Origin of the sequence: Joostella sp. CR20 (genome assembly GCF_038433465.1) — a bacterium.
Taxonomy (GTDB): domain Bacteria; phylum Bacteroidota; class Bacteroidia; order Flavobacteriales; family Flavobacteriaceae; genus Galbibacter.
This window is the reverse complement of the sequence record NZ_JAESVF010000011.1, coordinates 1-57,671: the sequence shown is the minus strand read 5'-3', so window position 1 is coordinate 57,671 and position 57,671 is coordinate 1. Positions and strand designations below refer to the sequence as shown.

At 35.3% G+C, this 57,671-nt stretch carries 45 protein-coding genes (1 of these 45 running past the window's edge); 32 read left to right on the top strand and 13 right to left on the bottom strand.

The annotated features are described in order from the left end of the window. From JMA43_RS12445 to JMA43_RS12425, 5 genes are all read left to right on the top strand, one after another. Nucleotides 1-790: the 3' end of an efflux RND transporter permease subunit gene (locus JMA43_RS12445; protein WP_342156970.1), read on the top strand. The gene continues 2,918 nt to the left of window position 1, outside the view; only the last 790 of its 3,708 coding nucleotides appear in the window; the start codon falls outside the window, past its left edge; it ends in the stop codon at nt 788-790. Nucleotides 791-1,045: 255 nt separating this feature from the next. Beyond that, nucleotides 1,046-2,272, top strand: coding sequence for a TolC family protein (locus tag JMA43_RS12440; RefSeq protein ID WP_342156969.1), 1,227 nt, complete (start codon nt 1,046-1,048; stop codon nt 2,270-2,272). A gap of 21 nt (nt 2,273-2,293) precedes the next feature. After that, a complete protein-coding gene (locus JMA43_RS12435) occupies nt 2,294-2,791 on the top strand; it encodes a DUF3347 domain-containing protein (RefSeq protein WP_342156968.1) in 498 nt (165 codons plus the stop codon). 288 nt (nt 2,792-3,079) lie between these two features. Beyond that, entirely contained in the window at nt 3,080-5,572 is a 2,493-nt protein-coding gene (locus JMA43_RS12430; RefSeq protein WP_342156967.1) for a heavy metal translocating P-type ATPase, read from the top strand. 225 nt (nt 5,573-5,797) lie between these two features. Further along, nucleotides 5,798-7,036, top strand: a complete 1,239-nt coding sequence (locus tag JMA43_RS12425; RefSeq protein WP_342156966.1) for an efflux RND transporter periplasmic adaptor subunit — start codon at nt 5,798-5,800, stop codon at nt 7,034-7,036. Nucleotides 7,037-7,381: 345 nt separating this feature from the next. Here JMA43_RS12425 and JMA43_RS12420 read toward each other — a convergent pair whose 3' ends face one another. The 5 genes from JMA43_RS12420 to JMA43_RS12400 form a co-directional block, all read right to left on the bottom strand. After that, entirely contained in the window at nt 7,382-7,942 is a 561-nt protein-coding gene (locus JMA43_RS12420) for an RNA polymerase sigma-70 factor (RefSeq protein WP_342156965.1), read from the bottom strand. Nucleotides 7,943-8,173: 231 nt separating this feature from the next. Next, nucleotides 8,174-9,766 carry a calcineurin-like phosphoesterase C-terminal domain-containing protein gene (locus JMA43_RS12415; protein WP_342156964.1) on the bottom strand — a complete coding sequence of 531 codons (1,593 nt, stop codon included), beginning with the start codon at nt 9,764-9,766 and terminating at the stop codon, nt 8,174-8,176. A gap of 85 nt (nt 9,767-9,851) precedes the next feature. Then, nucleotides 9,852-11,282, bottom strand: a complete 1,431-nt coding sequence (locus tag JMA43_RS12410; RefSeq protein WP_342156962.1) for a SusD/RagB family nutrient-binding outer membrane lipoprotein — start codon at nt 11,280-11,282, stop codon at nt 9,852-9,854. Nucleotides 11,283-11,369: 87 nt separating this feature from the next. Continuing rightward, nucleotides 11,370-14,855: a SusC/RagA family TonB-linked outer membrane protein gene (locus JMA43_RS12405; RefSeq protein ID WP_342156961.1), complete on the bottom strand. Its 3,486-nt coding sequence runs from the start codon at nt 14,853-14,855 to the stop codon at nt 11,370-11,372. A gap of 130 nt (nt 14,856-14,985) precedes the next feature. Next, complete coding sequence (locus tag JMA43_RS12400; protein WP_342156960.1) at nt 14,986-15,930, bottom strand: FecR family protein; 945 nt, start codon at nt 15,928-15,930, stop codon at nt 14,986-14,988. Nucleotides 15,931-16,232: 302 nt separating this feature from the next. Between JMA43_RS12400 and JMA43_RS12395 the strand changes: the two genes are divergently transcribed. The 5 genes from JMA43_RS12395 (at nt 16,233) to JMA43_RS12375 (ending at nt 21,395) form a co-directional block, all read left to right on the top strand. Further along, entirely contained in the window at nt 16,233-17,636 is a 1,404-nt protein-coding gene (locus JMA43_RS12395; protein WP_342156959.1) for a nucleotide sugar dehydrogenase, read from the top strand. A 538-nt stretch (nt 17,637-18,174) separates the two neighbouring features. After that, nucleotides 18,175-18,747: an RNA polymerase sigma factor gene (locus tag JMA43_RS12390; RefSeq protein ID WP_342156958.1), complete on the top strand. Its 573-nt coding sequence runs from the start codon at nt 18,175-18,177 to the stop codon at nt 18,745-18,747. Further along, complete coding sequence (locus JMA43_RS12385; protein WP_342156957.1) at nt 18,734-19,294, top strand: hypothetical protein; 561 nt, start codon at nt 18,734-18,736, stop codon at nt 19,292-19,294. The genes JMA43_RS12390 and JMA43_RS12385 overlap by 14 nt, the downstream gene beginning before the upstream one ends. Continuing rightward, nucleotides 19,275-20,345, top strand: coding sequence for a hypothetical protein (locus JMA43_RS12380; RefSeq protein ID WP_342156955.1), 1,071 nt, complete (start codon nt 19,275-19,277; stop codon nt 20,343-20,345). Before JMA43_RS12385 ends, JMA43_RS12380 begins: the two co-directional genes overlap by 20 nt. 318 nt (nt 20,346-20,663) lie before the next feature. Then, on the top strand, nt 20,664-21,395 hold the full coding sequence (locus JMA43_RS12375; protein ID WP_342156954.1) for a head GIN domain-containing protein: 732 nt from the start codon (nt 20,664-20,666) through the stop codon (nt 21,393-21,395). Between the two features lie 82 nt (nt 21,396-21,477). On the opposite strand, the gene JMA43_RS12370 is transcribed toward JMA43_RS12375, so the two are convergent. The 3 genes from JMA43_RS12370 to trxB all read right to left on the bottom strand — a co-directional run bounded on the left by JMA43_RS12370 (nt 21,478) and on the right by trxB (nt 26,398). Continuing rightward, nucleotides 21,478-22,818, bottom strand: a complete 1,341-nt coding sequence (locus JMA43_RS12370) for a hypothetical protein (protein WP_342156953.1) — start codon at nt 22,816-22,818, stop codon at nt 21,478-21,480. A gap of 11 nt (nt 22,819-22,829) precedes the next feature. Then, on the bottom strand, nt 22,830-25,253 hold the full coding sequence (locus JMA43_RS12365; protein ID WP_342156952.1) for a TonB-dependent receptor: 2,424 nt from the start codon (nt 25,251-25,253) through the stop codon (nt 22,830-22,832). A 176-nt stretch (nt 25,254-25,429) separates the two neighbouring features. Next, nucleotides 25,430-26,398: a thioredoxin-disulfide reductase gene (gene trxB, locus JMA43_RS12360; protein WP_342156951.1), complete on the bottom strand. Its 969-nt coding sequence runs from the start codon at nt 26,396-26,398 to the stop codon at nt 25,430-25,432. A gap of 241 nt (nt 26,399-26,639) precedes the next feature. On the opposite strand from trxB, the gene JMA43_RS12355 reads away from it, so the two are divergent. After that, nucleotides 26,640-27,083, top strand: coding sequence for a hypothetical protein (locus JMA43_RS12355; RefSeq protein ID WP_342156950.1), 444 nt, complete (start codon nt 26,640-26,642; stop codon nt 27,081-27,083). 114 nt (nt 27,084-27,197) lie between these two features. On the opposite strand, the gene JMA43_RS12350 is transcribed toward JMA43_RS12355, so the two are convergent. Next, complete coding sequence (locus JMA43_RS12350) at nt 27,198-28,238, bottom strand: UDP-glucose--hexose-1-phosphate uridylyltransferase (RefSeq protein ID WP_342156949.1); 1,041 nt, start codon at nt 28,236-28,238, stop codon at nt 27,198-27,200. Further along, nucleotides 28,219-29,406, bottom strand: a complete 1,188-nt coding sequence (gene galK / locus JMA43_RS12345; protein ID WP_342156948.1) for a galactokinase — start codon at nt 29,404-29,406, stop codon at nt 28,219-28,221. Before galK ends, JMA43_RS12350 begins: the two co-directional genes overlap by 20 nt. 71 nt (nt 29,407-29,477) lie before the next feature. On the opposite strand from galK, the gene JMA43_RS12340 reads away from it, so the two are divergent. From JMA43_RS12340 to JMA43_RS12270, 15 genes are all read left to right on the top strand, one after another. Then, nucleotides 29,478-30,182, top strand: a complete 705-nt coding sequence (locus JMA43_RS12340; protein WP_342156947.1) for an NUDIX hydrolase — start codon at nt 29,478-29,480, stop codon at nt 30,180-30,182. Between the two features lie 61 nt (nt 30,183-30,243). Next, on the top strand, nt 30,244-30,891 hold the full coding sequence (locus JMA43_RS12335; RefSeq protein WP_342156946.1) for a DUF4159 domain-containing protein: 648 nt from the start codon (nt 30,244-30,246) through the stop codon (nt 30,889-30,891). 3 nt (nt 30,892-30,894) lie between these two features. After that, on the top strand, nt 30,895-31,407 hold the full coding sequence (locus tag JMA43_RS12330; RefSeq protein ID WP_342156945.1) for a TrmH family RNA methyltransferase: 513 nt from the start codon (nt 30,895-30,897) through the stop codon (nt 31,405-31,407). Nucleotides 31,408-31,422: 15 nt separating this feature from the next. After that, nucleotides 31,423-32,523, top strand: a complete 1,101-nt coding sequence (locus JMA43_RS12325; protein WP_342156942.1) for an AI-2E family transporter — start codon at nt 31,423-31,425, stop codon at nt 32,521-32,523. A gap of 7 nt (nt 32,524-32,530) precedes the next feature. Then, the gene (locus tag JMA43_RS12320; protein ID WP_342156941.1) at nt 32,531-33,715 is read left to right on the top strand and encodes a class I SAM-dependent methyltransferase; all 1,185 of its coding nucleotides are present in this window, start codon (nt 32,531-32,533) and stop codon (nt 33,713-33,715) included. Nucleotides 33,716-33,727: 12 nt separating this feature from the next. Beyond that, nucleotides 33,728-34,075: a cupin domain-containing protein gene (locus JMA43_RS12315; RefSeq protein ID WP_342156940.1), complete on the top strand. Its 348-nt coding sequence runs from the start codon at nt 33,728-33,730 to the stop codon at nt 34,073-34,075. Nucleotides 34,076-34,087: 12 nt separating this feature from the next. Beyond that, complete coding sequence (locus JMA43_RS12310) at nt 34,088-34,894, top strand: SDR family oxidoreductase (RefSeq protein WP_342156939.1); 807 nt, start codon at nt 34,088-34,090, stop codon at nt 34,892-34,894. Nucleotides 34,895-35,222: 328 nt separating this feature from the next. Next, on the top strand, nt 35,223-36,632 hold the full coding sequence (gene uxaC, locus JMA43_RS12305) for a glucuronate isomerase (RefSeq protein WP_342156938.1): 1,410 nt from the start codon (nt 35,223-35,225) through the stop codon (nt 36,630-36,632). A 15-nt stretch (nt 36,633-36,647) separates the two neighbouring features. Then, nucleotides 36,648-37,658: a sugar kinase gene (locus JMA43_RS12300; protein ID WP_342156936.1), complete on the top strand. Its 1,011-nt coding sequence runs from the start codon at nt 36,648-36,650 to the stop codon at nt 37,656-37,658. 10 nt (nt 37,659-37,668) lie between these two features. Continuing rightward, the gene (locus JMA43_RS12295) at nt 37,669-38,334 is read left to right on the top strand and encodes a bifunctional 4-hydroxy-2-oxoglutarate aldolase/2-dehydro-3-deoxy-phosphogluconate aldolase (RefSeq protein WP_342156935.1); all 666 of its coding nucleotides are present in this window, start codon (nt 37,669-37,671) and stop codon (nt 38,332-38,334) included. A gap of 67 nt (nt 38,335-38,401) precedes the next feature. After that, nucleotides 38,402-39,382, top strand: a complete 981-nt coding sequence (locus JMA43_RS12290; RefSeq protein WP_342156933.1) for a TRAP transporter substrate-binding protein — start codon at nt 38,402-38,404, stop codon at nt 39,380-39,382. 1 nt (nt 39,383) lies between these two features. Further along, entirely contained in the window at nt 39,384-39,842 is a 459-nt protein-coding gene (locus tag JMA43_RS12285) for a TRAP transporter small permease (RefSeq protein WP_342156932.1), read from the top strand. A gap of 5 nt (nt 39,843-39,847) precedes the next feature. Beyond that, the gene (locus JMA43_RS12280; protein WP_342156931.1) at nt 39,848-41,143 is read left to right on the top strand and encodes a TRAP transporter large permease; all 1,296 of its coding nucleotides are present in this window, start codon (nt 39,848-39,850) and stop codon (nt 41,141-41,143) included. Nucleotides 41,144-41,326: 183 nt separating this feature from the next. Next, complete coding sequence (locus tag JMA43_RS12275; RefSeq protein ID WP_342156930.1) at nt 41,327-42,781, top strand: tagaturonate reductase; 1,455 nt, start codon at nt 41,327-41,329, stop codon at nt 42,779-42,781. Between the two features lie 384 nt (nt 42,782-43,165). After that, on the top strand, nt 43,166-44,779 hold the full coding sequence (locus tag JMA43_RS12270; protein WP_342156929.1) for a UxaA family hydrolase: 1,614 nt from the start codon (nt 43,166-43,168) through the stop codon (nt 44,777-44,779). Between the two features lie 58 nt (nt 44,780-44,837). On the opposite strand, the gene JMA43_RS12265 is transcribed toward JMA43_RS12270, so the two are convergent. Further along, nucleotides 44,838-45,854, bottom strand: a complete 1,017-nt coding sequence (locus tag JMA43_RS12265; RefSeq protein ID WP_342156928.1) for a LacI family DNA-binding transcriptional regulator — start codon at nt 45,852-45,854, stop codon at nt 44,838-44,840. 337 nt (nt 45,855-46,191) lie between these two features. Between JMA43_RS12265 and JMA43_RS12260 the strand changes: the two genes are divergently transcribed. The 6 genes from JMA43_RS12260 (at nt 46,192) to JMA43_RS12235 (ending at nt 55,302) form a co-directional block, all read left to right on the top strand. After that, nucleotides 46,192-49,290, top strand: coding sequence for a SusC/RagA family TonB-linked outer membrane protein (locus JMA43_RS12260; protein ID WP_342156927.1), 3,099 nt, complete (start codon nt 46,192-46,194; stop codon nt 49,288-49,290). Between the two features lie 90 nt (nt 49,291-49,380). Then, nucleotides 49,381-50,994: a RagB/SusD family nutrient uptake outer membrane protein gene (locus JMA43_RS12255; protein WP_342156926.1), complete on the top strand. Its 1,614-nt coding sequence runs from the start codon at nt 49,381-49,383 to the stop codon at nt 50,992-50,994. Between the two features lie 209 nt (nt 50,995-51,203). Beyond that, the gene (locus JMA43_RS12250) at nt 51,204-52,235 is read left to right on the top strand and encodes a DUF4861 family protein (protein WP_342156925.1); all 1,032 of its coding nucleotides are present in this window, start codon (nt 51,204-51,206) and stop codon (nt 52,233-52,235) included. 30 nt (nt 52,236-52,265) lie between these two features. Beyond that, nucleotides 52,266-53,495: a glycoside hydrolase family 88/105 protein gene (locus JMA43_RS12245; protein ID WP_342156924.1), complete on the top strand. Its 1,230-nt coding sequence runs from the start codon at nt 52,266-52,268 to the stop codon at nt 53,493-53,495. 18 nt (nt 53,496-53,513) lie between these two features. Continuing rightward, nucleotides 53,514-54,530, top strand: coding sequence for a pectinesterase family protein (locus JMA43_RS12240; protein WP_342156923.1), 1,017 nt, complete (start codon nt 53,514-53,516; stop codon nt 54,528-54,530). A 37-nt stretch (nt 54,531-54,567) separates the two neighbouring features. After that, on the top strand, nt 54,568-55,302 hold the full coding sequence (locus tag JMA43_RS12235; protein ID WP_342156922.1) for a rhamnogalacturonan acetylesterase: 735 nt from the start codon (nt 54,568-54,570) through the stop codon (nt 55,300-55,302). Between the two features lie 196 nt (nt 55,303-55,498). Here JMA43_RS12235 and JMA43_RS12230 read toward each other — a convergent pair whose 3' ends face one another. Then, a complete protein-coding gene (locus JMA43_RS12230; protein ID WP_342156921.1) occupies nt 55,499-56,002 on the bottom strand; it encodes a hypothetical protein in 504 nt (167 codons plus the stop codon). A 2-nt stretch (nt 56,003-56,004) separates the two neighbouring features. Beyond that, nucleotides 56,005-57,671: RHS repeat domain-containing protein (locus tag JMA43_RS12225; RefSeq protein ID WP_342156920.1), on the bottom strand; the 1,667-nt coding region annotated here is incomplete at its 5' end.

The following is a 57,671-nucleotide window of genomic DNA, read 5'->3' as shown; positions in this document are numbered from 1 at the left end:
ACCGCAAGTGATTAAAAGTGAAGATTCCTTTTTGGTAGGTTATGTGCTCTTTGATAAAACAGATGGTTATGCTGAAGTAAATGTTGTGGAAAATGCTCAAAAAAGCATCCTAAAACACATAGAAACAGGCGAAATAAAAGTGCCAGAAGGAATTAGTTATCAATTTACTGGCACTTATGAAAACCAATTAAGAGCCGAAAAAACCTTAGCTTTTGTAGTTCCGTTAGTGCTTGTTGTTATCTTTTTGATTCTGTATTTTCAGTTTAAATCGGCTACAACGTCATTGATGGTATTTAGCGGAATTGCCGTAGCTTTTGGAGGTGGATTTATCCTAATTTGGCTTTACGGTCAGCCGTGGTTTATGAATTTTTCTTTCTTCGGAGAAAACCTACGAACCCTATTCCAAATGCACCCTATAAATCTAAGTGTTGCGGTATGGGTTGGTTTTATCGCCTTATTCGGAATCGCAACCGACGACGGCGTAGTGATGGCTACTTATTTAACACAAACATGTAATCGAGAAAATCCCAAAACAATTCTCGAAGTTAGAAATGCCGTAGTACAGGCAGGAGAAAAACGAATTCGCCCTTGTTTGATGACAACAGCAACAACACTTTTAGCATTATTGCCTGTTTTAACTTCAACAGGAAGAGGAAGCGACATTATGATTCCGATGGCAATACCAAGTTTTGGAGGGATGCTTATTGCACTTATTACACTTTTTGTGGTGCCTGTACTATTTGGATGGAGAAAAGAAAGGGAAGTGAAAAAAGTGAGAAGTGAGAAGTGAGAAGTGAAAAGTGAGAAGTGAGAAGTGAGAAGTGAGAAGTGTAAAAGGTATTGAATTGAAAAACAGAACAAAGTAGTTTAACTTTTTTATGATTGTCCGCTATCTGTCATAATGCACTGTCACCTCGAGCGGAGTCGAGAGGTCATTTGGCTTAACAGCTTTAAATAGGGTCTCGACTACGCTCGACCTGACATTTAATGTTTGTATGATACATTACGGATATTCAATAACTTTTTTAACGTGAAACCATAAACAATGAACTACATAAAATACATATTAATTTTTGGTTGTCTTTTCTTCGGAATATTAGGCTTTAGTCAAAATCTAAACGATTATATCGAAGAAGCTTTAAAGAACAATCCAGAGATACATTCTTTTGAATTGAAGCATCAAATTTCAGCAGAAAAAACCAACGAGTCGGCAACACTAGGAAATACAGAGTTTAGTGCGGGTTATTTTGTCAGCGAACCCGAAACCCGTACGGGTCCGCAACGCTTTAAACTTTCGGCAAAGCAAATGCTCCCTTGGTTTGGAACCATCACTGCGAGAGAAAATTACACCAATTCTTTAGCAGATGCTTCTTATACTGATATTGTTATTGCAAAGCGAAAACTAACACTTTCGGTAGCCGAATCGTATTACAAACTTTATGCGCTTCAAGCAAAACAATTGGTAATAAAAGAACAGCTCGATTTGCTTCAGCATTACGAACAAATTGCATTGACAGGTGTAGAAGTCGGAAAAACGTCAGCAGTAAAAGTTTTACAACTTCAAATTCGTGAAAATGAATTGGATGAAAAAAGACAAATTTTTGAACAAGAATTTTTAGCGGAACAAACTTCGTTTAACTTCTTATTGAATCGCGAAAAAGAAAATGTGGTAGAAGTAAAATCAGCTATAGAAATTCCGTCAGAAACTAAAGAAATTCAAGCAATCAACTTGGACCTTCATCCTGAATTGCTAAAGTACGACGCTTTGTACAATTCGGTAACGCAAGCCGAATTGCTCAATCAAAAAAGTAATGGTCCGAATTTGGGTATCGGATTGGATTACATCAATGTTGCAGAACGTACCGATATGGATGTGCTCGATAACGGAAAAGATATTTTTATGCCCATGGTTTCCGTTTCTATTCCTATTTTTAATAAAAGTATTCGTTCTAAAACTGTACAAAATAAATTACAACAAGAAGAAATTGAAGCTCAAAAAACGCTAAAAATAAATCAGCTAAATAGCTATTTAGACACAGCGCTAAAAAACAGAATCAACGCTCGAATAAGCTATGAAACACAATTAAAAAATTTGGAGCAAGCTAAAAATGCAGAGGAAATCTTGATAAAAAACTACGAAACCGAAACCATCGATTTTAATGATTTATTAGACATTTTAGAACTTCAGTTAAACATACAACTCAATAAAATAGAAAGCGTACAAAAATATTATTTACAAAGTGCCATTATAAATTATATCACAAACAATTAAATTTTAGAAATCATGAAAAAAATGAAAATTAGTACACAAATCGGTATGTTAATCGCTATCGGAATTTTTGCTATTTCTTGTAAAGATGCAAACACAAAATCGACAGAAACAAAAGCTGTAGCAATTGCGTTTAAAAACGATTTGGCCGACAAAACTTTTGAGCATTACACACATGTAAAAACTGCGCTTACCAACGGCGATGCGAGCGAGGCCAAAAAAGGTGCGAAGATGCTATCTGAAACCATCAGTAATAATTATGTGGATATTTCGAACTTCAGCAAAGAAATAGCAACGAGTGAAGACATTGAAACACAACGCAAAGCTTTTTCTGAACTTACCGAGGCTATCCAACCATTTTTAGAAAGCAATATTTCTCAAGGTGAAATTTACAAACAATATTGCCCTATGGCTTTTAATAACGAAGGAGGTTATTGGTTTTCAAAAGAAGAAGCTGTAAGCAATCCTTATTTTGGCGAAAAAATGCTGAAATGCGGTACGGTGAAAGAGGTGATTAGATAGTTGGTAGTTGGTAGTTAAAATTACTATTTAAAGATTGAATGATTTAAGAATTTAAAAATTGAAGGATTAAAACGATTAAACATTTCAACGCTTCAACGCTTCAACAATATACATACTGTCACCTCGAGCCTGCCTTTGTCGGCAGACAGGCGGAGTCGAGAGGTCACGTATGCAGAATTAAAAAGTTGAATGATTTAATAATTAAAAGATTGAAAAATTCATACTGTCACCTCGAGCGGAGTCGAGAGGCTAATTACAAATCGTTATAATTAAAAATGCGAATAAAAAATGAAACACACATATCATATACAAGGAATGAGTTGCAATGGTTGTAAAAATCATGTTGAAAAAACATTAGCCACTGTGCAAGATGTAAATTCGGTTGTTGTCGACTTAAGTTCGGCTACTGCTGAAATCGACATGAAAACTCATATCTCAATTGATACGTTTCAAGAAGCGCTTAAAAACGATGGCGGACATTACACAATTAGTGCCGAAGAAAAAAAATCGTGTTGCAATTCGCATCAACAAAAGAAAGAAGCAAAAGGGCAAGGAACGGGTGTTTTTTATTGTCCGATGCATTGCGAGGGTGACAAAACTTATGACAAAGCTGGCGACTGCCCTGTCTGCGGAATGGATTTGGTGGAAGAACAACGAGCAAGCGCTTTTCAAGCAACTACCTACACCTGCCCTATGCACCCAGAAGTTGAAAAAGACGAGCCCGGCGATTGTCCGATTTGCGGAATGGATTTGGTTGCCAAAAATCCCGAACTTTCTTCCGAAGAAAAAAACTATAATACACTCAAACGCAAGTTTTGGATAGCGGTTGCTTTTACACTGCCAATTTTTATAATTGCCATGTCGGAAATGATTCCAAACAATCCGCTTTACAAACTCATGCCTTTAAAATATTGGAATTGGGTGCAATTTGCACTTTCTATTCCTGTAGTTTTTTGGGCTACTTGGATGTTCTTTGAACGCGCCTATAAATCGATTAAAACACGGCATTTAAACATGTTCACCCTCATCGGGATTGGTGCAGGAATCGCGTGGTTGTTTAGCGTTTTTGGGATGCTGTTTCCGAACTTATTCCCTGAACAATTTAAAACAGAAAGCGGAACCGTTCATATGTATTTTGAATCGGCAACTGTCATTCTAACCTTGGTTTTATTCGGACAATTACTGGAAGCGCGCGCACATAGTAAAACCAATTCTGCCGTAAAAGAACTCCTCAAACTAGCTCCCAACAAAGCAATTCGTGTAGTGGATGGACATGAAGAAGAAGTTGCGATAGACACTATTGTTCCTGATGATATTTTACGCGTTAAGCCAGGTGAAAAAATTCCAGTTGATGGTGTTATTACAGACGGAGAAAGCAGTATTGACGAATCGATGATTACAGGAGAACCGATTCCTGTAACAAAATCAAAAGACGAAAATGTAATTGGCGGAACTATAAATCAGAATCAGTCGTTTTTGATGAAAGCCGAAAAAATAGGAAGCGACACCCTACTCTCTCAAATCATCACGATGGTTAACAATGCGAGTCGCAGTAAAGCTCCAATTCAAAAATTAGCCGATAAAATAGCCTCATATTTTGTTCCAATTGTCATTGCTATTTCAGTACTCACTTTTATCCTTTGGGCAATTTTTGGTCCTACACCACCCTATGTGTATGCCTTGGTAAATGCCATTGCTGTTTTGATAATTGCTTGTCCGTGTGCACTCGGTTTAGCAACGCCTATGTCGGTTATGGTAGGTGTTGGAAAAGGGGCTCAATTGGGTATCTTGATAAAAAATGCAGAAACTTTGGAGACCATGGCAAAGGTAAATACGCTTATTATCGACAAAACTGGAACGATTACGGAAGGAAAACCTTCCGTAGAAAAAATTATTACTGCGGAAGCAAATACATCAGAAGAAGAAGTTTTAAAATACATTGTAGCCGTTAACAACCATAGCGAACACCCATTGGCTAAAGCAATGCTAAACTACGGGAAGGAAAAAGGGATTACTCCCCTAGCATCAAAAAACTTTCAAACCATTACCGGAAAAGGTGTAACTGCGATCGTAAATGGTAAAAACATCGGTTTAGGGAACGAAAAACTAATGGAACAGCTTGATGCATCTATTTCTGAAAAAATACAATCAGAGGCCTTAAAACATCAAAAAATGGGCGCTACTGTTTCTTTTCTTTCTGTTGACAAAAAAGTGATTGGAGGAATTGTAATTACCGATAAAATTAAACAAACGAGCAAAGAAGCTATTCAGCAATTACAAAAACACGGAATTGAAGTTATTATGTTGACTGGGGACAACAAAAATACAGCCATTGCAGTTGCTAGCGAATTACAACTCGATAATTTTAAAGCACAAATGCTACCTAAAGATAAACTCGACGTGGTTGAAAAACTGCAACAAGAAGGAAAAATTGTTGCTATGGCTGGCGACGGAATTAACGATGCTCCTGCCCTAGCGCAAAGCAACGTAGGGATTGCAATGGGAACTGGAACCGATGTTGCCATTGAAAGTGCTTCTGTCACTCTTGTAAAAGGCGATTTACAGGGCATCGTAAAAGCGAGAAATTTAAGTGAAAAAGTAATGAAAAACATCCGTGAGAATTTATTTTTTGCACTGGTGTATAACACCTTAGGAATCCCGATTGCAGCTGGAGTTTTATACCCTTTCTTCGGAATACTACTCTCGCCTATGATTGCCGCTCTTGCAATGAGTTTTAGCTCTGTTTCGGTGATTGCAAATGCATTACGATTGAGAAGGTGATCATTGATGGTTGGTAGTTGATGGTTGGTAGTTGGTAGTTGGTAGTTGGTAGTTGGTAGTTGGTAGTTGGTAGTTGAAAATACTATTTAAAAAATTGAAAGATTTAAGAATTAAAGTATTGAAAAATTAAACACATACAAACTGTCACCTCGATCCTGCCTTTGTCGGTAGACAGGCGGAGTTAAGAGGTCAGAATTATAGAATTGAAAGATTAAACAATAAAAAATGAAAAAAAATAGCATTTATATCATCCTTGCAGTGTTTATAGGGTTTTTAATAGGATATTTTATCTTTGGAAATAGCGCACATACAACGCAAACTCCGCATGAACATGCTGAAACCGAAACTTTATGGACTTGCTCTATGCATCCTCAAATTATGCAATCCGAACCTGGAGATTGTCCTCTTTGTGGGATGGATTTAATTCCTGCTTCGGCTTCTTCTGAAGACACCAAATCAAGTACGCAATTTACCATGACCGAAAATGCGATGGCTTTGGCTAATATTCAAACAAGTATTGTTGGTCATTCCGCAGAAAAAAATTCAGCATTAAAACTCTCTGGGAGTATTCGCCCTAACGACAATGCTACTTACACACAATCGGCACACTACAATGCGCGAATTGAAAAATTATACATTAAATCGATTGGCGAAACTGTACAAAAGGGACAAGCTATCGCTATCGTATATTCGCCAGAATTAGTCAGTGCGCAACAAGAGCTTATTACAGCTTCAAAAATGAAAGCTTCACAACCAAAATTATACGAAGCGGTAAAAAACAAATTTTTGAATTGGATGATTCCAGAGAAAGAAATTAAAGAAATTATTAGCACGGGGAAAGCCAAAACACGCTTTACAATTTATGCGCACATTTCGGGGGTTGTTACCAGTTTAGAGGTGTCTGAAGGGGGCCATGTAATGGATGGAAATCCTATTTTCAAAACGGCAAATTTACAAACGGTTTGGGCTGTTTTTGATGCGTATGAAAAACAAATTCCGCTAATTGAAAAAGGACAAGAAATACACATTCGTACCAATGCATATCCAACTAAAAGTTTTCAGCAAAAAATTATTTACATCGACCCTATCTTAAATTCAGAAACACGAACGGTAGAAGTTCGTACAGTGCTCGAAAACAAAGATGGCTTTTTTAAACCAGGCATGTTTATCGAAGGAAAAATTCCGACTATCGAAACTTCAACAGAGAGCGATTTAACCATTCCTTCCTCTGCAGTGATGTGGACAGGAAAACGCTCTTTAGTGTATCTCAAACAGCCTGGGGAAACACCTACTTTTGAAATGCGTGAAATTGAGATTGAAAGTCAAAATGACAACACCTATACGGTTTTAAGTGGACTAAAATCAGGTGATGAAATTGTAACAAATGGAACTTTCACGGTAGATGCTGCCGCACAATTACAAGGTAAACCTTCGATGATGAATACAGAACATAATGTTGATTAAAAGAAAGATATTTTGCTAAATAACATCAGTTCGATATAATTTTTAATATAAACAGGCTTTAAATATTTGTATTTCAACTATTTAACATCTATTCCGTTTTTGTCTTGACACAAAAACGAAACAAAAAAGTCAAGACTGATTTAAAAAACATCAGAAAATCTACGGAATCCCCCGCCACAGATAAAAAGAACTCGCTTCGCTCAAACAGCTTTTTATCTATCAGCCCACGCTGCTTCCTTGATTTTCAATACTTTTTAAATAGGTCGATTTCACCACTTATACTCATCATTCTTACGTCGGACTCACGTTAAATAGGGAATCTTTTAATTATTCAATCTCAAAATTTTAGAACATCAGTCCAAATAAAAATGAAGTAAGTCGCATACGTAAACTTTTTAAAGCATGCGAAATATGTGTTTCGACGGTGCGTTTAGATATATTCAATTGTTGAGCGATTTCTTGATTTGTTAAATTTTCTTCCCTACTCAATTGAAAAATCTCTCTGCAACGTTCTGGTAATTCTTGAATACTATTTGCTAATGCTTTGTTTGTTTGCTTAAAAATTAATTCGTCTTGAGGAGTTAATTCGGTTGTGATTTCATTTAAAAACTCTTTATGTTCACCACTTAATGGTTTTCTGCGAAGTTCTTTATACACACGGTATTTTATGGCCTGTTTGAGATAAGCCTCGATGTTGGTAGTTTCTATTTTTTTTCTCCGCTCCCAAAAGTCAATCCACACTTCTTGGACTAAATCTTTTGCCACTACTTCATCATTCAAAATAGATTTAGCAAGCACAAATAACGGTTCCCATAATTGCTGAAAGAGTTGATGAAATGCATTTTCATCATCTTTTTTCACACGTGTCATGAGTTGGTTTATGGTGTTGTTTGTGGCTGTATTCATCTTGCCCAAAATAAATAAATATGTATCCGTTTCTTGTTAATTTAAAGTAAACTGTAAGCTATGTTAGCGTAAATCGATTTTCAATTTTCAAGAATGAAAAATAGTATCAGCTAAAAATTACAGCATAAAGTCCTGCGAAATAATCGCAGGACTTCTTGGAAAAAAATCAATTACTTTTACGGGTTCTCCGAAAAGTACACAAATGAAACTCCTTGAATTGAAGTTTAAATTTTAATTGGCATTTACAGCAGTTTGTATTGGAGCTTCCAAACGGTAACTAGCAGTTTCTGTATAGGTATTTCCGTACATATCGGTTGCTTTGACCTCGATAATATGCTTCCCTGTTTTTAGTTTTGTTGGAATACTTCCTCTCCATAAATGTTTTGAATTGATTGGGTTTGAAGAGCGTCTACCAGGCATCAATTTGTCGGTAGTATCCCATTCGTACACCAAAACTTCGTAGTTAGGGTCTTCCTCGTCAACAAATTTCATAGGTTTCCACTCCCCTTCATCAACACGGTATAAAACCTCATCATGCTCACTTCCTATAAAAAAGTTTACATAAATTCCAGCTTTGCTATTTCTACCTTCAGCTACAACTTTCGGCACGAAAATATTCATTTGATGATCGGCAGATTTTCCTGCGACTTTATATTTTACGTTGTACTGATTTCCTTCAAAATTGATAAACGCATAACCCTTTGGAGTACCATCGCGCATGATTGAAATTGGAATTCCGTTTTCATCTAATTTCCCTGAATACCAATCGCCAGAAGTTGTTCCGACATTGTAATGATGGTGTGGTTTTTCTTGATGCCAACCAGATTCTTTATCAAAAAAATCTTGTCGCTGAATATGCGTATGTGCCGATAACGAAAGTGTATTTGGATAGTCTTTTAACAAATCGAATAATTGCTGACGATCTTCATCTCTGTAAGTGTCGCCATCTGGCTCGCTAATTGGAATATGGAACGCCAAAACAATTAAATGATCTTTTGGCACATACTTCAAGTCATTTTTAACAAATTCTAGCTGATCTTTTCTAAATCCGCCCCAATAACTCTTATGATCGCGAGGGTCTGGATACAACACATTATCTAAAACAATGAAATGCACTTTCCCTTCATTAAAAGCGTAATTGGCAGGACCAAAATGTGCTTCGTAAGTCTCGTCAGCCAAAGCATCTTCTTCAGCATCAAAGTTTAAATCGTGATTTCCTAGTAAATTATACCACGGAAGTCCAAGTTGCTTAACAGCTTTGATATAAGGGTTAAACAAGCTTAAGTCGTTTCCTACTAAATCTCCTAAACTCAACCCAAAAACAACATCTTGAGTGTTTGTAACATCAGCCACAACACCACGCGCAAAGTAATCAACTTCTGCAAGCGTATACGGCTGTGGATCGCCAAAAATAAGCGCTTTGAAATTGTCTGTTTTTACAGAAGGAATAAGTCCGAAATTAACTTCTTTAGGTAATTTTCCAGTTGGAAGCACTCCTTGAAATTCGGTTTTTGGAGAACCCTTTGGTTTATGAATATAGAAAAACTGAGAAAGATTATCTTCATTTACATTGAATGCATAATAAGCTGGTTTTATCACCGAAATTATAGCATCGTCACTAAGCGGAAGTTTGTACGCACCGTTTTTATCCGTTTGCACAACTTCTACTCCATTTGTAACAGCTACGCCCTCAATCCCTAGTTCTTTTTTATCTTTCTTTCCGTTTTTATTGGCATCGTTGTACACATAACCTTTTACGGTATCTTGCCCATAGGATAGCACTGCTAACAAACAAGTCGCAAGAGATAAGATTGTTTTTTTCATTTTATTTAGGTTTTATTTTATTGTCTGCATTCTAAAATCTATGGGGAAATATGGGTGTTTAGAAAGCTTAAACACCCATATTAAATTATTTATCCCACCAAACTTTTACATTAATATCATCTGTACCTCCTAACATTTCTACACCTTGTGCATACCCACTTGGGTTTCCGATAGCTAAATCACTAGGATAATATAATCTTGAAGGCATCACTGCATTATTTTCCATCGCAGCAGTAGTTGGTAATTCTGGCAAACCAGTTCTTCGGTATTCAAACCATTGTTGATAATCTGTAAAATACAGTGCATAGTATTTTTGAAGCATTATTTGTTCTAATGAACCATTATATGCTACCGCTGAATTTTCAAAATATTCATTTGTAATTTCGACCTCTAATTGTTCTATTGCAGCAGAAACTGCATTATTGTAATGCAATTCAGCATTCGAGATATATCCTTTTTGAGCAACCTCAGCTTTAATAAACTCGACTTCAGCATAAGTCATTAAAAATATATTCATCGGATTTGTAACTTGTTCTATATTCAAAGTAGAAGCATTGTATTCAAATTGAGAATCTAAACCTTCATAAGCACTTGGAATTCCTTTATAACCTATATGTTCTCCATCTATATCGGCTTCTGTTGCAATTACAGCTCTTCTAGGGTCATTCCATTCATTTAAATTATCAATAAAGAATGAAGCTACTTTAGTGCTTAATCTAAAATCTTGAGGTCTACCCCACGGAGAAACATTAGGAGTTTCACCAGTTACTTTTAAAATTGCTGATTCTTCTGTGTTCTCAAAAACAGGATATTTGGATGGATTATTTATTATAGTGGCTAACTTATCGTAAACTTTTAACTCAGTTCTATTTGAAAGTCTCAATAACAATCTCAGGTGCAATGAATTAGTGAATTTTTGCCACTTTTCTACATCATTCCCAAATAATATATCAGATTCATATACCATCGCCTCTGAAATATTGTACAACGTATTTGCTTTTTCTAAATCTGCTAACAATGTGTTATATATAGTTTCTTGATCGTCAAAACTTGGATAAAGAATACCTTCTTCAGCACTAGAAGCTTCTTGCATTGGCACAGGACCAAAAAGATCGGTTAAATTAGCATATACCAACGCATTTAGAGTTAATGCAATAGCTTTATAATTTTCATCATCACGCTCTTCAGCAGCCTTGTGCATTTCTTTAATATTTTGCGCCCATTTAAAATAATTATCCCATGATGAATTTCCAATTCCTAAGCTGACATCATAACGATGTAAACCTCCAGAAATACTAGGAAACGGAAGCGAAACTTGCATTAAATTAAATGTAATAGCATCACTTCGTCCTGCATTATGAGAAGCTATGCCATAAATAATAGGATTTAATAAAGTCCCTGGACTTATTTCTGAAATTCTATTTGGGTCGTCATTTAATTCTTCAAAATCTCCAGTACATGAAGTGATGACAGTTATAAATAAGATGCTGAATAATACTATAATTTTATTTTTCATCTGTTATATTTTGTTTTAGATTATCATAAAAAAATACCCATCATCAACTTTGTATAATTAGATTAAAATGATGAGTATTTCATATGATTATAATTTTACTTTTAGATTAACTCCATAGTTTGCTGGAGATGGCATTTGCCCCATTTCTACACCTGGCATAATTCTATTCCCATTCAAAGCTGCAGTTTCTGGATCGTAGATTGGGAAGTCGGTTATCATTAATAAATTACTTCCGTATAAAGAAATATCTACCCCTTGAATTGCTGAACTTGTCAGCCATTTTTTCGGTAATGAATATTGAATACTAACTTCTCGAAGTTTTATATAAGAAGCATCAAAAGAGTTCGATTCAACATTGGCACGTCTATAATAACGATTGTACCAATCTGGTGTAACTACTTCAGTTGTATTTGGCGAATAAGTCCCATCGCCATTATCTACAACCCCTTCTCCTACTATATAACCAGTATCTCTACCGTAATATGTAGAGGTGAGTTTTCCTTGCTGAACCAATTTATGGTGTGTTTGAGAATATACGATTCCGCCATATTGACCATCAATTGTTATTCCAGCTGTAAAGTTTCCAAATTTAAACTTATTGTACCAACCTGCTCTCCAGTCTGGCATTGCATCTCCTATGTATTGAAAATCTCCTGATGCTGGATATGCTGGTAATCCCCCTTCATCGTATACAATCTCTCCATCGGGAGAACGTACAAAACCATATCCATAGATTGCAGTTGGGGATTCACCGACTTTAGCAATCATATAAGCATTTCCTCCAGAATCAATTAAAAATTCATTATCCACCTCATCTGGTAAATCGGATACTCTTCCTTGGTTTTTAGACCAAGTTACAGTCGAACTCCAATCAAATTTCTTATTCTTTATAATTTTTCCTTCTAGTGTTAACTCAATTCCTCTATTTCTAACACTTCCTGAATTTACAAACGTTGAACTATATCCTGTGTTGTAATCTAGATCTAATTGAATTACTTGATTTTCAGTCTCAATTTGGTAAATTGTAGCATCTAAACTTAATCTGTTTTTAAAGAACTTTGCTTCAATTCCTGTTTCGAAACTTGTTGATAATTCTGGTTTTAAATTAGGATTGTATAATGTTGAAGGAACAGTAGCTGAGCTAGCAAAATCGCTATTATTATAATATTTACTTGTTTGATATGGATCGGTATCATTCCCTACCTGTGCATAAGAAAATCTATATTTAAGATAGTCTAATGTATTCCCTTTCAAATTAAATATATCTGATAAAATAAAACTTGTGTTTACCGAAGGATAAAAAAACGACCAATTATCTTGCGGTAATGTGCTCGACCAATCGTTACGCCCCGTAACATCAACAAAAATTTGGTCGTTAAATGAAAATGTTGCTAACCCGTATAAACTGTTTACTTTTTTGTCATAATCGGATGTAGATATTGAAGGGCTACTTTTTCCGTTTGCTAACTTATAAACTCCTGGAACAACTAAACCTGTTACGGATGTTGATGTATATCTACGTTTTTCTATACGGTTGTTACCTCCAACCGACATTTTAAATCCAAACTTTTTAGAAAAATTTTTATCGTATGATAATAGAAAGTCATTATTGATTTCTTGTTTAAAAACATCTTGATTTCCATAATATCCCTCTGCATAACGATTTATACTATATGGACGTTTCAACTCTCTATCTTGATTGTAAGTATTTAAAGAAGTTCTAACTAATAAATCTAAGTTTTTCCCTAAATGTATATTGGCATTAATATTTCCAACTATTTGATTGCTCTCCAATGTATTTAAAGATTCATAAGCAATTAAATATGGGTTATCTATGTATGAACTAAAAGGCTGTATTTGTTGAATATCTTCCTTTCCTTCTTGCCAAATTGGACGGTACCATTCTAAATCTACATTTGGATTTTGGAAAATCATAAAATATGCTATAGATCCGTTATTATATCCGGTACTTGGTAGATTATCGCTCGATCTATTTGTATAATTTATCACAGCTCCTAAGTCTACATATTTGGAGATTTTGTATTTAGAATTAATAGAAGCAGTTATTCTATCAAACCCGGTATTAGGCATTATCCATTCATTTTTGGTGTATCCAATAGAAGCGCGCATAGAGCCATTTTCACCCCCACCTTGAATTGATATATTATTAATATTGGTTACTCCTGTTCTCCAAAAATCTTTTCTATTATCTTTATATGATTGCCAAAGTTGGCGCTCAGCAGATTGACCTTCTAAAGTAGGATCGTATTGGTAATAATACTGTCCATTAAACGCTGGACCCCAAGCACTACTTGTAGATCCTGTATTTCCTCCATCCTCAGACATCCCATACGAATAATATGGATTTCCATCTTCATCAAAGTACTTTCCTGTTCCTTGTCCATATTTATATTGGTAATCTGGCCAACGTTGAATTACATCAAATGAAGTACTAGAATCGAAAGTTACTCCTAATCCTTTACTACTCTTTCCAGATTTGGTTGTAATCATTAAAACTCCATTTGCAGCTCTACTTCCGTATAATGCAGCAGCTCCTGGTCCTTTTAAAACGGAAACACTTTCAATATCTTCCAAATTTAAGTCGGATATAGCATTACCATAGTCAATAGGTGAATCTGCGCCAGTATATGCAGTACTAGATCCAGATGTTGTCATTTCAGTATTAACAGGCACTCCGTCGACTACAACCAACGCATAATTCCCATTTAAATCGAAAGAACTATTTCCTCTTAACGTAATTTGCTGAGAATTAATAGGTCCAGACCCTGCAGAAACAATATTTAATCCTGCAACTTTTCCTTTTAATCCAGACGACCAGTTTGTCGGCATAGCTTGGTCTAACTTCTCAGACTCTACAGTTTCCTGAGAGAAACCTAACATTTTTTCTTCCCGTTTAATTCCTAGAGCGGTTACAACCACTTCGTCTAGTTCAGAAACATCTTGCGATAGTTTAACTTCGTAATGTGTTTGGTCGCCTACAGTAAAAGTATTTGGCAAAAAACCAACGTAAGTAATTTTTATTTCATCGCCTTTTTTAGCTGAAACGGTAAAAGCGCCATTAAAATCGGTTACAACACCAATAGCTTGGTTGTTTATTTGAACCGTAGCACCTGGTAATGGCACCCCTTCTTGGTCTACCACGGTACCAGAAATTGACATTTGCTCTATGACCTGAACTTTCTCTCTAACTGGATAATTTTTAATTTTTGACACGCTTATCAATTCGTTTACACGATAAAAGCGCAATTGCTTTTCTTTAGAAATTGTTTCTAACAAATACAATAAATTAACTTCTCCAGCTATTGTATTTACTGTAGTTTCAGTGTTTAATCGGTCTTCAGAAATAACAAAATTATAAGTAGTTTCTGCTTCAATTATTTTAAATAACTCGTCGAGTTTATAACTGTTCTTTTCTAACAAAATGTTAGAACTTCTTAATGCCTGCCCGTTCATTTCTGTGGCAAACAAACTATGCAATCCTAAGAATATTATGATGTAATAAGTAGAAATACGCATAATTAATTTATGACATTTACTTAGGTTTTTTTTCATATTTTTATTGCGGTTTTATCAATTACAATAGAATTTGATTTGTGTTTGACTGATACATTTTAGATTAGTATTGATTTAACGGTTAGAGGGAGTGTTGGCGCACTTCCTTTTTTTTTTTTGAATCATGTTTTCATGGATTGTGTATTTTCTTAGGTTTATAGATTAGTATTTGATTTTCAGAAAGTTTTTTAAAACTCAAATCGGTTGCTTTGGTGATTGAAACCAATATTGCAGAAACACTTTGGTTGGTAAATGTTCCGCTAACTTTAATTGTATTTATTTCAGGATTTTCAAATTGTATAGTTACACCAAATTTTTGCTCTAAAAGCTGTTTTACTTCCAACATCGAAGTATTGCTAAACACAAATTTGTTTTTCATCCATAGCAATTCCTCTTTCACTTTAAAAGTTTCGGTATTTACCTTTTTTTCTTTTAAATTAAAGTTGATTTTCTCGTTCGGTTTTAAAATCTTTGAAGTTGCTAGTCCGCAAACATCCACCGAACCTTCCACTAAAGCTACCGAAACAGCTTCCGTTTGCATTTTTATATTAAACTCGGTTCCTAAAACTTTTGTTCTTACCTCATTTGCTGTTACAATAAATGGACGGTTTTTGTCTTTTGAAATTTTAAAATACGCTTCCCCATCTAAAGAAACTTCTCTTTGATTTTCAGCAAACTTAGTTGGGAATTTTAACCGACTATTTTCGTTTAACGTAATAACACTACTGTCATTTAAAACAATCGTTTTAAGTTCGTTTTCGGCAGTTGTAATGGTATTGTATTGTACATTTTCAATAGGGTTTATTGCAAACCAAGCGGAAACCCCAACCCCTACTAAAACTATTAATGAAGCTACTATTTTGTACCAATTGGTGGTAGAACTGCCTAGGTTGCGCTTTACTGTTTTATATATGTTATCTTCAACTTGCTTTTTATGTAATTCAGAAATAAAAGTTGTTGCGCTATGCTTATTTAAAAAATGCGTTTCAAACTTTTCGAGCAAGGCATTTTCTTCAGCAGTAGTCTGTCCTTTTTCGTATTTTTTTAATAGCTCTTTAAATTCGTTTTCTTTCATGCTTAATGAGTGCTTTCAATCTTAAATACCCAAAAACGAATACTACACGTAGTCAAAAAAACTCAAAACAATTGCATTTAACCTTTTGTTTAAATTGCATAAAAGTGTTTACAATGAATTAATGTTTTGGAAGAATTGAAGTAACCTAAAACAAATAGCTGTTCTCCGCCGCTTACAACATTTTAACCTATTTATATGAAAAGAGTTTGCGAGAAGCTTATATATTTGCATAACAGAATTGTGTAGGACTTACCTCCACAACTCCTTATTTTTCTATTAAATTTACTTTCAAAACCATATTTGTGAAGAAAATAAATAAAATTTGTTGTATCGGTGCTGGCTATGTTGGCGGACCAACAATGTCGGTTATTGCGTACAAATGTCCAGAAATTCAAGTTACAGTTGTCGATATTAATGCTGAAAGAATTAAAGCTTGGAACGACGAAAATCTCGATAATTTACCTGTTTACGAACCTGGACTCAAAGAAATAGTAGCACAAACACGAAATAAAAATTTATTCTTTTCTACGGAAGTTGACAAAGCTATTGATGAAGCCGAAATGATATTTATCTCGGTAAATACGCCTACCAAAACCTACGGAAAAGGAAAAGGACAAGCAGCCGATTTAAAGTTTATCGAGCTTTGTGCACGCAATATTGCTAAAGTTGCCAAAACCGATAAAATTGTTGTTGAAAAGTCAACTTTACCTGTAAGAACGGCGCAGGCCATTAAAAATATATTAGACAATACGGGGAACGACGTTAATTTTGAAATTCTTTCTAATCCTGAATTTTTAGCTGAAGGAACTGCCATTAACGACTTGTTATACGCCGACAGAGTTTTAATTGGAGGTGCCGAAACACCGGAAGGCGAAACTGCCAAAGATGCATTAAGCGCTATTTACGAACATTGGCTTCCGAAGGAAAATATTTTAAAAACCAACATCTGGTCGTCGGAACTTTCAAAACTAGTAGCAAACGCTTTCTTAGCGCAACGTATTTCGTCTATCAACTCGATTTCTGCACTTTGCGAAAAAACAGATGCCAACGTTCAAGAAGTTTCAAAAGCTATAGGGTTGGACAGTCGTATTGGCGCTAAATTCTTAAACGCATCGGTTGGATTTGGAGGCTCTTGTTTCCAAAAAGATATTCTAAACCTTGTGTACATTGCCAAAAGTTATGGCTTACACGAAGTTGCCAATTATTGGGAACAGGTAATTATCATGAACGATTACCAAAAAATGCGTTTTGCCAATAACATCATCAGTACGTTATACAACACGGTTTCTGGTAAAAAAATAGTTTTCTACGGATGGGCATTTAAAAAAGACACGAACGACACTCGAGAGTCGGCCGCCATTTATGTTGCCGATGCTTTGCTAGAAGAACAAGCCGAAATTGTAATTTACGACCCAAAAGTTTCTGCTGAAAGAGTTTATGCCGATTTGGATTACCTCAACACACGTTCGGAAGCTGAAAACAGAAAGCTCGTAACAGTTGTTAACGACCCTATTGAAGCCTCTAAAGACGCACATGCCATTGCTGTACTTACCGAATGGGATGAGTTTAAAACATACAATTGGGAAATCATTTTTGAAAATATGCTAAAACCAGCTTTTATTTTCGACGGAAGAAGACTTTTAGACAAGGAAACCTTAAACAACATCGGGTTTAAATATTACCGAATTGGAGAAACCAATAAATAAGTTATTCAATACGGAAGAATTTCCTTCCGAATAACATATAAATATCAATTTAAAATCCTGATTGAAAGCTTCAACTTCAATCAGGATTTTTCATTTTATATAAAAAAACGAAGTTCCTTCAGTAAAAAATAAAACATATAAACAATTGATTTTCAGAATAAATTAAAATTATGGATTACGATTAATAACTAAAGCGACCTATTTAAAAAATATTGAAAATCAAGGAAGCGGCGTAGGAGAAAAGATAAAATGCTGTTTGAGCAAAGCGAGTTCATTTTATCTGTGGAGGATTGTTCCGTAGATTTTCTTATGTTTTTTTAATCAGTCTTGACTTTTTTGTTTCGTTTTTGTGTCAAGACAAAAATGAAATTTCAATAAATTAAAAATCAGTAATTTAACAATTATTCAACTACACTAAAACTATTAAACTTCAACAAAAAAACACTTCATTTTAAAAAATATTTTCTTGTAACTGTAACAATCTCCAAGGAATGGTATCTTTATAATGTAAACTCCTCGAGGAGGGAATAAAAACTTTTTGAGCCAACAAGAAATACATATTAACCAATTACTTGCTTTATGCAGTCAAGGCGACCAAAATGCGCAACTCACCTTGTACAACAGGTATTTTAAAGCCATGTACAACACTGCATTTAGAATTGTAAAAGACAGTTACGAAGCCGAAGACATTATGCAAGAGTCTTTTTTAAACGCGTTTACAAAACTGCATACGTTTAAAGGCGAAGTAAGTTTTGGTGCTTGGTTAAAACGTATTGTAATTAACAACAGCATTCATCATTACAGAAAACAACAAAAAACAAACAATGTTGCACTCGATGATGTACTGTATAGGGTTGAAGACAATAATGAAAATGATACAGAGGCGAATTGTGAGTGGACCAATATGAAGGCTCAAAAAGTGTTGCAAACCATGAATACGCTAAAAGATAATTACAGAATTGCTTTAACCCTTCATTTAATTGAAGGATACGATTATGAAGAAGTTGGAAGTATTATGCAATTGAGTTATGCCAATTGCAGAACAACCATTTCTAGAGCTAAAGAAAGTTTAAGAAAAAAATTACAAGCCGAAATGTATGAAGCAGAATGAGCACATAGACAACTTGTTTGAAAATTTAAAAGACACTTGGGATGTTGAACAACCTTCCGAAGGGCATCAAGCTCGTTTTTTAGAAAAATTACAAACCAAAGACAAGGTAGTTTCTATCGCGAAGAAGTCTAAACCTTTTCCGTGGAAATGGCTATCGGTAGCTTCCGCAGTGGTGGTTTTACTAGGCGTTGGGATTTCTGTTTTTAAAACTGAAAACACTCAGCAAATTGCACAAGAACCTACCGAAATTGAAAAAACCGAATACTATTTTGCAACGCTTATAAATGAAGAAATTGAAAAGATTGAAGCAGAAGCAACGCCAGAAACCAAAGAGATTATTGCTGATGCTATGCTACAAATAAAAAAATTAGAAAAAGACCATAAAAAATTAGAAGAAGATTTAGCAAACGAAGGCAATAGCAAACAAATATTGCATGCCATGATTATTAATTACCAAACGCGCATCAATTTATTACAAGATGTGCTCGAACAAATTGAAGAAATAAAGCAACTCAAAAATATACAAAATGAACATCAAATTATATAGACTTACACTGTTGTTGTTTTTAATTCCGATGATAAGCTTGGCTTCGGGGCCAGGATGGAATGGAAAATACACCAAAGAGAAAAAAATAAAGAAAGAGTTTAATGTTTCGGCAAATGCACTGCTAAAACTAAATAATAGCTACGGAAATTTCCACATCACCTCTTGGAACGAAAACAAAACAGTTATCGAAGTACACATTCGAACCAACAGTAATAGCGAAGAAAAAGCACAAAAAAAGCTTGACGAAATTAATGTTGAATTTCAGAACTCAAGCGCCATGGTTAGTGCCAAAACTATTTTTTCGAAAAGCGGTTGGGGATGGAGTAACAACAATGTGAGTATGGAGATAAACTATACGGTTAAAGTCCCAATTGGTAACACACTCGACTTGGATAACGATTATGGCGGAATTTATCTAGACGAAATTAACGGCGTTGCAAATATTAGTTGTGACTACGGACGTTTAGAACTCGGAAGATTGAATGCCGACAACAATATTTTAGACTTTGATTACACTTCAAAATCGACTATCGAGTACATGAAAAGTGGTAAAATTAATGCTGATTATTCTTCTTTTGAAATTGAAAAAGTAGGAAATATTTTTGTCACTGCTGATTATACCAACTCCGAAATAAACACTGCTAAAAACGTTGAATACACTTGCGACTACGGAAGTTTTAAAGTCAATAATGCAAATAACGTTCAAGGAAGTGGCGATTACCTAACAACTCGCCTAGGTACCATTCACGGGAATGTTTCAATTGATGCAGATTATGGTTCCATCCGTATTGACGAGTTAGCATCTGATGCTGGAAATGTATCCATCGATAGTGATTATACAGGCATCAAAATTGGATACAACAGCGCGTATCATTTCGATTTTAAAATGGAACTCGATTACGCAAGTATGAGTGGCGACACCGATTTTGAATACACCATCAAGAGAGAAAAATCTACCGAAAAATATTACGAAGGTCACTACGGAAATAAAGGTAAAAACAGAATTTCTATCACTTCCGACTACGGTGGCGTGAGTTTTATAAAGAAATAGGATAGTAATTGAAAGATTAAAAAATTGAAGGGTTGAAAAATTGAAAGATTAAACTCTGTCACCTCGAGCCTGCCTTTGTCGGTAGACAGGTGGAGTCGAGAGGTCTGGGCTATAGGATTGAAGGATTGAAAAGATTGAAAAATTAAAACGATTAAAAAAATCATACTGTCAGGTCGAGCGGAGTCGAGACCTATTTAAAGATGTTAAGCCAATAACCTCTCGACTCCGCTCGAGGTGACAGTGAATTATGATGGACTACAGACAATCATTTCATCTAAAATAAAAACAAGAATCAAACACAACTAAAATATAAAAACAATGAAAAAATTACTTTTAGCAAGCATTTTAATAGCTAGCAGTGTTACAGTTAATGCGCAATGGTTTGGGAGCAACAACCAAATTAAAGGAAACGGAAATGTTACAACAGTCGAAAGAAACACCGACGATTATGATGCAATAGGTGTTGCAGGCTCTTTTGATGTTGAACTTGTTGCAGGTACCGAAGGAAAAATAACAATTACTGCGGAAGAAAATTTGATTCCACATATTGAAACAGAAGTAAAACAAGGTTCGTTACAAATTAAAACTGAAAAAGGCTATTCTTTAAATCCGAGTCGAAACAATACCATTTTGATTACTGTTCCTTTTGAAAGTATCGATGCTGTTTCATTGGCTGGTTCGGGTGATGTTATTACCAAAAGCACAATTAAAGCAGAAGATTTTAAGAGCAGTTTAGCGGGCTCTGGAGACCTAACGTTAGACATCGAAGCAAACAACATTAAAAGTCACTTAGCGGGCTCTGGAGATGTTGTTCTTAGAGGTTCAACTACTAATTTTGATTGTTCCTTATCTGGCTCTGGAGATATTTCAGCAAAACAATTAAAAGCAGTAAATGTTGAAGTTGGAATTTCTGGTTCTGGAGATGTAGATGTACATTGCGATGGCGAACTAAAAGTTAGAGTTTCTGGTTCTGGAGATGTGGAATACTACGGAAACCCAACAAAAGAAGACAGTAAAGTTTCTGGTTCTGGAGATGTTTCGCGAGGGTAACATTCAATTAAAAAGTTTATATAAAAAAGCCTGCTAGTAATATTCTAGCAGGCTTTTTAAGTAAACAAACTAAATTTCTCAATTAGAAAGTACCAATAAAATGACTCCCTTGAGTGTTTTCAAGTTGAGCTCCTTTTGTAACTTCTCCTGTTTCAGTATCGATTACATAAATATTACCGTTTTGTCCAACAGGTGCTTCTGTTACATATACTTCAGAACCATCTACTGCAAATCCTTGGTATTGGAATAAGTAAAAGTCTTGATTGTAAGGAATAGCATCTATACGTTGAGCAGTTCTTGTTTTCAAATCAGCTAAAGCAAAAAATCCTTGAGCTCCAGCAACTCCTTCAGCAGAACCTGCATGACGATAAGCAATTACAGCTTTACCGTTGTCAACATATCTCCATGCTAAAATATATGAATCTTCAACTCCAAGAGCATCATCTAAATTAAATACGTATGAATTATCATATTCATTGTTAGCGTTAATTTTTAAAATATGCGAACCGTTTGGATCTGATTGATTTGCTTGATATACGCTCCCATCTTCAGCTAAAAAAGCATTAATACTACGATATCCGTTTGTGTTTCCGTATCCAACGGTAGAGCTAATTACGGTTGGATTTAATAATGAAGGATAATCTAAAACAATAGTTTTTGAACCTAAAATTTCGTAATCACGCTCACTCTCTGCAGTTGCAGGATCAACTTTACTCAAACGGGCACCAATGTATAGTTTATTTCCAGCTGCATTTAATACAGGCATATCAATTCTGGAAATATAATATCCATTTGCTTCCTCTTCAGCAGAAAGAGCTACGTCATGCTCTTCGAATTTTTTAATTGAAGAATTCACCAAGTCTAATGTTAAAACTCCAATTGTAGCATTTGTACGTGTATATTTCTCATTTTCATCAAACTCATGTTCTGTTGAAACATACACTGCTGCTCCAGTTTGATCTCCGTCGAAAAGTTTTATCCATCTTGGAGCTGTTCCTACGTATGGAGAAATATTCACCTCAGAACCTGTTTTCTCGAAATTTTGTCCGCCATTAACTGTGTATTTAGTATAGTTTCCTCCAGTATCACCAGCATAGCTAATATTGAAAATAGTGTTTCCGTCTTCTGAAGATTGCAATCGAGCTGTTCTGTTGGAAGGCACGATAAATCCGTTATCAAAAGGTGCTATTACTTTATCAGGATCTTTTGCATCTTCACTACTCACTGAATAAATTAGAGTTCCTCCGTTTCCGTCTCCTGGGTTGTCTCCCATTTTTGCAGCTGCTATGGTAATCCATCTACTTTCTTCTTGGTTACCTTCTTCGATTAAATCGCTTGAATCGTCATCGCTACAGCTAACTGCCAATGACAGTACACTAAAAACGAAAGCTAAAGTTTTAAAGTTGAAATAATGATTTTTCATCAGGTATGTATTTAAAAATTATTAATGAAATAGTTTAATTTTAAGTAAAAAGCTCTTCCTGGTTTTTGTACAGAAAGATTGTCGTACACAGGTTTGTCAAAAATGTTTTTCACATCAAAACTCAACACAAATCTATTTTTTGGAAATGCATAACTTAATCCGAAGTCTTGCACTAATTGTTCTGGAACTCTAAAGAATTCATCGCCAACAGTGTTCTCTCCTTGTGGTGGTAAATATGAAAAATCGTCTGTGTAATAGATATTATAGAAGAAGTTTAAACGAGAACTATTCTGAATAAAATCTTTTAAAGAATAGCGTAAACTTCCATTCATCGTTAAGAAAGGTGTGTTTGGCACATCGATTTCTAAGCCTCGATTTTCTATCAATAAATCAAATCGAGAAACATTAAAATTGAAGCCAAAATTATTATTGTAGGTATAGTTAAATTGGGCATCTATCCCTTTGGACGTTCCGCTTCCTTGATTCACATAAACTATAGTTTCATCATCTACGTTAAGTGAGTTTTCAATAGGCAACCCTATACGATCTTTGATGTTACGCGTGAAAAAGTTTGCTGAAACTGAAAAATCATGTTTTTTCAGTATAAAATTTCCAAGTCTAAACCCTATATTAAAATTGTCACTACTTTCTGGTTGAATACTTGGGTTGGCAACAACATTATCTCCATCGTTTCCAAAAACTTCCGTTTCATTTGGCAATCGTACTGCTTTTTCTGCGGAAGCTAAAAACGTTATATTTCTTAACAACGCATACGAAAGCGTAAACCCATACCCTTCATCTGTATTATTACTACTTACAATATCATCTACTATGATATTATTTCCGTTGGCATCTTGAGCAATTTCAGGATCTATGTTTACTGTTTTCTGTTGGTATAGTTTCCCGAATACACTAGCCCTCATTTTGTTGTCCAAAGCATTAAGCTCATAAGTAAACGACAGGATATTTTTTGTCAAATCTCTAGTTCCTGAAAAGGTGTTTTCTAAAACAGATCGTAATTCGTCGCTATCTTCTCTATCAATACTGCTATATACATGATTTAATAGGACTTTATGATTCTCATTTACCTCGTATGAAATCCCAGTACGTATAGACGCTACGTTTCTTTTTATTTTTGCTAGTGTTGGTCCTCCTTCTTGCTGAGAACCCCATGAATATTTAAATTCATCTCCCTTATAATCAATAGCGCGTTCTCCTAACCAATTGTATGCCCATGCAACCGTGTCATTCACCATACGGTTTCTTTTACCATACAATCCATGGATGTTCACATCGAGTCCTTTTGTAAATAAATCTTTTTTCTGATATGTTAAATTTCCTAAGGTTGCGTCCGACTCCATAAATCTGCCCTTATATGGCGTGATTGTCATAAACGCTCCGTGTTGAATTTCTTTGTAGTCTTCTGATGCTGTAATCCCCACAAAAAATTGATCGGCCCAAGACACATCGGTAAATCCAATTTCTGCAACTCCACCTGTTGATCGGTATGCATCATTGAATCTTTTAGCAGTAACAGGTGTTTGCACTCCTCCTATTCCTGTAACCACAACACTTCGTCCTGAGACCTCATAATCGTTATCAGAATAATTATGAAAGAATGATCCCTTTACAGTAAAACCAGATTTATCAAATCGGTACAAACCATTCAAGTTAGTTTGTAAAGTGTTAAACGATCCGTAGGAAACAGAAGCATTTAAGTTATTTTTTGCTCCTTTATGTAATACAATATTGATAGCTCCTCCCAAAGCGTCGTCGGCCAAATAACCAGGAACAACACCTTTATAAACTTCTATTCTTTTTATCATAGAAGGAGGAATACTATTTAAACTAAAAGAGGATCCATATATTGAAATAGGAATCCCATCTATAAAAATACGAACAGCATTTCCAGATAGTCCATTCAAACTATATTGAACTTCAGAGCCTAAACCTCCATTTTGACGGATTTTAACACCTACCGTAGCATTTAGTAATTCGTTGGTTTGTATACTACGCAATCCTGCTTCTTTTGTTTCTATAATATTTACAGCAAAACCATCTGTTTCTATTTTAGTTTTTTCAGATTGTCCGTGTAACATTACTTCTCCTAATTCATGTAAGTCTGAACTTTCGAGATTAATGTTTAAGTTCTGAGTTTCAGAATTTATTGTGACTTCTAATATTTTTGTCTTTGCATCTAAGGAATGAATTTCTAACATATATCCTCCGTAGGAAACATCTTTAAACACAAACCCTCCATTAAAGTTTGTTGCAGCATCCTTTTGCAGTCCATTACCCTTTAAAATTAGGTAAACACCAGCTGCTTCTGTACCATCCTGATGTTTAACCTCACCTTGAAGTGTACCTTTTTGACCAAATGCAAAACTTCCAATGATTAAAAAAAATAAAAATATAAAGCCTCTCTTTACGAACATTTTCTGTATTTTGAGTGCAAATATATATTTATTTAGATTTAATCGAAATAAAAACTATTTATTTTTAATCTAAATAAGAATAAATAACAAATACACAGCTTTTTATTATTTTATAGAAACAAAAAATCCCTGTAAAAATATTTACAGGGATTTTAATATTTTAAAAACTTGTTTTTTTAAGCCTCTACTTCTTCGTTGCTTTCAACAGCTGCTAGGTAACGCTCAGCATCTAGAGCAGCCATACAACCTGTTCCAGCCGCGGTAATTGCTTGGCGGTATTCTTTATCTTGAACATCACCACTAGCAAATACTCCAGGCTTATTTGTTTTAGTAGATTTTCCTTGGGTAATGATATACCCAGTCTCATCCATATCTAACTGCCCTTTAAAAATATCTGTATTTGGTTTATGACCAATGGCTATAAACAAACCAGTTACTGCAATTTCTTCTTTCTCTCCAGTTTGGTTATTTACAGTTCTTATTCCTTCTACAACTTGCTCTCCAAGCACTTCTTCAATTTCAGTAAAATATTTCACTTCTAAGTTTGGAGTATTATTCACACGATGTTGCATCGCTTTAGACGCTCTCATCTCTCCTTTTCTAACTAAAAGAGTTACTTTTTTACAAATATTAGCTAAGTAAGTAGCTTCTTCAGCAGCAGTATCTCCACCACCTACAATGGCAACATCTTGTCCTTTAAAGAAGAAACCATCACAAACAGCACAGGCAGATACTCCACCACCTCTTAAACGTTGTTCACTTGGTAATCCTAAGTATTTAGCAGTTGCTCCTGTTGAAACAATAACAGTTTCTGCTTCAATCGCAGTTGTATTATCAACTACAGCTTTGTGGATTCCTCCAACTTCATTACTTAATTCGATAGACGTAATCATACCAATACGTACTTCGGTACCAAAACGTTCTGCTTGTTGTTGCAATTGCACCATCATTGTTGGTCCATCAATTCCTTCTGGATATCCTGGAAAGTTATCAACCTCTGTTGTTGTTGTTAATTGCCCTCCTGGCTCCAATCCAGTATACATAACAGGTTTCATATCTGCTCTAGCTGCATAAATTGCTGCAGTATATCCTGCTGGTCCAGAGCCTATGATTAAACATTTTATTCTTTCTACTTTTTCAGACATGGTATTCTCTTCTATTTAATTACATAACAAAAGTAGGTTTTTTAGCAAAAAGCTTACAATTAAACTATGAAAAGTTATTATCAAACAATAAACAAAGTTGATACTTTTTTTCAGACTGATAACCTCTTGAATGAGTACTGAAAAGAACTGCAATTATCATATTCATAATTTATTTTCGTATCTCATTGATTTTTCGTAAATTAACTATACTTATTTTACTAACCTTTAAATTTCAACGCTTATGAAAACTCTGCTCTATCCTTCCGTTTTTATGCTCGCTTTATTACTCCTTTCGAGTGCCCCAAAAGAAAAGGTTCAAAAAAATTCGCTTCATGGTGTTTGGGAACTCACGCATCGGTTTTCGTATAGTAACAACGCCATTATCGATACTATTCATAATACCGATGGTTACCGACAAATTAAGATGTATCAAGAAAATAAAGTAATGTGGACGCGCTTTGTTCCTAAAGATTCTGTGGAGTGGTTTGGCTACGGAAGTTACCAAAATACAGACGATAAACTTATTGAACGCCTTGAATATGGCTCAGAATCGATGATGAAAATTATTGACACCATGCGCGTTTTTACATTTAAACTTGAAGTCGATGGCGATACTTTTAGTCAAATTACAGTAGACGACGAAGGAAATTCTCTTTTTTCTGAAAATTATAAACGTATTAAATAACGTCAATTAATTGCCATTGCTGTTACAATGAATTTGATAAAACAAAAAAAGTGGAATTGTGTGAAAAGAAAATAATTTTCCAAACAATTCCACTTTTATAACAATTACAAACTACTATTGTTTGCTATAATGTATCTCTGAAAGGTTTCTCAAATTACTTGCTGCAGTTTCTGCTGTGATATCGCGTTGCGGGTTAGCAAACATTTCGTATCCAACCATAAATTTCTTTACTTCTGCGGAACGCAATAATGGCGGATAAAAAGACATATGAAAATGCCATTCTTCATGAGCTTCACCATCTGTTGGTCTTTGATGAATTCCTGAAGAATACGGAAATGACGTCTCGAATAAATTGTCAAACATAATCGTCAACTTTTTCAGAATAGCTGCAAATGCAATTTCTTCTGCTTCGTTTAACTGACTAATATCTTGATAGTGTTTTCTCGGAATAATCATCGCTTCATACGGCCAAACCGCCCAATAGGGAACCAATGCCACAAAATGCTCGTTTTCTACTAAAATTCGCTCTTTCAACTCGAGTTCTTGCGCTAAATAATCTTGCAATAAACTTCGTTTGTGCGTATCCCAATGTTTTTTTTGTTGGGCTTGCTTCTTTAAAACTTCCTGCGGAATAGACGACTGCGACCATATTTGTCCGTGTGGATGCGGATTGCTACATCCCATAATCGCTCCTTTGTTTTCGAAAATCTGAACATGGTTTATTTCAGAGTTACTCCCTAACTCTTTATATTCTTTTTTCCACAATTGCACCACTTCGGTAATTGCTTCAACTTCCATCAATGGCAGAGTAAGTGAATGGTCTGGAGAAAAACAAACCACCTTACAAATTCCCATTTCGGTTGCTGCCTGCAACAATCCGTTTTGGTAAGTTTCAGCTTCAACATTGGGCATCAATGCGGCAAAATCATTAGTAAAAGTATAGGTGCTTTTGTAATCTGGATTTACATCACCGCTTGCTCTTTCGTTAGTCGGACATAAATAACAACTCGCATCATACGATTGCTTCTGAAGCTCACTCTTTTCATCTTTCTTTCCTTGCCACGGGCGCTTCGTTCGATGCGGAGACACCAAAACCCACTCCCCTGTTAAAATATTAAACCGTCTATGTGGTTTGTTATTTATTGTATTTTCCATTTTTCTTCTTTTTTACTCCGTTACTAATTTTAACTTCAATCGGACTCAAATCTATCTGAAAAGCTTCTTTATAAGCCTTAGAAATAGCCTCGATATAGCTTTCAACAAAATCTTGATGTACAATGTTAATAGTACAACCACCAAAGCCGCCACCCATCATTCGAGAACCTAAAACATAGTCGAACTGCTTTGAAAAATCAACCATAAAATCCAACTCCTTACAGCTCACCTCATACAAGGTACTCAAGCCTTCATGCGATTGGTAAAGCAGTTTTCCAACCACATCAAAAAGTTCATCTCCAAAGGCATTTGCCGCCATTAAGGTTCGCTGATTTTCCGCTATTACGTAAGAAGCTCTATCATATACTTTCTGTGGAAGTTCTTCTTTAAATTCTTCTAAAACAGCTTCAGGAACATCTACCAAATACGTATACATTGGGTATTTCTTCTGAATAGTTTCCATCGCCAATTCACATTCGTTTCGGCGCGTGTTATATTCGCTACTTGCTAAGTTGTGTGAAACATTAGAATTTAAAAGCACCAACTGATACGGCTCGATATCCGAAGGAATAAGCTCGTAATTTAAGTCCTGACAATTCAGTAAAATTAAATGATTTTTCTTTCCACGAGTCACAGCAAACTGGTCCATAATTCCGCATTTTGTCCCAACGTAAGTGTGCTCTGCATCCCTCGAAAGTGTAATAATTTCCTCTGAAGTTAATCCGATTTTAAACAATTCGTTTAACCCCTTTGCCAAACCACATTCCAATGCTGCCGAAGAACTCAATCCAGACCCCATTGGCAACTCACTTTTAATTACACAATCAAAACCTTGAACGCTCCCTTCTTTTAATTTTTCTATAAAATGTACAACACCCAAAATGTAATTTTGCCATTCTTGGTCGCTAGGCACAACTTCCGATAGCTTAAAACTAAAACCAACCTTGTAATTTTCAGACCAAATATTACACGTATCCGAACCATTTTTCCGAAGGTAAAGTTTTATTTTTTTATTAATTGCAGCCGGCAGTACATGCCCTCCGTTGTAATCTATGTGCTCCCCTATCAGGTTAATTCTTCCAGGAGAAGCAATGGTTACTTCACTTTTAAAATCTTCTAAATTCAAGAAGTTTTCTTGTCTATTTACAGATTGCGTTGTATTTTTCAAATCGTACAATTTTATAAGAACAAATATAATAAAAGTATTAATTACTTTTATTTAAAACTTAAATCTCTTTTATGGCAGAATTATCTAGCGGTTATTACGCCGATCAAGCAACAATGTTTATCGCAACAGATTGTATTGTTTTCGGTTTTGATAACGACGAATTAAAACTTCTTATTTTTAAAAGACGCGTAGCGCCAAACGAAGGAAATTGGTCGCTCATTGGAAGTTTTGTTAAGCTAGATGAAGATGTAGATGATGCTGCAAGACGTGTTTTAAAGGAGATTACAGGGCTCGACAATGTGTTTTTTGAGCAATCTAAAACCTACGGAAAAGCAAACAGAGATGGAGGTGCAAGAGTGGTTTCGGTAGCTCAATTTGCTTTGATTAGAATTGATGAATACGACCGTGAACTTACAGAAGAACACGGCGCTTACTGGTACCGATTGGATGAAGTGCCCCCACTTGTGCTCGATCATAATCAAATGGTTACCGATGCGTTGTCTAAATTAAGACGTCGAGCAAAACATCAACCCATTGGGTTTGAATTGTTACCAGAAAAATTTACTATTCCGCAGTTACAAAGTTTGTACGAAGCTATCTTTCAGAAGAAGTTAGACCCAGGGAATTTCAGAAAAAAAGTGTTGTCGTTTGAAGTATTAAAAAAACTAGACGAAAAAGACAAAAGCACCTCCAAACGTGGCGCTTATTACTACACCTTTGACCACGATAAATACAAAACACTTTTGGAGTCGGGCTACAACTTTGAGATTTTATAAATTCCTCAAAAGTGCTTTACTTCCATTAAATAACTAAATTTGTTCCTCAAAAATCACTTCTATGGGTAAAAAGTTTTTTGTTGCCATTACATGTTTTTGTTGCAGCTTATTTTTAAATGCGCAAGAAATTGCACTCTTAAAGTACAACGGCGGTGGCGATTGGTATGCAAACCCTACTGCTTTACCCAATTTAATTGCCTTTTGCAATGCAAATGTTCATACTACCATAAAGGCTAAACCTGCTACCGTTGAGGTTGGAAGTGTCGATATTTTTCAATATCCGTTTTTACATATGACAGGGCATGGAAATGTTGTTTTTTCTGAAAAAGAAGCTGAAAATTTAAGAAATTACCTTCTGTCGGGAGGTTTTTTGCATATTGATGATAATTACGGAATGGCAAATTATTTGAAGAAAGAGCTACCAAAGGTTTTTCCTGAGAAAGAATTGATTGAAATACCAAGTAATCATCCTATTTTCAATCAGCCGTACGCCTTTCCAAATGGACTTCCAAAAATACATGAACACGACGGGAAACGCCCACAGGCATTCGGTATTTTTGAGCAAGACAAACTTATTTTACTTTTTACATTTGAAAGTGATCTTGGCGATGGATGGGAAGATTTAGAAGTTCATAACGACCCTAAAGAAACTCATGAAAAAGCCTTGAAAATGGGCGCGAATATCGTTCGATATGCCTTTGATAATTAGTTTATGGATACACAATTAACACACAGCAATACACAATTTGAAGCCAAACAGTTTCCAATAACTATTATTTGCGACCACATTACAAGTGCTGCCAACATTGGGTCTATTTTTAGAATTGCAGATGCCTTCGGAATCGAAAAAATTGTATTTGCAGGAACGGAGCCTGTTTTTAGTAGACGAATGCAAAAAACAGCCAGAGCAACACATAAAAACATTCCTTTTGAATTTATTGAGAATGGGAATGTGTATATTAGCCAACTGAAAGAACAAAATTACAATATCATTGCTTTAGAAATTACAGAAAATAGCATTCCGTTAAGCAATGTAAAAATCTCCCCACAAACCAACACAGCAATCATAATTGGCAATGAAAACTACGGTGTTTCTGAAAGTTTCTTAGCATTGTGTGATGTGGTTACACATATCGAAATGTTCGGGAAAAATAGCAGTATGAATTTGGCGCAAGCAACTGCCATTTGCCTGTATGAATTAACAAAACTATATATCCAAAAATAATAAAGTTGTAAAAAAATGGATGCAAAATCAATTTCAAATGGTATTTTAAGAGCCATTGCAACCCTTGTAGGTATTGCACTTTTACTTGTATTTATCTACAAAATACAAGCCATTATAGCTTATATCATTATCGCTCTAGTCATTTCTTTGATAGGAAGGCCTATTGTTCGATTTTTAAAGTACAAATGTAAATTTAACGACAACCTCGCCGTAATTGTTACCATGACAATCATGATACTTTTTGCAGTAGGAATTGTTAGTTTATTTGTACCGCTTATTATTGAGCAAGGAAAGAATTTATCGCTACTTAACATCGATAATTTAAAAGCTAATCTACAAGATGTTTATAGAGAGATTTCAGAATATTTTTCGGTCAGTCGATATAAAGTGGAGCAATCTATAGAAGAATCTATCAAGAAGTCTGAATTTATTTCAAATATCGACCTTTCTGCAATTCCAAATATGTTTAAATACATTGTCGGCGGAATTGGCTCTTTAAGTGTAGCGCTCTTTACTATTATTTTTATTTCGTTTTTCTTTTTAAAAGACAGCCGTTTATTCCAAAAAGGACTCTTAACTTTCATTCCTCCACAAAATGAACAAAGCGTAATAAATTCCTTAGAAAAAATAAAAAATTTACTATCAAGATATTTTATTGGTTTACTACTTCAAATAGCTATTTTGTTTATAATTTACACAGCCGTTTTAATCATTCTAGGGGTTAAGGACGCAATAGTAATTGCCTTCCTTTGCGCATTACTAAATTTAGTTCCTTATGTGGGTCCATTAATAGGTGGAGTTTTAATGGTTTCGTTAACAATGTCGAGCAATTTAGGAGCCGATTTTAGCACGGTTGTTTTACCAAAAGCAATTTATGTTTTAATAGGATTTATGTTCGGACAATTGGTTGATAATTTCTTTAGCCAGCCGTTAATTTTTTCAAACAGTGTTAAATCGCATCCACTAGAAATCTTCTTGGTAATTATTATTTCGGGGATGCTTTTTGGAGCCTTCGGAATGGTGCTTGCAGTACCTGCTTACACAGCAATTAAGGTGATTTTAAAGGAGTTTTTATCTGAAAACAAGATAGTTGACAAGCTAACAAGAAACTTATAGTATTACTTTGAATAATAATATTTTAAATACTGGTATTCAAGAATTTATAAATAAAAATATCAATACTGACATATCGTCACTTTTACTAAAAGGCATCAATTTAGAGGGAGTGACAGATAAAGATGTGGTTGAACAAATTGAAGCCAAAGCTAAATCCAAAACTAAGCTTCCAACTTGGTTTAAAACAGCTCAAATATACTACCCTAACAAACTAAATATCGAGCAAACTTCTTCGGAAGTAACTGCTCAATACAAAGCTAGTTTAGTTGATGGAAAATCGATGGTAGATATTACGGGAGGATTTGGAATTGACGCTTACTTTTTTGCTAAACAATTTGATGAAGTTTTTCACTGTGAAATCAATAGTGATTTATCAAAAATTGCAACTCATAACTTCCAAGTTTTAGGAGCTGAAAATATTACAACAATTACTGAAGATGGCATTTCGTTTTTAGAAAAAACAAACAAAACTTTCGATTGTATTTATGTAGATCCTTCCCGAAGAAATGACGTTAAAAATAAAGTATTTTTACTACAAGATTGTGCACCAAATATGCCACTTGTTTTACCCTTACTTTTTACTAAAACTTCAACTGTTTTAGTAAAGACTTCTCCCCTTTTAGATATTTCAATTGGGATTGAAGCGCTAAAAAAAGTATCCGAAATACATATCGTGGCTGTTCAGAATGAAGTTAAAGAACTCTTATGGATTTTGAAGGATACAGCAATTCATACGCCAAAAATTAAAACCATCAATCTTACAAAAAGTGAAAATGAACGTTTTGATTTTCAGTTAAGCGACGAGTCAACTTCAGAAGCTATACTTTCTGAACCGCTAAAATACCTTTACGAACCCAACGCAGCCATCTTAAAAAGTGGAGCTTTTAATAGTCTGCCTGAAAAACTTCAGCTAAAAAAACTACACAAGCACACACATTTGTACACGAGCGAGAAACTAACTGATTTTCCTGGAAGATCGTTTGAAATTATAAACATCCTCCCCTACAATAAAAAGGTTTTAAAAAAGGAAATACCAAATAGTAAAGCCAATATAACTACAAGGAATTTCCCTGAAACAGTTGCTCAAATACGTAAAAAAACAAAGATTGCAGACGGAGGCGATATTTTTCTTTTCTTTTGTACAAATTTGCAAAACGAAAAGATTGTAATTCAGTGTAAAAAAATAAATTAAATCAATATAACCATGTCCGAAAAAGAATTAACACCAAATGCATTTTACATCACTAATGAAAATACTTGGGAGAATGTAGACGAAGGAATAAGCCGACAAATAACCAATTACAACAACGACCTAATGATGGTTAAAGTGAAGTTTGAAAAGGGTGCAATTGGCTACAAACACCACCACATACACTCACAGGCTTCGTATGTTGCTGCTGGAAAATTTGAAGTTACTATCGACAATGAAACAAAAGTTTTGGAAGCTGGAGATACATTTTTTGCGAATCCAAACTTAGTTCACGGAGTTGTTTGTTTGGAAGCTGGTGTTTTAATAGACATTTTCAATCCTGTTCGAGAAGATTTCATTTAAACCCATTGACCTATGACCAATTTAAATAATAAAGTTACTATTGTTACAGGTGGGAACGGGGTTTTAGGCGGTGCCATCGCTCAAGGGCTTGCTTCTCAAGGAGTAAAAGTTGGTGTTTTAGGAAGAACCGAAAGCACTGTTATTAAGCAAGTTGATGAAATTAAAAGTCGTGGCGGAGATGCAATTGCTTTGGTTGCCGATGTTTTAAACGAAGCTGAATTAGAACTTGTCAAAACTAAAATTTTAAACACATGGGGAACAATCGATATTCTTGTAAACGCTGCTGGAGGAAACAAAAAAGGTGCTACTATTAGCCCTGATGAGAATTTCTTTGATTTATCATTTGATGATTTTGACCAAGTAAATGCGCTTAATTTCAAAGGGACAGTATTACCTAGTTTTGTTTTCGGTAAAGTTATGGCAGCAAATAACAGCGGAAGCATTATAAACATCTCCTCCATGGCCGCACAACAAGCTATTACACGTGTTGTAGGATATAGCGCAAGCAAAGCTGCTGTAGATAATTTTACAAAATGGCTTGCCGTAGAAATGGCACTAAAATATGGTGATAAAATTCGTGTAAATGCCATTGCGCCTGGCTTTTTTGTTGGTGAGCAAAACAGAGATTTACTTTTAAATCCCGACGGCACCTTAACACAACGTGGACAAACCATTGTTACACAAACTCCCATGAAACGCTTTGGGACGCCAGATGAACTTCAAGGAGTTGCAAATTGGCTTGCTAGCGACACTGCATCATTTGTTACAGGGGTTGTAATTCCTATCGACGGCGGATTTAGCGCTTTTAGTGGTGTATAGCACATCTATTTCCTGTTGAAGTTCAACTTACGCAACCACTTATCTTACAAAGAGTTAATTCTTGTAGAATTACAGAATTCCACAGACGTATTAATTCAATTTAAATCGAGAAGATAAAGCACAAACATTCAGCAAGATATATAACAAAATATTACGAATACCTCTATTTTTTTACTTCAAAAAAGTAAATACCCATTATTTTAGTAAGGTTTTTTAAATATTTTATAATTTATTGAAAAATAAATTTATATTTGTGCAATCGATTACATTGAGCGCATATTTAAGAAAAAGCTCGATGCAGAAGTATCACAAAAGAGTTTAAGAAACTATGAGTCATAAAAACTTTATAAACGACAATTTTTTATTACAAAATAAGTACGCACAGGAACTATACCACGATTACGCTAGCAAAATGCCAATTATAGATTATCACTGCCACCTATCTCCAAAAGATATTGCAGCCGATAGAATATTTGGAAACATCACCAAAGCTTGGTTGGATGGCGATCATTACAAATGGAGAGCAATGCGTACTTTGGGAGTAAATGAAAAGTACATTACAGGAAATGCTCCAGACGAAGAAAAATTTCAGCAGTGGGCAAAAACAGTTCCATACACACTTAGAAACCCATTGTTTCATTGGACTCAGTTAGAGCTTGCTCGATATTTCGACGAGTACGATCTTTTAAATGAAAAAAGTGCTACTGCAATCTATAAGAATGCATCAGATAAATTAAGTACTTCAGCATTCAGTTGCCAACAATTACTTTCAAAAATGAATGTAGAAGTGGTGTGTACTACCGAAGATCCTATCGATACTTTAGAGTACCATCAGCAGTTAGCAAAGAGCGATTTTAAAACACATATAAGCACCTCTTTTAGACCAGACAAAGCCATTATGATTGGCAATGATGGTTTTATTGATTACCTCGGAAAGCTTGAAAAAGCGTCCGATATAAGTATTACTTCGTATCAAGATTTACTTGATGCTCTAACAAAACGAATTGCATACTTTAACGAAAATGGTTGTAAAGTTTCCGATCACGGGCTCAACAGCATTCCGTACGCAACTTTTACAGAAGCGGAAGTAAACACAATTTTGAAAAGACGATTAAATGGAGAGCAGCTTTCTGCAGAAGAAGTTGAAAAGTTTGAAAGTGCAGTATTACAGTTTTTAGCTGAACAATACCACGCTTTGGGATGGATACAACAATTCCATTTGGGAGCGCTTCGAAACAACAACACCCGTATGTTGGCGCAATTAGGTCCAGATACAGGATGGGATTCGATAGCCGATTATCCGCAGGCGGAAAAATTATCTAAATTTTTAAATAGCCTCGACGGAAAAGACAAACTGACTAAAACCATTATTTACAACCTAAATCCAGCCGATAACGAAGTTATGGCAACTATGATTGGAAACTTTAATGATGGTTCGGTTAAAGGAAAAGTGCAATTTGGTTCTGGATGGTGGTTTTTAGACCAAAAAGATGGAATGACAAAACAAATGAATGCCCTTTCAAACATGGGGCTTATTAGTTGTTTTATAGGAATGTTAACCGATTCTCGTAGCTTTTTATCATATCCAAGACACGAGTATTTCCGCCGTGTTTTATGTAATCTTTTCGGAGAAGAAATTGCAAACGGAGAATTGCCAAACGACTTGAATTGGATCGGAAAAATGATTCAAGACATTTCGTACAACAATGCCAACGAATATTTTAATTTTAAAAAATAACCAAAACCTTAAATCTTGAAAAAAGTAGTTGCTTTAGGAGAAGTTTTATTAAGATTATCCACCAAAGATTATCTTAAATTTTCGCAGGCTATAGAGATGAATGCCGATTACGGCGGAAGTGAGTTAAATGTATTAACGGGCTTGTCTAATTTTGGGATGCAATCGGAAATGATTACGCGCCTACCCGCAAACGATATCGCTGAAACTGCCTTGATGCAAATGCGAAAATACAATGTAGGCACCAACCACATTGTAAAAGGTGGCGACCGTTTGGGACTTTATTTTCTTGAAAAAGGTGCCTCGGTACGAGGAAGCAAAATTATATACGACAGAGCCTACTCCTCTTTTGCGCAAATCGAGAGAGGAATGATTGATTGGGAAGCAGCTTTTAAAGACGCTACTTGGTTTCATTGGTCGGGAATTACGCCTGGTGTTTCGCAAGGTGCTGCCGATGTTTGTATGGAAGCTATCGAAGTAGCTTCTGCCATGGGACTCACCATTTCAACAGATTTTAACTACCGTGCCAATTTGTGGAACTACGGAAAAACACCTGGGGAAATTATGGAGAAAATGGTTGCAAAATGTCATGTTATCCTTGCGGGAGACTATGCTTCAAAACAATATTTTGATATTTCTCCTGAAGGAAATTCAGAAAAAGAACTTCAAGAGTCACTTTGTAAAAAATTGAAAACGCGATTTCCTTCCGCAGAAAAAATAATAATTACCAACAGAAAAAATATAAGTGCTCTACACAACACTTGGTCGGCTGTTATGTTCGACGGAAGCAGTTTGCTAGAATCTACCGCCTACAACATCACAGATATTGTTGATAGAATTGGTGCTGGCGATAGTTTTATGGGCGCTTTAATTTATGGATTAAACCATTTTGACAATCAAAAAGCATTAGATTTTGCCGTAGCAGCATCGTGTTTAAAACACACTATTTATGGTGATGCGAACTTGGTTTCGAAAGAAGATGTTGAAGATTTAATGAACGGAAATACCTCTGGAAGGGTAAAACGATAATAAAACACAGATGAAAACATATTCAAGAATAGAAGTTGCAACAACAATGAAAGAAACTGGTTTAGTGCCACTTTTTTATCATGAAGATGTAGCAATTGTAAAACAAGTTGTAAAAGCCTGTTACGATGGGGGTGCTCGCTTGTTTGAATTTACAGCAAGAGGCGCATTTGCTCACGAAGTATTTTCAGAATTAATTAAATACTGTGCAAAAGAATGTCCAGAATTAATTTTAGGAGTTGGCTCTGTAACCGACGCCGCAGCTACTTCGCTTTACATGCAAATGGGTGCGCAATTTATTGTAACCCCTGTGCTTAGAGAAGATATTGCACTTGTATGTAATCGTCGTAAAGTATTGTGGTCGCCTGGTTGTGCTACTCTTACCGAAATTGCAAAAGCTGAAGAATTGGGTTGCGAGATTGTAAAATTATTCCCTGGTGGTATCTATGGTCCGAAATTCGTAAAAGCCATTAAAGGTCCGTGTCCGTGGACAAGCATTATGCCTACTGGTGGGGTTTCACCAACCGAAGAAAACCTAACCGCATGGTTTGACGCTGGTGTAACATGTGTTGGTATGGGCTCTCAGCTTATTTCAAAAGAAATTATTGCGAATAAAGACTTTAACTTATTAAAAGAAACTGTTGCTAGTGCAATTACTATGATAAAAAAACTAAAATAGAGTACCGACCAAAACTTTAAACCATTTATAAATTGATAAATGGCATTCATAATAAACCAAAATGTAGATGAAAACTAACTGTAAATTTTCCCTCATACTGCTATCGCTATTGGTTTGTATTTCGTGCAATCAAATTAGCTCTCATAAAACCATCAAGCTAGCTCATGGACTTGATGTAAACCATTCGGTACATAAAGCAATGGAGCAAATGGGGAAAGACCTGGAAGAAATTTCAGGCGGACAAATGAGTATTAAAATTTATCCAAACCAACAATTAGGTTCTGAGCGCGAATGTTTAGAACTACTTCAAATTGGGAGCTTGGATATGACAAAAGTATCTGTTGGGGTTTTAGAAAACTTTGCCCCAAAGATGAGAGTTCTCGGACTTCCTTTTCTATTTAAAGACAAACAACACGCATTTAATGTGTTGGATGGGCCTATCGGAAAATCGCTTTTAGATGAAGGAACTCAATTTTGGCTTAAAGGCCTTTGTTACTACGATGCTGGAAGCAGAAGCTTTTACACCAAAGAGAAACCAGTACACAACCCATCTGATTTAAAAGGATTAAAAATAAGAGTAATGGAAAGTATTACTGCCATGAATATGGTACGTAGCTTGGGTGGCTCTCCTACTCCAATTTCTTGGGGAGAATTGTACACTTCTCTACAACAAGGTGTTGTGGATGGCGCAGAAAACAATCCGCCAAGTTTTTACCTTTCTAAGCATTACGAAGTTTGTAAATATTATTCTTTAGACGAACACACTGTCTTGCCAGATGTTTTAGTATTGGGTACACATTTGTGGAATAGTTTAACACCTCAAGAGCAAGAGTGGCTACAAGAAGCCGCCGACCGATCGGTTGTAAACCAAAGAAAACTTTGGGCAGCTTCAGAAAAAGAAGCATTAGAAGCCGTTCAGAAAGAAGGTGTAGAAGTTATTTATCCTGATAAAGAACCTTTTGCTGAAGAAGTTCAAAGTATCTACGATGAATACAAAAACGACAAAGAAATTTACGCCCTCATCCAACAAATAAAAAACACCAAATAAAATGAATCTTAGAAAAAAAGTTGATTTCTTTTTAAGTAGAGCCTTAATACTCATCATGGCTGTGATGGTACTCAATGTACTTTGGCAAGTTTTTACCAGATACATTACGGGTACACCAAGTTCTTTTACCGACGAACTTGCACGCTACTTAATGATATGGGTTGGAATATTGGGCGCTGCTTACGTTTCTGGAAGAAATATGCACGTAGCTATCGATGTATTACCAGCTAAATCGAGTGCCAAAACACAAAAAAAATTGAAAGTAATTGTTAATATGCTCATTATCATATTTTCATTATTAGCCTTTGTTATCGGAGGGATACGACTTGTTTATATTACTTACATTTTGGGGCAACACTCCCCTGCTTTAAACATGCCGCTTTTTGCAGTGTATCTTGTAATTCCTATTAGCGGATTACTTATCATTTTTTACAAAACCTCAGATATCTTAAAGAAATAAATATTATGGAATATATACCTGTTCTCGTATTAGTTATAAGTTTTATATGCTTGCTCGCCATAGGAACTCCTGTGGCATGGAGTATTACAATTTCATCTTTGCTAACCATGTTGGTAACCATTCCATCAATGCCAGCTTTTACAACGGTGGCACAACGAATGGCAACTGGACTCGATAGTTTTGCCTTGCTCGCCATCCCGTTTTTTGTCCTCTCGGGCGAACTCATGAATAAAGGTGGTATTGCCCATCGACTCATTGCATTTGCCAAAACACTGGTGGGTTCTTTCCCTGGAGGATTGGCATTAATCAATGTAATTGCAGCTATGCTTATGGGTGCAATTGCTGGTTCGGCAATGGCATCGGCATCGGCTATGGGAAGTATTTTAGGACCAGAAATGGAAAAAGAAGGCTACTCAAAAGAGTTTGGAGTAGCTGTAAATATTACATCGGCTACGACTGGTTTGATTATTCCTCCAAGTAACGTACTTATTGTTTATTCTTTGGCAAGTGGTGGTGTTTCCATCGCGGCGTTATTTTTGGCTGGTTATATCCCTGGAATTTTAACCGGATTATTTTTAATGATTGTTGCTGCTGTATGGGCAAAAAAGAAGAAATACAATGTTGGTAAGCGAAGTAGCTTAAAAGAAGTATTTAGAACTTTTGTAGACGCTGTTCCAAGTTTACTATTGTTGGTTATTGTTATCGGCGGAATTGTTTTAGGTATTTTTACTGCTACTGAAGCTTCAGCAATTGCAGTTTTATATACATTGATTCTCGGCTTTGTTTACAAAGAAATTTCATTTAAAAACCTACCAGAAGTACTTTTAAATTCGGCTTCAACAACTGCAATTGTAATGCTACTAATTGGCGCATCAATGAGTATGTCGTGGGTAATGTCTTTTGAAAACATTCCGCAGAACATCAGTACGTTATTATTAGGACTTAGTGATAACCCAATTGTTATTTTATTAATTATCAACTTATTATTACTTTTCGTAGGAATCTTTATGGATATGACGCCTGCGGTATTAATTTTCACACCAATATTTTTACCAGTTGTAACCGAACTTGGAATGGATCCTGTACAATTTGGTATCATCATGGTATTGAACTTGTGTATCGGACTATGTACTCCTCCGGTAGGATCTGTACTCTTTGTTGGAGTTGGTGTCGCAAAAACAAGCATCGAAAAAGTTATAAAACCACTGGTACCACTATTTTTAGCTATGATATTCGCTTTATTTTTAGTGACATATTTCCCACAGCTTACTTTATGGCTTCCAGAAGTTTTTGGATTTTAAAATAAATAAACTCAACAATCAATTTTAGTTTGATTTGATATAAAAAACAGTCTTTTTAAATTATAGTGTAATCGATTACCTTTGTCCCGTTATTGAAAAACAAAAGGTTCATAATTTACAAAAAGGCTTTTCTACTCAGCAGTTAACTACTACAGAGTAAGACAACAAGATAAAAAAGAAAAAATGAAAAATTTAAACAGAGAAAATACAAATTTAACGGCAACACCTCCAATTAAAATTGTGCAATTTGGAGAAGGTAATTTCTTAAGAGCCTTTGTAGATTATGCTATTCAAGAGCTAAATAAGAAAGCTGATTTTAATGCTGGGGTTGCAGTTGTACAACCAATAGACAGAGGACTAGTTCCTATGTTAAATGAACAAGATGGTTTGTACACCTTGTTCATGAAAGGGATTTACAAAGGGGAAGAAGTTCAAGAAAAAGAATTAATTAGCACCATTGTAAACGGAATTAATCCTTATACTGAATTCGATCAATACAAAGCGCTTGCGCATGAAGAAGAACTTAGTTTTGTTATTTCTAACACTACGGAAGCTGGTATTGCATACAACGAAGCAGATCGCCCAGATATGCAACCTCCCTCCTCTTTTCCTGCAAAATTAACAGTGCTTTTACACGAAAGATATAAGCATTTTAATGGTGATGAAAACAAAGGTCTAACCATTATTCCATGCGAATTAATTAATTACAACGCCGATACTTTAAAAGACATCATTTTAAAATACATCAGCGATTGGAAACTAGAAGAAGGTTTTAAAAATTGGGTTTTAAACGCAAACAGCTTCCATAACACTTTGGTAGACCGTATCGTTCCTGGATATCCAAAAGACGAAATTGAGGCGTATAATAAAGAACTGGATTACAAGGATAATTTAATTGTTACTGCAGAGAAGTTTTTCCTATGGGTTATTGAAGGTGATGAAGAATTAAAAGCGAAGCTACCTTTTGATAAAACCGATTTAAATGTGCTTATTGTCAAAAATATGCAACCTTACAGAACACGTAAAGTGCGTATTTTAAACGGTGCACACACGGTTATGGTTCCGTTTTCTTTACTCTACGGAAACGAAACAGTAAAAGAAACTATCGATAATGATTTTACCGGAAAATTTGTAAAAGAAACTGTTTTTGAAGAAATTATTGAAACCTTAGAGCTTGATAAAAAGGAGCTTGAAGATTTTGCAAACGAAGTTTTTGACCGTTTCCGAAATCCGTTCATCAAACATTTACTTTCAAGCATCGCATTAAATTCTGTTTCAAAATTTAAAGTTCGTGTACTACCAAGTTTATTGACGTTTCAGAAAGAAAACAATACAATTCCGCTTCACTTAACATATGCATTTGCTTGCTTAATTCGTTTTTACAAAGGCACTTGGAATGGAAAAACACTTCCTGTACAAGATGATGCAAGCATTGTAAATTCATTTAAAGAAGCATGGAATTTAAACGATTATACGCAAACAGCAACTACTGTATTAGCAAATTCTAGTTTTTGGGATGAAGACCTTACTAAAGTAGAAGGCTTAACGGAAGCTGTAGCAAAGGCATTTGAAGAAATTGATGCAAACGGAGTTGAAAAAGGATTTAATAATTTTAAAGGAAGTTTCGTAAATAGTTAAATTCATTTCGACTAAAAACATAAATCTCACAAAGAGAAAAACCATTTGATAATTGATTATTAATCTGAATTAGATATATTTTTTATGATTGTTCGCAATCTGTCATAATACAATACTGTCACCTCGAGCGCAGTCGAGAGGTTATTTGGCTTAATCGCTTTAAATAGGGTCTCGACTACGCTCGACCTGACATTTTAATCTTGATATGACACATTACGGATATTCAATATTTTTAATATGAAAAGGTGACCTATTAAAAAGGTTACAAGTGTATTAAAATTGAATTTATATCAAACTGAGATTACTATATTAAAAACATAAAATGTAAATGGTTAAAATTATAGCCAAAACTCAAAACCACATAACGAGTTAAATTGATTGACTATGGAAAAAGAATTGATAAAAGTACATCCAGATGACAATGTTGCTGTAGCTTTAAAAAACTTAACAGCCAATAGTGTTGTCGCATTTGAAGGAGCAAACATCACCCTACGAACCGACGTAAAGGCGAAACATAAAATTGCTTTAGAAACCTTAGAGGTTTCCGACAAGATATATATGTATGGGGTTTTGGTTGGAAGTGCTAGCAAAAAAATAGAAAAAGGTGCCGTAATTACTACTGAAAACGTTACGCATAATACCGAGAAAGTTACAGGAAAGACTGAAGAAGTTAAGTGGACAGCTCCCGATATTTCGAAATGGAAAGACCGTACTTTTAACGGATATCACAGAGCCGATGGTCAAGTTGGAACTCGTAATGTTTGGTTGTTCTTTCCTCTGGTTTTTTGTGAAAACAGAAATATTGAAGTTTTAAAAGAAGTGTTTGAAAAAGAGTTACTCAATCAAGATGTAAATAAACACAGATTGTTACTTCGCTCTCTTATCAATCAAAATGAAAACACGCAACAACAAGATGTAACTCAAGACACAGTTCCTGTTTTTGATAATATCGATGTGAAATTTATTACACATCAAGGAGGTTGTGGCGGTATTCGTCAAGATTCCGAAAGTTTGGCACGCCTTCTAGCAGGTTATGTTAACAACCCCAATGTTGCTGGTGCAACTGTTTTGAGTCTTGGATGTCAAAACCTTCAGATTCAAATTTTTAAAGATGCATTGGATAAAGTAGCTCCAAATACAGAAAAACCCATTATAATTTACGAACAGCAAAAAATGGGAACTGTTGAGGAAATGCTGAATACTATTATCGAAGATTCTTTTGCTGAAATTAAAAAGGCAAATCAAATTACAAGACAACCTGCCCCACTTTCAAAACTTAAAATCGGACTCGAATGTGGTGGTTCCGACGGTTTTTCTGGAATTTCTGCAAATCCAACCCTTGGTCATGTTTCCGACATTATTGCGGCCTTAAACGGTACTGCTATCCTATCGGAATTCCCTGAATTATGTGGTGTTGAACAAGAACTTGTAAACCGCTGTGTAGATGAAAAACAAAGTACACGCTTTTTACAATTGATGAAAGACTTTGAAAAATCGGTAGTAGATGCAGGCTCTGGTTTTGATATGAATCCTTCACCGGGGAATATTAAAGACGGACTTATTACTGATGCAATGAAATCGGCTGGAGCAGCAAAAAAAGGAGGCTCTTCTCCTATTATCGAAGTGCTCGATTACGGCGAATATGTTACCAAACCTGGGCTGAATCTTTTATGTACTCCAGGAAACGATGTAGAAAGTACTACAGCAATGGCTGGAGCTGGTGCCAACATTATTTTATTTACAACTGGTTTAGGAACTCCTACAGGAAACCCTGTAACTCCAGTGGTAAAAGTGGCTTCCAATTCAGAATTAGCCTTAAAAATGCCCGATATTATCGATATCGATACAGGCGCTATTATTCGTGGGGAAAAATCAATTGAAGAAATGGCTACCGTATTACTTGAATATATTATTGATATTGCCAACGGTAAGAAAACAAAAGCGATGGAATTAAATCAAAACGATTTTATTCCGTGGAAACGTGGAGTTTCACTTTAATAAAATTTAGATACAATATTCCAATAAGTCTTACAATTTATTGTAGCTTATTGGAATATTATTTTTTAGTTGAAGTCGCTCTAATTTTTAAGCTAGGCGCCAACACTACTTTCTTCTCTATTTTAACACTCGATTCTTTTACCTGCTCTAAAAATACCTTTGCCGACATTTTACCCATTTCTACCGGTAATTGGTCTACAGTACTCATTGATAATTCCATAAATTTTGTAAACGGTTCGTTACTGAAACCAATTACACAAAAGTCTTCTGGAATTCGGATTCCTCGTTTTTTTAATTCCTGAATTACTCCCAACGCTACATAATCACTCGAAGAAAATATTGCGTCTGGTGGTGTATCCAAAGCCAATAAAGTTTCAACCGATTTGTGTCCGGCTTTAATATCACTTTTGGTCTTAATTACATAATCTTCATTAAACTCCAAACCATGATCTAGCAATGCTTGTTTGTAGCCTTTATACCTGTTTTGATAAATCTCTAATGCCCAATCTCCAGACAAATGCGCAATTTTAGAACAACCCTGCTCAATTAAATGTTTTGTAGCATTGTACCCCGCTTGATAATCGTCGATAGTTACGGTGCTAACACCTTTTACATCTTTCTTTCTATCAAAAAACACCAAAGGAACATCTTTGTTTAAAACATGTTCAAAATGCGAAGTTTGGGTCGTTAATTTAGAAACCGACATTAAAATTCCGTCAACCTGAGCATTTAAAAGTGCATTAATATTGTCAACTTCAGCACTTTCTTCTTCATGTGTTTGGCAAATTATTACGTGATACCCCAATGGGTACAACTCCTCTTCTATCCCTCGAATAATTGCAGAGAAGAAATTTCTATCGATATAAGGAACAATAACTCCAACGTTGTTACTTTTCCCACTTTTTAATGCTAAAGCTAATTTATTTTGCTTGTAATTCATTTTTGCAGCTGTTTCCATAACGAGCTTTCGTGTTGCTGCACTTATTTTCGGGTTGTTATTTAAAGCTCTCGATACCGTAGCTGCAGTAACGTTTAACGCCTTTGCGATATCGTAAATTGTTGTTTTCTCGCTCATTAAATTTTTCTTGGCTGTTGAAAAGATTCTACAAAAGTAAAAAATCTTATGATAAACTATTTTTAATGTTATCGATTACAATTGAAATAGTTTTTGATAATTCTGACAACAGAATAAAATGCAAAATACTAAAAAATAGCATATTGCAACCTAAAAATTACAAAAATTGATGTTATTCTGTTAAATTTAGTAGGTTTAAATTATCATTTTGATATTTTTTTATACTAAAAATTTGTTTTTTAATACTTATTACTTAGATTCGTGCAATCGATTACAATTAACTAAAATTTAATGTTTAATAAACTAACTGTATTAAGAAAACAATCTAACAATCATCATGAAAACCAATCCACTGTTTAAAACAAAAAGTCATTACTTACTAACAGTAATTCTTATTTGCTGTTTCTCTCTAGTGAGTTATGGACAACAAAATGCAACCATTACAGGGACAATTATTGAGGCAGAAACCAATACGCCACTCCCTGGAGTTAATGTTATTGAAAAAGGAACATCAAATGGTACTACAACCGACTTTGATGGGAACTTTTCTATTAATGTAGCTTCTACAGATGCAACATTAGTAATTACGTATATTGGGTTTAAAACTCAAGAATACGCATTGAACGGATCTACAACCATGAATATTACTTTACAACCCGATACGCAATCGTTGGAGGAAGTTGTGGTAATTGGATATGGAACGCAAAAAAAATCTGATTTAACTGGTGCCGTAGGAAGTTTAGACTCTGAGTCGCTTACCGAAAGAAGTATGAACAACCCTTTAGAGTCGTTACAAGGTAATGTTCCTGGGGTGCAAATTTCGCCTTCTACAGGACGTATCGGAGATGGGTTTAACATTACCATTAGAGGTAAGAACTCTTTAGGTGAAAACACCAACCCTCTTTTTGTTGTTGATGGGGTTCCTACAGACAATATCGATTTCTTAAATCCGCAAGATATCCAACGTATGGATATTTTAAAAGATGCTTCTTCGACTGCTATTTACGGTTCTAGAGGTTCTAACGGGGTTGTAATTGTAACTACTAAAAGTGGTGCAAATGCTCCTGCAGAATTTACAGTTTCTTTAGATAGTTATATGGGGATAAAAGATGTAGCTCGCTTACCTAAAATGATGAGCGGAGAAAAATGGTGGTATTACCATCAGTCGGCTTACCTTGCTACTGCAAGTAACGGTCCAGACGGATATGTAACTCCAGAAACTCTTTATGCTGCTGTTATTGGTACTCGTAACTCTGAGCTTGAAAGAAGAGCATTAAACAATGAAACTTTCGATTGGTACGATGCTGTTTTGCAAACTGGTATTCAGCAAAACAACTATGTAAACGTTTCAGGTAGAACTGATGACGGTATGGGGTACAACTTAGGTATAGGTGCTCAAAAAGAAACAGGAAACATTCCGAATGAAGAATTAAAAAAATACAGTTTCAAATCTGGTATCGATAAAAAAATCAATTCAAAATTTGCTATTGGAGCTAACGTAACTATTTCGTTAACAGAACAACAAGACGGTAGTGACTTGGCAATGCAAGAGGCTTTTCGTTTGAATCCGTTTTTAGATCCTTATGCACTAGATAGCGATGAGCTTTTTCCGCTTCCTGGAAAATTAACAGATGCTGACGGAAACTTTGTAATTGACAAAACAAGTACTTACAACCCACTACTTGAAATTCAGAATACATCTGACGAAACAAGAAGATGGACAGGAGTTGGAAATGTGTACTTCCAATACAATATTTTAGATTGGTTATCATTTAAAACCACTTATTCTGCAGGATTTACAAATTCTAGAAGAGGACAAGCTTGGGGAGCCATGACAAATACTGGGGTTAACAACAACGACCTTCCTTCAGCAGCAATGGAAAAAGTAGAAACTTTTAACGGTACTTGGGATAACCAATTTAACATAGACCATACGTTTAACGATGTACATGCTTTTAACTTCTTAGCATTACAAAGTTTATATTACAGTAAAACCGAATCTTCTTTCCAAAGTTCTAGAAACATGCCTTTCGACACTGGGTTCTACAACATTGGTTCTGGAGAGCAAGGTACTTTTAACTTAGGAACAAACTATGCAAAACAAACCTTGAGCTCTTTTGCTTTACGTTTAAACTATGCATATAAAGACAAATACTTATTAACTGTTTCTAACAGATGGGATGGTTCTTCATTACTTGCGGAATCTAAACAATGGGATTCTTTCCCTTCAGCAGCAATTGGATGGAGAATTAGTGAAGAGTCTTTCTTGAAAAACTCAAATACTGTTTCTAACTTAAAACTTAGAGCTAGTTACGGTTACACTGGTAACAACAACGTATCTCCTTACGCTACACAAAACGGATTAGACAACCAAGTATATTACGATTTTAACGGAACTACTGCCAACGGTTGGTTGCCAAGCTCTTTAGCTAACAAAGCTTTAGGATGGGAGAAAACACGTGAGATGAACTTTGGTATTGACTTCGGGTTTTTTAGCAACAGACTTTTTGGTAGTGTTGATATTTACGACAGATTATCAGATGATTTAATTTTAGAGCAAAAATTACCAATCGAATCTGGATGGTCTTCAATCAACGCCAACGTAGCATCTGTAAAGAATGCTGGGGTTGAGGCGAGTTTAACAGGTAGAATTATCGACAACCAAAAAGTAACTTGGTCTACTACCCTTACGTTCACTAAAAACAACAACTCTATCGAAGAGCTTTACGGACAAGATGAAGTTGATGACGTTGGTAACGGATGGTTTATCGGTGAAGATATCGACGCTATTTACAACTACGATTTTGACGGAATTTGGCAAGCTAATGAGGCTACAGAAGCAGCTTCTTACAACCAATCTGAAGGACAAGCAAAAGTTAGAGACATCAATAACGATGGTGTTATTACACCAGAAGACGACCGTATAATTTTAGGAACTCCAAACCCAGACTGGTCTGGAAGTTTATTCACGAAGTTAACAGTTGGAAACATCGATTTATCTGCATCGCTTATTACAAACCAAGGAGTTTATGTTTACAGTCCGTTCCACGCTAACTTTACAGATACTCGAGACAGAGGTCGTCAAAAGTTAGATATCGACTGGTATGTACCAGAAAACCAAGCTGGAGTTCCTGCACAAGCATCAAACAATTATCCACAACCACGTAATATGGGTACATTTTGGAGAAATGATGGTGTAGGATACTACAAAGATGCATCGTTTGTAAAAGTGAAAAACATCTCGTTAGGATATACTTTTAATGAAAGTTTAATAGAAAAACTAAACATCAAACAGTTTAGAATTTATGCAAATGTTTTAAACCCATTTGTATTTACCGATTATGATGGATACGATCCTGAGTGGGCTGGTGCCAGTTTAGGAGTAGGACGCGTTAGTAATATTACGTATCAATTAGGAATAAACTTAAAATTTTAACCAACCATCAAATAAGCTCGTGCAATAGGTTTACACAAATATTGCCCGTTGCACGAAGCTTTTCAATCTCTTAAACAGAATCAAATGAAAATGAAAAACATCATATACAGTTTAGCTATTCTAAGCATCACGCTCGTTTCTTGTGATGATTATTTAGAAGAAGACAACCTATCAAACGTTACTGCAGAGACTTTTTACAATACTGCAGAAGGTTTTGAAACACTTGTAAATGCAAATTATGCACAGCTTAAAGAAATCTACGGAGACGATCCGTGGTTATTTGCTGCAGGAACCGATTTATATGCTGAAGGTCGTGACCAAGAACCACCAGGACTTAGTCAGTATACACAATTAACTCCATCTTCAACAGGAGTTGGGCAATTGTACACTACGTGTTATCAAGCTATTCAAACAGCAAATATGGCATTGTTTTACAGCGATATCACAGAACAATTTTCAGATTTAAATAAACGAATTGGAGAAGTAAAGTACTTGAGAGCAAATGCTTACTTTTTACTTGTTCAAACTTATGGTGGAGTTGGATTGGTTACAGATTATATCGATAGTCCAATTTTAACTTTTGACAGAAATTCAGCAGAAGAAGTATACAGCTTTATTATTGATGAGTTAGAGCAATCTTTAAGTTTAGTTGATGGTAGCTCTTACACAGGTAGAGTTAATAAAAGAGCGGTACAACATTTACTTGCAAAAGTACACTTAACAAGAGCTTACGAAAGTTTTGCTGCTTCTGATGATTTCTCAAAAGCAGCTTCGTATGCAGATGATGCTATTAGCGGACAGTCATTATCAATTCCTTTCAACGAACTTTGGACACCAGGAAATGAAATGAATGCAGAAACTATCTTTTCTGTTCAATTTAGTGAAGCTTCAAACAGTACAGACCCAACAGAACTTGGACACAAACAAAACTATTTCTTCAGTTCATACCTAGGAGGTTCGGAAGTTGCAGGAGATGCTCCTTACCGTTCTTACACACTTTGTCCTACAGATTTTGCTGTAAGTTTATTTGACGAAGGTGATGACCGTTGGGAAGGTACTTTCATGACAACAGTTTACGAAAGATATTACGACTATTTTGAAGTTGATGATACAAGTGGTCTTACAGTTGCACACTACTACGCTCCAAAATGGGCTAGTACAGATGCCGATTTAACTGCGTATGCTACTCAATATCCAGATGCAACTATTCATGCTTATGGAGAGTATGTGCCTTCAAAAAACAGAAACTTCGATTACGAAACTATTCCTGTTAAAAAGTTTGACGATCCAAAAGCACCTTTTGATAACGGTAGAACAAGTACAAGAGACATTGTTTTATCTAGACTTGCTGAAACGTATTTAATTGCTGCTGAAGCTTATTTACAATCGAGTCCTGCTACTGCTCTAGCACGTTTAAATGCTGTAAGAGAAAGAGCAAATGCAACACCAGCTACACAAGCAGAGCTTGACATTGATTATATTTTAGATGAAAGAGCACGCGAATTATTAGGAGAATACCACCGTTGGTTCGATTTAAAACGTACTGGTAAATTGGTAGAAAGAGCTTCAATGTACCACTATTTAATCAACCAAGGTAACTTTGCAGGAGCAAATGGAGAATTGAAAATTTTAAGACCAATTCCTCAAGAAGCTATCGATTTAAATCAAAATAAAGATTTCCCTCAAAATCCTGCATACAATTAATCCACTATTATGTTTTATATAATTTCTAAAGTCAACATTCATGATTAGCTGTTATAAATGTTTCAACATAACTCGAAATTATAGACAAACATAAGTTGTAGTTAGCACTGATGAACTTGATGCCTTTTCGGGTTATCAAGTTCATCTTTTTATAACTTACCCTTTAATTGTTCACATTACATACTACTAAAACACGAATCTCAATACTTATGAAAACACAAAAACTAATTATTCCGCTATGCTGTTTGGCTCTTAGTTTTTCATGTAAAAACGAAGAAAAAAAAGAAACCTCAACAGCAACACAAACACCCCAAACTACTGTTGTTAAAAACAGTTCAGAAAAAACTTATGCCGAAATTTCTGTTGCGCAAGGCGGAAATTGGGTAGATGGTCCAAGAGGCCACAAAGAATACAGTGAAGGTACATCCTTCAAAAATGTAACAAAACTTACCGTTCCTAAAGAACATACCGATCACTCTTGGTTTATTCGCTACGAAGGCCCAGGATGGGAAAGCAACAAAGTAGGTTACCGTTTGTATCTCGATTGGCGTAATGCTATTGATATCTTCGGAAAAACAACACACGATATCATTCTTCCAAAAGTTGGACAAGATGGTTTTGACTCTTATCACGAAATGAGCGATTGGGGAATGGATATTCTGAAAGCTGGAAAGTCTATGGGAATCGGTTCCATCGGAAGATATGTCGACGGAAAAGTATTGCATTTTGAAACGGTTGAAGAAACTACTGCAGAAGTTTCAAATTCAGATAACGCTTCATCAGTATTTATAAATTACAAAGGTTGGAAAACTGCAGGTGATAAAATCGACCTTCAGTCTACATTAACAATCACCCCAAACCATCGCTATACAAAACATCAAATTACACCTTCCGAAGCTATCGAAGGTATCGCAACTGGAATTGTAAAGTTTAAAGACATAGAACTAATCGAAAAGTCTACCGAAGACAACACTTGGGCTTATATCGCAACTTATGGCGAACAAACTTTAGTTCCAGATAAATTAGGGATGGCAATCTTCTACAAAACAGCAGAAGTTAGTCAGAAAACAACTGGAGAACACGATCATCTTTTGGTTTTCAAACCAACTACAAACCGAATTACATATTACTTTTTGGGTGCTTGGGAAAAAGAAAAAGATGGAATTACCAATAAAGAAGATTTTATATCTTACCTCGATGAAAAGTTAAACACACTTAGCAATACCAATCAATTACAATAAAATCAACTAAAATATTATAAAAGCACAAACATGAAAATTATATTTAAATCGCTATGTTCTTTTGCTTTTGCACTTGTTCTAACGAGCGCAATAAGTTGTAAAGAACAAAAGAAAGAAAATACTGTAACCGACACCCCTACTCCATTGGCAGTAGATACTACCAAAAAATGGTCAGAGCGTATGGCTCTTTCGATCATGAAAAGAAACGAACAAGCTTGGCAAATAGACCATGCAAAAAAACCGAAATGGGATTATGTGCACGGACTTGTTTTACTTGCTTTTGAGGAGTTGTACAAAGAAACTGGTAACAAAGAATATTACAACTACACAAAAGCTTATGCAGACGAATTAATAGACAGTAGCGGAACAATTATAAACTACGAGCTCGAAAAGTATAATATCGACATGATTAATGCTGGTAAAATTTTATTCGATTTATACGACAGCACTAAAGACGAAAGATATCGTAAAGCAATGGATACGCTTCGCCTTCAACTTACAGGACAACCACGTACAAAATCTGGTGGATTTTGGCACAAAAAACGTTACCCAAACCAAATGTGGTTAGACGGTTTATACATGGGCGCTCCTTTTTATGCTGAATACACTTCGACTTACGAAGATGGAAAAGCACTTGATGATATTGCTATGCAATTTGAATTAATTGAAAAAAATGCTAAAGACCCAAAAACAGGATTGCTTTACCACGGTTGGGACGAAAGTAGAGAAATGGAATGGGCCGACAAAAAAACGGGTACATCGCCAAACTTTTGGTCGCGTTCGTTAGGTTGGTATGCCATGGCACTTGTAGATGTGTTGGATTATTATCCAGATAATCATCCTAAAAAAGAAGTGCTAATCTCTTATTTAAACGAACTTGCAACGGCTGTTGTTAAGTTTCAAGATGCTTCTGGTTTATGGTATCAAGTAACCGATATGGGCGATAAAGAAGGAAATTACCTTGAAGCTTCTGGTTCTTCTATGTTAACTTATACGCTAGCAAAAGCTGTAAATAAAGGATACATCCCAGAAAGCTTTCAAAAAAATGCTGATGCTGGATTTAACGGACTTACTTCTCAACTAATTAAAGTAGCCGAAGACGGAGAAATTACTATTACACAAGTTTGCGCAGTAGCAGGATTGGGTGGTAATCCTTACCGAGACGGATCGTATGAATACTACGTAAACGAAAAGAAAAAAGACAACGATCCAAAAGCAACAGGACCATTTATTCTAGCTGCTCTAGAACTTGATAAATAACACAAGAAAATCAACTAAATGAACGCGTATTCACAAATAAAAAACATAACTGTTTATACCGTTTTACTGTTTTCGTTTTTATGTTTTCAATTAAAAGCACACTCATTTACTAAAAATGAGCTGTGCTTTTATAATTCTTACGACATGGTAGTTGCCAAAGATGGTAGTGGAGACTACTCCTCTATTCAAGCAGCTATTGATAATTGTAAATCGTATCCGTACGATAGAATCACCATTTTTGTCAAAGCTGGTATTTATCATGAAAAAATAACTGTTTACCAATGGAATCCACAAATAACCATTATTGGCGAAAACAAAGAAAACACCATTATTCAGTACAACGATTATTTCGACAGCATCAATCTCGGCCGAAATAGTACTTTTCATACACCTACACTCCAAATTGATGGAAACGACTGTGTTTTAAAAAATTTAACCATCAAAAACACTGCTGGAGAAGTTGGGCAGGCCATTGCTCTAACTGTTAATGCAAACCGAGTAAAAGTAGAAGATTGCAATATTATTGGAAATCAAGACACTTTATTTCTATCTGGAGAAGGGTTTAAACATTATTTTAAAGATTGTTTTATTGAAGGCACAACCGACTATATTTTTGGACAAGCAACTGCTGTTTTCGAAAACTGTACGTTACACACTAAAGCCGATTCGTACATTACCGCTGCTTCTACCGATAAAAATACTGCATACGGATTTGTGTTTCTAAACTGTCAATTAACCGCTACTAAAAACGCTACTAAAGTTTACCTTGGAAGACCATGGAGAATACATGCAAAAACAGTGTTTTTAAATTGCTCAATGGGCGATTTTATTCTTGCTGAAGGTTGGCACGATTGGAAAAAAAAAGAAAGTCATACTACAAGTTTTTATGCTGAATATAAATCTAAAGGCAGTGGTGCTTCTGTTGAAAATAGAGTTTCTTGGTCGCATCAACTAACAGAAGATGAAGCTAAAAAATACACCCTTTCAACTATTTTATCAGCAGAAAATGAATACACGAATTGGTATCACAATTAACCAATTCGTCAACTTCAGAAAATAAAATCACAACCCGATGAAAACACTTTTATACATTGCATTTTTTTCTTTTTTACTGAATACAAATGCGCAAGAAATTACAATCTATTCGATTGGCGATTCTACCATGGCGGATAAAAAAAATCCGGAAGAAAACCCAGAACACGGTTGGGTGCAAGTACTTCCTGCATATTTTAATGACAACGTAACAATTATAAACAAAGCTGTAAACGGACGAAGTACACGCAGTTTTATTGCTGAAGGTAGATGGGATTCTATTTATAAAAACTTAAAAGCAGGCGATTATGTACTTATACAATTTGGACACAACGACCAAAAGTCGAAAGACCCGAAGCGCTACACCAATCCGCATACGGCATATCGTTATAATTTAAAGAAGTTCATTGCTGAAAGTAGAGAAAAAGGAGCCATCCCGATTGTATTTTCGTCTATTGTAAGACGTAATTTTAATGAAGAAGGCGTGTTAGTCGACACGCACGGAGCTTACCCTCAAGAGGCAAGATTAGTAACGCAAGAGGAAAATATTACGTTTATCGATTTACAATACCTAACCGAGCAATTAGAAGAAAGTTACGGACCAGAAAAGTCAAGCGAATTACATTTGCATTTTCAAGCAGGAGAACATCCTTATTACCCAGATGGAAAACAAGACGATACTCATCTTTCTGAAAAAGGCGCCAATGAAGTTGCTAAATTATTTATTTCAGAATTAAAAAAGCAACAACATGCGCTTACTACTTATGTACGATAGTTTTGAGGGTAAACAGTCACGGAAACAGCTACGTTTGATTTCTGAACTTGATACTAGTGATAGAACCATTATCTTTAAGATGATTGACAAGATGCTCACTTCAAAGAAGTTTAAGGACTTTTTCAATAAAAATGTTGCTTCGCTTTAGAGCATAAGTCACTCAATAAATCTTGAGATTACGTCACATTCTTATAAATTAAGTCAACAAAAACATATAAATAGAAAAAGATAAAATTAGCATGCAAATAATAGCGCTAAGTGCAAAGTTAGCGATTCTTTTCCTGTTTTTCATTTCATTGAATTCCCTAAAATAATCCAAATAGGAATCCCCTTTAAATATCAAAAAGTAATTAAACATCAAGGCAATCAGTATTGTAATAATAATTGCTGTTTTGATAGGGGTATCCTTGGGCAGAATGTTCAATACCTTTAAGAGATTAAATAAGCCAAAAAGTAACAATAACATCAAAATATTCAGCCCTGCACCAGCAAACATCATTCTCGTACCATATGTTGGGTTATTCAAAGCATTTGAGACCTGTTCTTTTGGATTGAAAACCCCTTTTCTATAATAACCATCCTTTACCTTTCCAATATTAAAGATTTTAAATAATGGATAAGTGATAATATCCCCACAATATTTAAAAAACAAAAACAATGAATAATGGACAAAATTCCAAAACCAGACTATCTTTTTCATATTTAATTAGCAATTTGCTCTCCTGCTATCTCACCGGCTTGTCCACCATAATGACTTCCTATAACCCCTCCAACAATCCCACCAATAATAGATCCAGGAACCGCGCCTACTCCTCCGAACCATAATCCGATAGATGCACCTACTGCAGCTCCAGCTTCAGCACCTGCCCATCCACCTGCAATACTGCCAACAGATCTTGAAGTTGTAATGGTACTATTATAACCAAATTGACTTCCATCCAATGCATATGCATTACTAATATCATATAATGCAAAACCTACACTGACAGCTGGAGCAGCTCTACCAAATGCCCTTGTACCTTTAGCTAATTGATTAGTCCTTGCTAAATTATTAATTGCTCCATTTGAAAGGTTACTACCCCTTACTTGAGCATTCATAGCCATACTTACAACCCTGGATGGATCACTAAATCCTGCTAACCCTGTAAGTGCTCCACTCGCATAATCAATACCTCTTGAAAACTTAGGATTAGCATTTGTTAGTGATGAAACAACAATATTACCATTAAAAGCTGATATTCTACTTGTCGCTGAGTTTAATTGTCCTCCTAAATCATTTGCTGCTTTTTGGTATAAATTATCCCTGTTTTTTACACTTCCAACAACTGTTACTCCTTCTAAGTCATAGGCAAATTCACCAGATGAAACAATCTGACTTGCAATATCATCTATACTTGCTCCATTATTACTCTGTAAATATGCAAGTAGTTTCCCTACTTCATCATTTCCATTTTCATTATTTACGACAATATTACCAGCATTATCAATTTCATATAAGCCAGAGGGATCAGACCAATAAACAGGATTATTAAAAGCGAATCTATAAGGAGTTACACTTGGTGCTAACATTGCAAACATATCCATAGCATTAAATCTCCCTAGCGATGAGTCGTACTGTCTAAAATCCATTTCGTAGATATTTAAACCTAAAGTTTCCTCTAACTCAACACCATTGTATTTAAACTTCTTTGCTACACTATTCCCCAAAGACGATTTATCTGGTCCATATCCCCTGTGCTGTAACCCAAAAGGGTAATAATTACTCTCTTCTACAATTTCATTCGTAGCGATACTTCCATTATTATCCGCATCTTGGTAGGACAGTCTAACGTTGCCTAAGTGGTCTTTGTATTGATAGACATAGTTATATCCCGAACCTTCGGCATCTACATAGCCCTCTGCATGGTTGAAAAACTGTAAGTTCCCATTCTCATAAATGTAATTCCCTGCATAGTCTGTTGTAGCTCCGCTGCTCACAACCTTTTTTAATTTTACACCTGTTGCATCGTAAAAATACGAAATACTTCCCTCACTTGTCGTTACCTTGGTCGGTAAATTTAAATGATTGTAGGTAATGTTTGTAATTCCCTTGTTCTTATCACGTATTAGATTTCCGTTAACATCCCTTCCGTAGTCATTATCGGTATTGCTTCCATCTATAAAACCATAGTTCTTATTTCCTGTATCACTCACCTTTACTAAAAAGTTCCCGCCTGCATGATAAGTGTAGCTCAATTTATCCATCGGGTTACTAAGCGTTCCAAAAGAGGTTGCCGCTCCATTGATATGACCATTTCTAACTAGACTCGTTATATTTCCATTTTTATCATATGCGATACTTCCTAATGTATAACGGTCGGTTTGTCCAC

What these genes read in the sequence shown, in the direction of transcription:
- JMA43_RS12275 (WP_342156930.1), top strand. Translation starts at nt 41,327, where the DNA reads ATGAAAAATTTAAACAGAGAAAATACAAATTTAACGGCAACACCTCCA.
- JMA43_RS12230 (WP_342156921.1), bottom strand. Translation starts at nt 56,002, where the DNA reads ATGAAAAAGATAGTCTGGTTTTGGAATTTTGTCCATTATTCATTGTTT.
- JMA43_RS12430 (WP_342156967.1), top strand. Translation starts at nt 3,080, where the DNA reads ATGAAACACACATATCATATACAAGGAATGAGTTGCAATGGTTGTAAA.
- JMA43_RS12425 (WP_342156966.1), top strand. Translation starts at nt 5,798, where the DNA reads ATGAAAAAAAATAGCATTTATATCATCCTTGCAGTGTTTATAGGGTTT.
- JMA43_RS12330 (WP_342156945.1), top strand. Translation starts at nt 30,895, where the DNA reads ATGGATACACAATTAACACACAGCAATACACAATTTGAAGCCAAACAG.
- JMA43_RS12245 (WP_342156924.1), top strand. Translation starts at nt 52,266, where the DNA reads ATGAAAATTATATTTAAATCGCTATGTTCTTTTGCTTTTGCACTTGTT.
- JMA43_RS12270 (WP_342156929.1), top strand. Translation starts at nt 43,166, where the DNA reads ATGGAAAAAGAATTGATAAAAGTACATCCAGATGACAATGTTGCTGTA.
- JMA43_RS12260 (WP_342156927.1), top strand. Translation starts at nt 46,192, where the DNA reads ATGAAAACCAATCCACTGTTTAAAACAAAAAGTCATTACTTACTAACA.
- JMA43_RS12350 (WP_342156949.1), bottom strand. Translation starts at nt 28,238, where the DNA reads ATGGAAAATACAATAAATAACAAACCACATAGACGGTTTAATATTTTA.
- JMA43_RS12415 (WP_342156964.1), bottom strand. Translation starts at nt 9,766, where the DNA reads ATGAAAAAAACAATCTTATCTCTTGCGACTTGTTTGTTAGCAGTGCTA.
- JMA43_RS12355 (WP_342156950.1), top strand. Translation starts at nt 26,640, where the DNA reads ATGAAAACTCTGCTCTATCCTTCCGTTTTTATGCTCGCTTTATTACTC.
- JMA43_RS12400 (WP_342156960.1), bottom strand. Translation starts at nt 15,930, where the DNA reads ATGAAAGAAAACGAATTTAAAGAGCTATTAAAAAAATACGAAAAAGGA.
- trxB (WP_342156951.1), bottom strand. Translation starts at nt 26,398, where the DNA reads ATGTCTGAAAAAGTAGAAAGAATAAAATGTTTAATCATAGGCTCTGGA.
- JMA43_RS12440 (WP_342156969.1), top strand. Translation starts at nt 1,046, where the DNA reads ATGAACTACATAAAATACATATTAATTTTTGGTTGTCTTTTCTTCGGA.
- JMA43_RS12420 (WP_342156965.1), bottom strand. Translation starts at nt 7,942, where the DNA reads ATGAATACAGCCACAAACAACACCATAAACCAACTCATGACACGTGTG.
- JMA43_RS12405 (WP_342156961.1), bottom strand. Translation starts at nt 14,855, where the DNA reads ATGAAAAAAAACCTAAGTAAATGTCATAAATTAATTATGCGTATTTCT.
- JMA43_RS12410 (WP_342156962.1), bottom strand. Translation starts at nt 11,282, where the DNA reads ATGAAAAATAAAATTATAGTATTATTCAGCATCTTATTTATAACTGTC.
- JMA43_RS12285 (WP_342156932.1), top strand. Translation starts at nt 39,384, where the DNA reads ATGAATCTTAGAAAAAAAGTTGATTTCTTTTTAAGTAGAGCCTTAATA.
- JMA43_RS12340 (WP_342156947.1), top strand. Translation starts at nt 29,478, where the DNA reads ATGGCAGAATTATCTAGCGGTTATTACGCCGATCAAGCAACAATGTTT.
- uxaC (WP_342156938.1), top strand. Translation starts at nt 35,223, where the DNA reads ATGAGTCATAAAAACTTTATAAACGACAATTTTTTATTACAAAATAAG.
- JMA43_RS12295 (WP_342156935.1), top strand. Translation starts at nt 37,669, where the DNA reads ATGAAAACATATTCAAGAATAGAAGTTGCAACAACAATGAAAGAAACT.
- JMA43_RS12255 (WP_342156926.1), top strand. Translation starts at nt 49,381, where the DNA reads ATGAAAAACATCATATACAGTTTAGCTATTCTAAGCATCACGCTCGTT.
- JMA43_RS12310 (WP_342156939.1), top strand. Translation starts at nt 34,088, where the DNA reads ATGACCAATTTAAATAATAAAGTTACTATTGTTACAGGTGGGAACGGG.
- JMA43_RS12335 (WP_342156946.1), top strand. Translation starts at nt 30,244, where the DNA reads ATGGGTAAAAAGTTTTTTGTTGCCATTACATGTTTTTGTTGCAGCTTA.
- JMA43_RS12250 (WP_342156925.1), top strand. Translation starts at nt 51,204, where the DNA reads ATGAAAACACAAAAACTAATTATTCCGCTATGCTGTTTGGCTCTTAGT.
- JMA43_RS12370 (WP_342156953.1), bottom strand. Translation starts at nt 22,818, where the DNA reads ATGAAAAATCATTATTTCAACTTTAAAACTTTAGCTTTCGTTTTTAGT.
- JMA43_RS12385 (WP_342156957.1), top strand. Translation starts at nt 18,734, where the DNA reads ATGAAGCAGAATGAGCACATAGACAACTTGTTTGAAAATTTAAAAGAC.
- JMA43_RS12380 (WP_342156955.1), top strand. Translation starts at nt 19,275, where the DNA reads ATGAACATCAAATTATATAGACTTACACTGTTGTTGTTTTTAATTCCG.
- JMA43_RS12265 (WP_342156928.1), bottom strand. Translation starts at nt 45,854, where the DNA reads ATGAGCGAGAAAACAACAATTTACGATATCGCAAAGGCGTTAAACGTT.
- JMA43_RS12280 (WP_342156931.1), top strand. Translation starts at nt 39,848, where the DNA reads ATGGAATATATACCTGTTCTCGTATTAGTTATAAGTTTTATATGCTTG.
- JMA43_RS12315 (WP_342156940.1), top strand. Translation starts at nt 33,728, where the DNA reads ATGTCCGAAAAAGAATTAACACCAAATGCATTTTACATCACTAATGAA.
- JMA43_RS12235 (WP_342156922.1), top strand. Translation starts at nt 54,568, where the DNA reads ATGAAAACACTTTTATACATTGCATTTTTTTCTTTTTTACTGAATACA.
- JMA43_RS12325 (WP_342156942.1), top strand. Translation starts at nt 31,423, where the DNA reads ATGGATGCAAAATCAATTTCAAATGGTATTTTAAGAGCCATTGCAACC.
- JMA43_RS12365 (WP_342156952.1), bottom strand. Translation starts at nt 25,253, where the DNA reads ATGTTCGTAAAGAGAGGCTTTATATTTTTATTTTTTTTAATCATTGGA.
- JMA43_RS12240 (WP_342156923.1), top strand. Translation starts at nt 53,514, where the DNA reads ATGAACGCGTATTCACAAATAAAAAACATAACTGTTTATACCGTTTTA.
- JMA43_RS12435 (WP_342156968.1), top strand. Translation starts at nt 2,294, where the DNA reads ATGAAAATTAGTACACAAATCGGTATGTTAATCGCTATCGGAATTTTT.
- JMA43_RS12375 (WP_342156954.1), top strand. Translation starts at nt 20,664, where the DNA reads ATGAAAAAATTACTTTTAGCAAGCATTTTAATAGCTAGCAGTGTTACA.
- JMA43_RS12290 (WP_342156933.1), top strand. Translation starts at nt 38,402, where the DNA reads ATGAAAACTAACTGTAAATTTTCCCTCATACTGCTATCGCTATTGGTT.